The following is a 57,671-nucleotide window of genomic DNA, read 5'->3' as shown; positions in this document are numbered from 1 at the left end:
CCTTGCGGCGCTTCACTTCCTCTGTAAGCTGTGGCAGGATGGTCAGTGCATCGCCAATCACGCCGAGATCAGCGACAGAGAAGATGGGCGCGTTTTCATCCTTATTGATTGCGATGATGTACTTTGAACCCTTCATACCAGCGAGGTGCTGGATGGCGCCACTGATGCCGGCGGCGACATAGAGTGTGGGTTTTACCGTCTTACCCGTCTGGCCGATCTGGTAGCTATAGGGGAGCCAGCCAGCATCGACGATGGCACGTGTCGCGCCCGGAGCGCCCTGGAGAGCCTTCGCCAGCGCTTCAACCAGCTGGAAGTTCTCAGCTTTGCCCAGGCCACGACCACCGCTGACGATGATGCTGGCATCTTCCAGAGCCGGACCCTCGCTAGCGACATCGACGCTATCGACGATCTTAATGGCTTGCGCGGCACTATTGATCGAGACAGAGAGCGTCTCAACCTCGGGTGTGCGACCATCAAACTGCTCAACGGCGAAAGCCTTGGGGCGTGTCAGGACGATGCCGGTGCCCTGGTGAGGATGGGTGGCCGTAACGACGTTTTCGCCGCCCCAGGGAACGGTGACCTGAAGCTCTTCGCCTGCAAATGCCAGGTCGGTCGCGTCGGTAATCAGGCCCAGGTTATTGCGCACCATCAGGCGAGCGGCGATATCGCGCAGCTCGTAGGTGGTGGCCAGGAGCAGCAAGCGTGGCTGATGATCGTTGAGCAGAGCGCTCAGCGTATCCACGGCTGGAAGCGTCAGATAATTGTCATAGGTTGCATCCGCGTGGACATAGACCTTCTCCGCGCCGTAGGCACCCAGGATAGGGGCGACCTCCGCCGCGGCGGCGCCAAGCACGACTGCTTCGGCGCGACCCAGTTTCGCGGCTTTACCAAGCACCTCAAGCGAGGAGCGCGCAGGCTGGCCATTCTCCAGCTCAATGAGTACCCAAATTGTGTTAGACATCTTGCAATCCTCCCTGAGCACTAGAGCAACTGGTAGCGCTGCAAAAATTCAGCGATACGCTGTGCCGCGCTGCCATCGTCTTTGATTACCTGACCAGCGGCGCGTGCCTCAACCTTACCAATCGTAAGTACACGCTCGCGTGCGCCGGCCTCACCTACTTGTGTAGGCTCGATGCCCAGGTCCGCGATGGTAAGTTTGGTGAAAGGCTTCTTTTTCGCGCCCATGATGCCTTTCATGGTTGGGTAAATGGCTTCAAAGGAGCCGCTGGCGATGGTGACAACAGCGGGGAGGGAGCTTTCAACGGTTTTATAGCCAGTGGGAACGACGCGTTTGATGACGGCCTTGCTGCCCTCGATCTGAATTTCGCGAGCGAAGGTCAACTGGGGGAGGTCCAGGAACTCAGCCATGGCTCCAGGGACCATGCCGGTATAGCCATCGGTGCTCTCGGTTGAGCAGAAGATAAGGTCCGCGCCCTCTTTCTTGATCGTGGCGGCCAGCACGCGTGCGGTTGCCAGGGCGTCGGAACCAGCCAGGGCGGGATCGGTCACCAGGATCGCGCGGTCGGCGCCCATCGCGAGCGCGCGGCGCATGCCTTCCTGAGCCGACTCGGGACCCATGCTCAGCGCGACAACCTCGCTATTGCCGAGGGTATCGCGGAGCTTAATTGCGGCAGAGATTGTGCTCTCATCACCGGGATCGAGCACGAGAGAAACACCAGTGCGCACAAGACGCTTTGTATTGGGATCAAGCTTACTGACAGTGGTGTTTGGATCGGGTACCTGTTTAATACAGACGATGATCTTCATTGTATATATCCACCTCGCCTATTGATGATGTGTGACGTGGAGAAAAGAAAACTCCCTTGTTTCCTTTGGCTATCCTATTGTACCTGTCGCAAAAAGCGAGTGTCAACGTTGCTAGCTAACGATGACGCCTGCCAACCTCCTTGAATAAACTCTGCCACTCCTTCCGAATGTTTACTGGATTTGCATATAGCCAGAAGCATAGCACGCCTGGCACATTTCTGCAAAAATATAGAGTGTGTGCGTGGACAACGGCAGAGCCGTTGTCCACGCACACACTCTATCCTAAGCGCCGCAGGCGCGAGAGGTCGTAGGCTGTTAGCTAAGGGTGCGTTGACGGCGTACCAGGAGGGCAGTGGTGACGGCGACGAGGCCGGCGATACAGAGGGGAGTGCCAATAGCGGCGCCCTGTGTGCGCCAGAGCACGACGCCGATGATTTCGAGCAGCAACCCACCCACGAAGAGCACCGTAATACCAAGTGAAGAGCTTTCAAATGAGGTTCGCACCTTCTGGCGCGCATAGCTGGGACTCTCGTGTGGCGTCGAACTGTCTTCTGTTGCAGTATCCTGGGTGGCATCCTCGCTCTTTCCGGTTGTCTCGCTCAGCAACGCGTAGAGACGCTCGATATGGCGGCGCGAGGTGCGCATGTAGATCTTGCGTGTGCCATCGCTGACTAGAAGTTCGCGGAAGAGTGGCTCATAGTTCTTCTGGCGGAGCGAAACCTGAGTGAGATTGGCCAGGGGAAGCGAATCAAGGAAGAGATGTTCACGCGGGAAGCTCTTCGTATAGTAACCAATGATGCGTTGATTGGTGAGCACCAGTTCGCAGGCGGTACTGTAATTGACTTCACCGTTATCCCAGAAGCCGGGGGCAGAGAAGAGCACAACCTCGCCTTCTTGCAGGTGTTGCTGAATATTTTTAGGTCCCTTGACGCCTGTAGGCGCCTGACGTCTCTCCTGTGACACTCTCGGCTCACTCTCTTTCTGTCTCGGCTGGCGGCAATCTTTTGGTTACACGGCGCAATTATAGCATATCTCAAGGAAGGAATATAGCTTGACCGATTCTAGACTCAGCGATGGAAGCAGACAGACGACTATTCGTCCAGCGCGTGTGGAGGATGCTCCAGGGCTTGCGCGCGTGCATGTTGATAGCTGGCGCACAACCTATCAAGGCGTGGTGCCCGATGCCTACCTGGCGGCGCTCTCCTATGAGCGGCGTGAACAGATGTGGCACACGATCTTGCAGATGGAGCAAGGAGATGGTGCCGCCTCTTTTACCTATATAGCTGAAGATGAAACCGGCAGGGTTGTAGCCTTCGTGAATGGAGGTAGGGAGCGTGCGGGTATCTCAGGCTATGATGGTGAACTCTATGCCATCTACTTGCTTGCTGAGATGCAGGGACGAGGCCTGGGACGGCGCCTCGTGGGTACTCTGGTAGAGCATTTTGTGCGCCAGGGAATGGCATCAATGACAGTCGTTGTTCTGGCTGATAATTCGGCGCGCTATTTTTATGAAGCGCTGGGAGCCACACTACTGTACGAGCAGGAGGATGAGGTTGGAGGCAAGAGGCTTACAGAACTGGTCTATGGCTGGTCTGATATTCGCCCTCTCTTGCTCTCATAAGTTTCTTCTGCTTCAGTTTGTCGCTTGCTAGCCTGGCGCCTACAATATGACAGAATATGCTTTTTTTATCGCATGATGTGTGTTGGTAGATAGAAACAGGAGAACAAGGGGCATCTTATGGGAGATTTACTGGCTGCCCGTGCCCAGATGGGTACCTCGCTGGCTTTTCATATCATCTTCTCTGTCCTGGGCGTCGGCCTGCCGCTGCTGCTATGTATCGCCGAAGGCCTTGCGCTGAAGACAAAGAACCCGACCTGGATGCTGCTCACGCGGCGCTGGGCGAAGGCCGCGGCGATTCTATTCGCCATTGGCGCGGTCTCAGGCACGATTCTTTCCTTTGAATTGGGATTACTCTGGCCAACATATATTGAATTCGCTGGCCGGGTGGTTGGTTTACCCTTCATGCTAGAGGGTTTTGCCTTCTTTCTGGAGGCGATCTTTCTGGGCCTCTATCTCTATGGCTGGGACCAGCTCTCGCCACGAGCACACTGGCTCTGCTCCTTCCCCATCTGGATCAGTGGCCTGGCCTCGGCCTGGTTTATTGTCAGCGCGAACTCCTGGATGAATACTCCCGCTGGCTTTGTCTTTAAAAATGGGCAGGTCGTGGATATTCGCCCTTTTCAAGCCATCTTTAATCCCAGCACGCCCTATGAGACTGTGCATATGATGCTGGCATCCTATGTGGCAACCGGTTTTGGGGTCGCCGCCGTCTATGGCTGGGCCATGCTGCGAGGGAAGCGCGATGACTACCATCGCAAGGGCTTGATGCTAGGGATGCTGATGGCGGTCGTCGCGGTTCCGCTCCAGATCGTCAGTGGCGACTTTAACGCACGCTTTCTCGCCAATTATCAGCCAACCAAGTTCGCGGCGATGGAGGCGGTCTTTAAGACCCAGGACGGTGCGCCGATCACAATTGGTGGCCTGGTAGATCCGAACACAGGCGAGGTGCGCTATGCGCTGGAAATCCCCAGGGGCCTGAGCCTGCTGGCCTATGCTAACCCTGACGCCAAAGTGAAGGGCTTGGAGCAAATCCCGCGTGATGACTGGCCAAATGTGCCCCTGGTGCACCTCTCCTTTGATGGTATGGTGAGTTCGGGCTTCTTTATGCTCTTTATCGCCTTTGTCTACTGGCTGTTCTTCTTCCTCAGGAGGCGTAAGGCCCCCGAACATAAGCTCTTGTTGTGGGGAATCGTTGTTTCAGGTGTGCTGGGCTTTCTGGCGGTGGAACTAGGATGGATGGTCACTGAGCTTGGTCGACAGCCATGGGCGATCTATGGCTTCTTACGTACACGGGACGCGGCCACAACCGCACCCTGGTTGAACGAGAGCTTTTTGGCCTTCACAGGTATCTATATACTGCTGGGTGTAGCACTGGTCTGGCTCCTCTTACGTGTGGCGCGCACGCCGATGCCGCGGCTGGTGCCGCAGAAGCAAGCTCAGAAAGCGGGGATGTAAGTATGGATATAGCGTTAGCGGCATTGATTGTGCTCTGGTGGGCCTTGATTACTTACGCGGTGCTGGGGGGAGCCGACTTTGGCGCGGGCGTGTGGAATCTCGTTGCCTTTGGCCGCAGCAGGCAGAGGCAGCGCGAGCTTATTCATCACGCGCTGGGTCCTGTCTGGGAAGCCAACCATGTCTGGCTCATTTTCCTGATTGTGGGACTGTTTACCATCTTCCCAAGCGCCTTTGCGGCCCTGTGCATCGCGCTCTTTCTTCCACTTACCATCGCGCTGATTGGTATTGTCTTGCGAGGAGCCGCCTTTATCTATCGCTACTACGCGACGGATGCCGAAGGCACGTTTGCCAGCGGCTGGGAGACGGTCTTTAGTGTGGCAAGCCTGCTCACACCATTTACCCTGGGACTAAGCGCCGCCGCGGTCGCGAGCGGGAAACTATTGCCAGCATCCGGGAAGCCGGATGCCACCTATATGGCTTCGTGGTTGAGCCCTTTCGCGCTAGTCATTGGCTTGATGGCGATAGCCCTCTGCTCGACGCTGGCCGCGGTCTACCTGTCCGTTGAGGCCGATTCAGCCCATGATGATGAGTTGACCAGCTTCTATCGAAATAGTGCCTTGATTGCAGGCGCGATTACGGCGGTTCTCGGCGCCCTGGGACTGGCGTTGTCTACTGTATATGCTCCCTTGCTGTGGAATGGTATGCTTATGCGCGCATGGCCGGTAGTCATCGTGACGATGCTCATTGGGCTGGGAACCGCAGGCGCGCTCTTCTTCCGTCACTATCGAATCGCGCGTGTGCTCATGATTACTGAGACGGCTTTTCTGTTGAGTTCATGGGGTCTGTCACAGTATCCGTATATTCTACCACCGCACTACACCATTGATGGCTCGTCCAACGAGGCTTACGTGATTGAGGTGGCTCTGATCTGTGTGCTCGTGGGAATGGTGCTCGTTGTTCCCTCGCTCTACTACCTCTTCTCGGTCTTCAAACTGCCCTATCCTGCTCCAGGTATCCGGCGTGAAGATAAAAAGTCAGTGTAAGGGTTATAGTAACCGGATGGCAAAGCCATCCGGTTACTATAACCCTTACACTGACAAAGAACCCGCCGCAAGCCGCGGGGCTTCGAGCCCCAGCGGTGAGGCGGGTTTCTCGCGGGCTTGAGCCCTTGCCGGCTGGCTGCCCCCCGAATGGGTTGAACTTCTGTTCTACTTGTGGTATACTCTCCCCGAACCTCATCAGACTGAGAGCTGTTTCCGTTGCCGTGAGCACAGGAAGCAGCCCCAACCCCATTGGGGGCATCACGAGGAAGGAAGCAAGGAAGAGGAGCCATGGCAGGGAAACCCTTCAGCAGCACCAAGACCATGAAGCAAGCTGTGCTCGTCCGCTGCGAACAGGCGGGCTGGTTCCTTGCCACCCAGACCCTCTTCAACCAGGTGACCTCTTTTGCGCTTCGGAGGGAGTTTCCACAGATTGCGCAGAAGCTTCCTTCACTCTGGACACGCAGCTATTTTGCTTCAACGGCTGGCAAGGTCAGCCAGCAAACCATTCAACGCTCTCTTGAAGCCTAGAAAGGACTCTAGCGTGTATCAGATCAAGCGCATCACCATCGGCAAGACTGCCCAACTCGATGAGCTTGCCCACGCGTGTGGCGAGGTCTATACGGCGACCCTGGTGTCTTTCTGGCGCGTGGTTCGCAAACAGGGCATCTGGTTAAAGCCCAAACATCTCATGCGCTGGCACACCTCCCCTCTGTTGCATGCTCATACGGCTGATGCCTGCGTCCAAGCGTTTTTTGCCAGCCTCAAATCATGGAGAGAACGCCGCAAGAGCGATCCAACAGCACGACCACCACGGCGGAGAAAGTGGTACTTTCGCATCGAGTACAAGCGGAGTGCGATGCGCCTGAAGGATGGAAAGCTCATCCTTTCCAATGGCAAAGGCAATGAACCACTGGTGCTCGATTGGGCCTGGACCCTTCCCCAAACGCTGGTGATTCGTTGGACTGGCACCCAATACGAAGCGCTTGCTACCTATGAACCCTGTTATTTGCCGGTTCCAGAGGGAGGAAACAAGATAGCTGGCATTGATTTAGGCGAAATTCATATGGCTGTCAGTCACGATGGAGAACAGACCTACATCCTTAATGGGCGTTTGTTGCGTTCCAAGCGACAGTATCGCCACAAACTTCTGGCAAGGCTGCAGAAGAAGATCGACGCGAAAAAGCCAGGCTCACGTCGTCGCAAGCAACTCGTGAAGTCCAAACGGAAACAACTGAAGAAACTAGCCAACCAGATCAAAGACATTGAGCACAAAGCGACCACCAGGCTCATTTCCACCCTTCACACGGACGGGGTGCAAATCTTGGCGATTGGCGATGTGCGTGATATCCGGCAAGGCTTAGATGTTGGCTCCAAGAATAACCAGAAATTGCATCAATGGTCCTTCGGTTCCATTCGTCAGAAGCTCACTTATAAGGCGGAGAGAAGAGGGATGCAGGTTGAGATGCAAGAAGAGTCCTCCACCAGTAAAACCTGCCCGGTCTGTGGAAAACGGCGCAAAGGAGCTGTGCAAGGGCGTAACTTCCACTGCATCAATAAAGACTGCAAGTGGAAAGGGCACAGAGACATGGTGGGAGCTATGAACATCAGGTACAAGTATCGTGGGGAATTTGGGAACCCTCACGTAGTTGGGGCTACTATGGCTGCCCCCATCGGCCTACGACATAGATCGCAGACCGATGTAGCTCGTAAGGAGAAAGGGTACTTACGAGAAGCCGCTGGTCTTTAGACCATGCGGAGAAGTCACTAAACCACGTAGTGGCGAGAGGCTTATTGAAACGTTTGGGCGACGGCATCGGGAATAACGATGACATCATGTCCATAGCTGGCCACCTGATTGGCCCCAAACATGTGATGGTGCCCGCTGAGTTTCTCGCGTAGGCCACCGGCCAGTTCAAAACCGGCCAGGCGCACCTGTGTTGGGTCGACAACATCCAGTAGGATATTGCCGATGGTTCCCACAACGGTGCCGCCTTCGCTCAGGACGCGATACTGGTTCAGGACGCTTGCCAGGGGTAGGGTTGCCAGGTGGCTGCCCTTCTCTTCTTTGGCCAGGCTCTTCTCGCTGTCAAAGGTAATGGCATCGACACCAATGGCCTTGATATGCGCGAGAGGAAGCGCGTGATGTCCAAACAGGCCAGTCTTTACCTGGAAAGCGTAAATAGCGCTCGTCTGTGGCTCGAAGTAAAAATCTTCTATGGTTCCCACTTTCTTGCCTGTATCCAGAGAGACTGCCGCTATGCCCTTTAACTCCGTCCATTTTCTGATATTTGTTGGGTTTTGCATGCGCCTCCTCCTCGCTGTGGTGCTCTCGAATAACGTGGAGAAAGGGTCCGTTTGCTCTATTCATGTGGAAGACAAAACGGACCCAGTACTTACACGAAGCTTCTAGTGTGAAGGCTTCAGGAGTTTATGGAACAGGCCGAAGAGCAAGAACGTAGGGGGCCATTGACCAACAAAGAGGCTCCAATCACGCTTCTTGGTAGAAAACAGAAACGCCGAAGCTACAATAGAGATGAGCGCGGCCCAGTACCAGACCTCTTCCGAGACCTGGTCTGTGACGCGAAAGTATTGATCATGGGCTTCCTTAGGAACGCTCTTAATGGTGTGTTTCTCGTGTGAAGTGCCAAAATCTATATCTGCCATTGCTGAATCTCCCTTTCTTGAATCTCTGTCTGTCGATAACATCAGTATGAGAGAAGGAGACAATGGTGAAGCGTTTGCCTCATGATGCTTCCTCTCCGCGCTTGTGTCTTATCGCCAGGCTTTGCCTGTACCACTGTATGCACACAAAGCCTTTGACTTCAGCTCGTGTAAGAGTTACTATCTTTAGTATAGAGATATTCAACAAAGGCATGATATAGATCTAGCCTCCTCAGGCTTGTATCTATCGGTCCACATAGAGGGTGTATTGCCCACTGTGACCATCCAAACAAAGATACAGAACGGGTTAAAACGGCACTATGAGTGAAAATATTGTTCAACCAGCTGTAGGGAGCAAACAGCCCGGCTGGAAATACTGGTTAAAGACTGCGCGCCTCTTTACCCTGGTGGCGACGGTAAGCCCACTGCTTGTTGGGACGGCTATTGCTGGATATGAGCGGACCTTTCATCCCCTCATCTTCCTGACAACTTTTGTCTCCTGCCTCTTCTTGCAGATTGGCACGAACTACTTTAACGAATACTTTGATTATGCCTATGGGTTGGATCATGAGGGGTCTCTGGGGGCTTCGACTGTGATCTTCCGTAACGAGATGAGCGCTGGTCAGGTGCTGGGCGGTGCTATCGGCTGCTTTGTCATCGCGGCCCTCCTGGGGATTCTGCTCGTGTTTCTGGTCGGCCCGGAGATCCTCCTCTTTGGTCTGACTGGCCTCTTAATCGCGTACTTCTATAGCGCCCGCCCCTTCAAGTTAGCCAGTCGCGGCCTGGGCGATATCATGGTTTATATCGCCATGGGCCTCTTGATGACCTGGGGTGCCTACTATGTCCAGATTCAGCACTGGTCCTGGCAAGCCTTTGCCGCCAGCATCCCTGTTGGTTTCCTGATCATGGCCATCATGAATATGAATAATGTGCGTGATTACCAGGACGACCTGGCGGTCAACAAGAAGACGCTTCCAGTGCGTTTTGGTCTAAAGTTTGGGAAGCGTTATCATGCCACCTTGCTTATGGGGAGCTATGTGGCCACAGCCCTGTTTGTGCTGGTTGGTCTGCTGCCTATCACCAGCCTTATTGTATTGGTCACCTTCCCACTGGCTTTCAGCAATGTACGCTCGGTCTTACAAGCAACGGACCGCAAGGCCTTTATGCTAGGAATCAAGCGGACTGCGATGTTGAATCTGCAATTTGGGGTTGTGCTGACCCTGGGGATTCTGCTCGCCACATTGATCACGGGTAGGATCTAACGCTAAGACGAAAAGGGAGGTGCAGGAGGGTCTCCCTCCTGCACCTCCCTTTTTTTACTCAGCTATTCAACTGGCGGAGATGGCTGGTTTCGTTATAGCGCGCCAGGTGGACGGAGTCACCCGTGATATGGAGTTCGGTCAGGCTGGCGTTATTGACGCTGAGGCGGCGACTGGCCGAGAGGGACATCTCCAGGAGATGGCCTACAAGCAGGCGAATGGCCGTTTTATGCGATACGAGAAGTAGCGTCTGCCCGCTATGCTTCAGCAGGAGTTCGGTCAAGCAGGGGACGGTACGGGCCAGGACGGCCTGCTGTGTCTCGCCGCCAGGCGGATTGACCATCCAGGAGCCTCGATCCCAGGCCACAAGTTCCGCCGGGTAGTGCTGTTTCAGCTGTTCACGTGGAAGGTTTTCCCAGCGGCCAAAATCCATCTCGCGCAGGGCGAGCCGTGTCTGGATTGGCAGGTTGAGCAGGTTGGCGCTGGGAATGGCGGTCTGCTGTGCGCGTTGCTGCGGGCTACAATAGATGGCGTCGATGGTTTCGTCTCGCAAGCTCTCGGCCAGCGCTCTAGCCTGGAGCAGACCTGTATCGGTCAGGGGGAGTTCGGTGGTCCCACAACAAACCTCATCGCGACTGGCGCTTGTCTGTCCATGACGAACAATGAGCAGGCGTGTGGTGGGGAGGTTGGGATAAATGCGGCTGGCCATGCAGGCTTCTACATCCTCTTTTTCTCTTTATTTGCATATCATAAGAAGTGCTGGCTACAGCATATCATATTCTTTCTCGCTTCGTGCCTGCGGCGCTCAGGGGTAAGGGATGTGTGCGTGGAAAACGGCTTTGCCGTTTTCCACGCACACATCCCTTACCCCGAAGGCTTGCGCAACGGGCAGAGGTCGGTGTTAGAGGAGAAGGAGAATTGGATAAAAGACAGATGGTATGTCCAGGGGGCAGGCTCAGCCTGCCCCCTGGACATACCATCTGTCTTTTAGGGTAAGGCCTGTGAGGCCAGGAAGATGAGGGTGCAGCTAAGTAATGTTATGAGGGAGGTGAGCAGGTCGAAGCGCGCCCAGGTTAGCTGGCGGCGTCGGCTCCTTCTCCAGCCACGATGAAAACCGTAGCAGCGTGCCTCCATGGCGGTGCTGAGCGCCTCGGCTCGTTTGAAGCCGCTGAGGAAGAGGGGGACGAGCAGGGGGGCGATTTTGCGTGCCCGTTGCAGAAAATTACCCTGGTCAAAACGCACACCACGCGCGGCCTGGGCTTTAATCAGGCGCTCTATTTCGCCGGTGAAAATGGGTACAAATTTGAGCGCGATGATAAAGACCATCACGAGAGTATTGGTGGGAATACCTATGCGCTGGAGCGGAGAGAGAAGCGCCTCCATACCATCGGTCAGGTCGACGAGCGATGTGGTGAAGAGCAGCATTGAGAAGAGATAGTAGAGAAAAAGCACGCGCAGAATGACCAGGATGCTTGTATGCAGGCCCTCAAGCGAGATGCTCAGCATCCCCCAATGCCAGTATATTGTCTGTTGCTGGCCCGTGTAGAAGAGTACCTGGAGTACGAAAATAAAGGCCAGGAAGCCCAGGAAGGGGCGGAAGCCGCGCAGCACATAGCGTGTAGAGATGCGCGAGAGAATCTGTATTAGAATGCAGAACAGCAAGAGGGCCGCGAAGGCTATAAAGCTCTTGATGAGCGAGGTAACGATAATAAGTAGAATGAGGCATAGGAGCTTGCCACGCGGATCCATACGCGTCAGAGGCGAGTGGTTATTGATGAATTGACCAAAGGTGATTGTGCGTGAGATTTCAATCATGGTTGTTGCCTTCCACTACGTATTCTAAGCTCCTCATGCTGCACTATGGCCTCCTCCAGTTCGTCGAGCGTAAGAACAGTGGTTGGGAATTCGGGATAGTGCTCGCGCAAGACCAGGGCAATGCGGACCGCTTCTGGCAGCTCTATTCCAAGCTTCACAAGCTCATTGGCGCGCGCGAGGATCTCGCGTGGTGCGCCTGAAAAGGCGAGTTGTCCCCGCTCCAGCACATGAATGGTGTCTGCCAGACCCACGACCTCTTCCAGGCTGCTAGAGGCATAGATAATCGTCATCTGCTGGGTCTGTTTCAAGTGTTCAATGAGGGCCAGCAACTCTCGCCGTCCACGCGGATCGAGTCCCGCCATCGGTTCATCAAAGATAATCACAGCGGGCTGGAGGGCGAGAACACCGGCGATGGCGACGCGCCGTTTCTCGCCTCCACTCAGGGCGTAGGTATAGCGTGTGCGAAAGTCTTCATAGGGCAGCCCAACATCCTCTAACGCTGTTTGCACCAGCCGCCGCGACTCGGCGAAAGAGGCTCCCTTCCGTAATGGGCCGAAGGAGACATCCTTACCCACCGTCTCCTCAAAGATTTGTGACTCGGGAGACTGAAAAACGACGCCAACTGAGGTGCGCAGGCGTTCGCGGTCAAAGGATGGGGCCATCACATCTTCTCCCTGAAAGAAGAGCGTCCCTGGCGTGGCTTTAATCAGTCCAGCCAGGATATCGACCACAGTTGATTTGCCGGAGCGGGTTGGTCCCACCAGGGCGGTAATCTGGTGTTCTGGAATAGTGAGCGATAGACCACGCAGAGCTTCTGTGGCGAAGGGCGTATCGCGCAGGTAGGTATGACGCACATCTTTTAATTCGAAGAGTTCGAAGAGCATAGATCCGCCTTTAGTTGTTCGGGAGTGAGAATGACGTCAGAGAGGTGTTGCCAGCCACGGGCGCGCAGGCGCTCTCCCAGCCGCGTGACCATGGGTATGTCTAACCCGAGGGTTTCTAGCTGATCAGCATGTGAGAAGATCTCGCTGGGCGAGCCATCCAGCAGAATCTCTCCCTGGTGCATGACGAGGACACGCTGGAAGGCTGTAACCTCGTGCATAAAATGCGTGATATGGATGACGGCCATGCCCCGTTCGCGTGCCAGGCGTTGCTCTGTGGCGAGGAGCGAGCGTATCAGGTGACCTGGCAGCATCGTGGTAGGTTCATCGAGCAAGAGGTAGCGTGGGCGCATTGCCAGTACCCCAGCAATGGCGACTTGCTGTTTCTGCCCTACAGAGAGGTCACTAATGGGAAGCTGCGCTGAGGCACCAAGCTCCAGGCTGGAGAGCGCCTCCTGCACTCGCTCCTCAATCTCGTGGCGAGGGAGACCTAGATTCTCCGGTCCAAAGGCGACATCGTCGATGACGGTATTGGCGACGAGCTGATCATCGGGATTCTGAAAAATAACGCCAACGCGCTGGCGAATGGTCCATAAATCCTCACCACGCGCGGTTGTGGCGATATCATCAACGCGTACCTCGCCCTGGGTTGGATGGAGAATTGCGGCGAGCAGGCGCGTGAGCGTGCTCTTGCCTGAGCCATTGTGACCGATGATCGCCACAGTCTGGCCTGGTTGGATGCGCAAGTTAATATTGCGCAACGCAGGAGGGGTTGAGACCTCCTGCGTATTGTAGTGAAAGGTAACGTTTTGAACTTCAAGCATAGCGTTTATCTGGTTTATCTGTAAGTAGGGAGTGGAGGCGCAATAGCCCCGGTGTCCTTACGCGCCGCATATCTCCCCGGCGCTAATAGGGAAGTTCCTCACGAGCCTTGGTCTCCGGAGCATGCACGAGGCGCTGCTGGACGATAGCATAGCTGCGCGCCACCGCTTCGGCGAAGATGGCTGAGATAATCGCCTCGGCGATAACCTGGGGCAGGAAGCTTGCCAGGATGACGCCATTGGCGGGGATATAGCCCCTGATCATGCCCATGGAGATTACCAGGACCGAATTCGTCAGTGAGCCGATGACGCCCGCGCTGATGGCCGCCACATCAAAGCTGAAGCGTTTGAGCGCGGCGAAGGTTGCCCAGGCGGTCAGGCCAATAAAGATACGCGGCAGAATCGCGACAGTCGGATCCTTAAAGAGCGGGCTAGAGGCATGTAGGAGGCTCATCAGGCCAAAGATAAAGCCTGTAAGCAGGCCGACGATTGGGCCGCCGACGATGCCGCCAATAATGGTAGGAATATGACCTGTTGTCGCGTTACCAGAGACATTGGGAACCGGAATAAAGCCGATGCCAGGGATGAGGGTGATACATACCGTAAGGCCAGCAAGCATCGCAGCAATGACGATTCGCTCTGTCGTTAGCTTCCATGGATGCGTTGGATCCATGCTTTGTGTCTTCTGTTCAACTTTGCTCAAGCGAACACTCCTTCGTGTTGGATCTATGTTTCTCTGCTTGTGCGCGAGCTAAACGTAGATCAGGGCAAAATAGCTAGAGAAGCCGGATGCATTCGTGGATATGGATCTATTGTTGAAATATACCCGGCAATTCCTATGACTGTCAAGAATATTCATAGAAGATGTTAGGGGAGGACCTGGACTCCGTGAGGGCCACCGATGAGGGCCTGTTGGGCCATGCCGAGAAAGAGGCCTGTCTCGACGATGCCGACAACATGGTGTAACTGCTCATCCAGGGCTGCGGGATCAAGAATGCCATCCGCGAAGGTGCAGTCGAGAATAACGTTATGGTTATCGGTAATGAAAGGGGTGGTGCTACCACCGCGAAGCTTGACGGTTGCCCCAAGGTTGGTTAACTTGCGTGAGACCAGGGGGGCGGCGAAGGGAATGGCTTCAATAGGCAGGGCGAAGCTTTGTCCCAGGCGTTGCACGAGCTTAAGCTGATCGGCGATGACAACAAAGCGCCGTGATGCGGAAGCCACGATCTTCTCGCGCAGGAGCGCCCCACCCCCGCCTTTGACGAGGTTAAGCTGGGAGTCGATTTCATCAGCCCCATCTATATAAATATCGAGTGAAGGATGAGTAGCAAAATCGGTGATAGGGATATGTAAGCTTTGTGCCAGTTCCTGCGACGCGAGCGAGGAGGAAATGGTGCCAGCGATGCGTAGCCCCTGTTGCATGCGCCTGGCAAGTGCCTGAATGAAGAAGGCCGCCGTTGAACCGGTACCCAGACCTACCAGCATGTCATCCTCGACTAACTGAGCCGCCGCCTCGCTTGCAGCCTGTTTCCACACATCACGATTTATTTCCTGACCAGTCATAAGAGCATCTCCAAAAAATAAACGAAATTATTCAAGAGGAGGGTTTACTATGAAAAACGCTCTCCTGTAGTGGAGTATAACACGCTGGAAAAGGCGCATCAAACCGTGAGCGCGAATGGGACTTCCCGCGCCTAATTCGCGAAATTATTGCCATCCATAGTGCATCGTGATACACTCACAGAGATAGCCTTTTAGAGAAGAATATCGCATTTAAGCAGTAGCGCAAGGGCCAAGAGCCTTGCGAGAGATGTCATACGCGTATTGAAAACTTGCGTATTGCAATTTGCTGAAGGAAAAATAAACACCTGTTTTGTAGCGCAGCCAGCAGCCTTTCATAAGCCGCAGTTGCCAGGCTGCGGTTAAACACGTCTAAAAGCAGAAAAAAGCGTCCAATGAGAGGGCAGAACAGGGCAGGTCTGTTGTAGGTGGTAGAATAATGTCAAGTATATCGCGCATATTTGTGATTGAAGATGATGAGCATATTGGCCAGCAGCTCGTAAATGCCTTGCGCAACGACGGCTATGGCGTCTGGGGCGTCACCAATGGTGGTGACGCCGTACGTGCGTTATGGGCGGATGAGTATGACGTGGTGATATGCGATCTCGACGCACCTGGCATAGAGGGATTTGAATTGCTGCAATGGTTGCGGGCGTATCATCCCAATACGCGTACAGTATTATTGGGCGGCATAAAAGCGGAACAGATGCGTGCACAGGCATTAGAGAATGGTGCTGTGAGCTACCTGGAGAAGCCGCTGGATGTGCGCTTGCTGCGAGAAGAGCTGCGGCGTATGCAGGATGATACTGGTTTTACCGTTGACCTGGACTCCTTTGATCTACTGGATGTGATTCAAATCATTACGATGAGCCGCAAGAATATCGCGCTTCTGGTGAATACGGGCTTGGAGGAGCGGGGACTCCTGCGCTTTCAGAATGGTGAGCTTGTATGGGCGGAATACGGTTTCTTGCGAGGCGAGGAGGCGTTTTTTGCGCTCGCTGCTCATAAGAATGGTACAGTGATTCATCAACCCTGGAATGGGCAGGTGATTCCTAATGTGAAGCAGCCGTTATCGCGTTTGATTATGCAGGCCCTCCAGTATCGTACCAAGTACGGACAGGGGGAGATGCCCCAGCCGACGGGCGCTCAGCCATCGCTCAATGCTCTCTCCTTTGATGATATTGATGATACCCCCTTTGGCATGGTGGCTACGACAGAGGGAGCCTCAGGACAGATACCAGTACAGCCCTCGGGCGCTTTCCCCGCCACCAATGGTATGTATGATCTCTCGGGCCAGGTCCCGGTCATGGGTGGTATGCCACAGCCATCGGGACAACTTCCAGCGTCCAATATCGCTGGTGCGATGCCTGGGCAGTTCTCCGTTCCTGAAACCTCCGGCAGTATGCCCGATATATGGCCCACGCCTGGCTCCCTTTCCGGGTCGATGCCAGTTGCAGGGAATATGCCATTTATGCCTGAGACAGACCGGGATCTTGGAATTTCTACGCCGCTGGGGCAGATGAATCAGACGCCAGCGAGTGGCATTCACTCCGCTCTCTCACAGGAGCTAAACGCTGGGAGCGGGAGCTTTCCTGCTCAGCCACTGGGTCAACCAGTACCTGAGAGTGGACTACGCGATGTGATTTTTGGACCCGCAATTACACAGCAGAATGAGGGTGGTGTTGGGATGAGTGATGAGGTACAGAAGGAGTGGTGGGAGCGCACAGGCGAACTGCCGCGCCTGGATGAAGCTATGATGCGCGAGTGGAGCAAGGGACAGGTCGTAAACACGAATGGCTTGCAGCCAACCGCGCAAGCTGAAGCGGGCAATGATGGGCAGGCCCAACTTTTCGCCCCTCAACCATCGATGCAGGCGCCCCAGGATGTCTCGGCGCAGCAGCCCCTGCCATCATGGTTAACGGATCAGCCCACCGCTTCAAATTTACCTGTTATTCGGCCAGGTATGATGGAGCCAGGACAGGCGAGTTCACCGGCTCAGGGTGGTGAGTGGAGTGACCCTTACCAATCCGGTGGTTCGGGTCCAGTCTATGGATCTAGCGGACTGCATCCCCTACAACAGGGGAGCGGTATGCAACCAGCGATCAGGCCTGAATCCGTCAATGAGGTGGGGGGAGAGACGATGCGCCGGCCCGCAATCACCAATAATCATTTGCGATCCTTCCAGGAGCGTAATACAAGTGGCCCGTTGCCCGTCAATAATTCCATATCCGGCGCGGAAAGCGTCCAGGCTGACCAGAACCAGAATCGTGATGCCTTTAACTATCCTGCCCTCATCACGGCTCTTCAGACGTTGGGCTACTCAGTCAAGGGTTTTGTCGCAGCCGCCGTGTTAAACATGGAGGGGTCCCCACTGGCACAGATTTCCGTTGATGATAGCGATGTCACACCCCTATGTGCTCCGCTGAGTGCGATGATGAAGAGTGCCCAGCAGGGAGCAGAGCTAGGTGGCTGGGGGGCATGCGAGGATGTGTTGCTCCGCAATGCTGGACGATATATAATGGCGCGCATAGTGGGTAGCAGACGATCAGCCTTTTTAGTAGTGATCACTACTCATGAGGCAAACCCCGCGGAGAGCCTGAGTATTGTTGCGAATATTGAGAGCGCAGTAAATGCAGCATTATAGGCGATATGGTGCAAGCGCGAGAAGACACGTAGGCATTATCTAGCAGGAGCGAAGGAATAGTTATGAGCGGAAGCAAGAGTATAGAGCAGACACCAGAGAAATCCCAGGAAGAGAAGGAGAATAATCGCTTCTCCTTTATGGTAGGAATTGGTATCGGAATCGCTATCATTATCTTGTTATCGATTGCCTCTCTGGCCTGGAACTGGTAACAAGCTACCCCTGGCGTGATCGGATGAACCTGGCTCCTCAGCCCTGTTCGGTGTTGAGGAGCTTTTTGAGTTTCTCTAGATCGAGCTCGCCTGAGTTGAGGAGACGAGGAGGCGCGGGCTGGCTGGCAGCCAATTGATCCGTTGTGCGCCGAGGAGAGAGCGTGGTAGGTTCCTCCTTTGGCATTTCCAGGTTGGTTGTAGGCTCGGCGGAGCGTTTCCTGAGCTGTTGTAGTTGTTGTTCAAGATTAGCGGTGGTTTTCGGTCGGGGATTGGAGGCCTGTTGTTGGCGTTGTGCTCGCGCCCGCATACGTATCTCGCCCTCGCTGGGAGATGTCGGGCTGGGGGTGCCCTCTACCCCTGACTCGCGCTGTTTATTGAGAGCCTCAAGAACGCGTTGTTGAATAAGGGCGTTGCGTTTACGCGTCTCCAGTGTCTCAAGCGTGGTCTGGACCTCGACTATTTTTCCTTCAAGCTGGCGCAGGGCCGAGCGAAGCATCGAGACGAGGCGATCCTGGTTTTGTTTCAGGTTAAGGAAGTGTTCTGCCTGGCGCGTAAGGTCGTTATAATGCACAAGCGCATCGCGCGCTGCTTCATCGTTATGTTGCTGTACCGCTTGTTCTGCCTTATGGAGCCAGCTTTCTGCCGCGGCCTCACATTCTTGTTGGCGTTTTTGTAGCTTAATCCCCTCTGCGATGGCGGTCGCAACCTGCGTCTTAACTTGCACAAGTTGATTGCGCATATCGAGATGAAGTTGTTTGAGCGCTTTCTCGGGATCGTCAGCGTTCTCCACAACCACATTGAGATTTGCCCGTAGCAGGGTGAGCACTCGCTCCAACAGATTCATAAGCTTCTCTCCCGATATTGTGATATAGACAGCGTGTAGTGCCAATCCGACCGACGCTGCTCAAGCACGCGTCTACATATAATGCGCGTCATATGTAGACGCGTGCTTGAGCAGCGTCGTGCGACCACGGCTTTATATTTCATACGAAACAGACGAAATGGGCGCTTCGAAAGGATGACCTTTGGGAAGGGAGAGGCGGGAAAGGGCGTGAGATTATCCTCGCCTGCCCTTTGCCCGCCGTAATCCAGGTGACTATGACTCTTTCGAGCTGTCACCGCTGGTAACCTCAACAGTTCCATTGGCCTTGGCTCCATTGGGAGCACTGCCGTTCTGGTCTGAGAGGCCAGGGACGCGACTCATGAGATCACCGATGTGGGTACCGCTTAGCAACTCGAAGAGCGCGGGTACCTGGGCCGCCATATTGACGATATCCCCGGTCAGGCGGCTGGCGCCCACGCCATCTGAACTACCATTGGAGCCGGTCGAGACGATCGTGACCTTGTCGACCTTGCTGAGAGGCTCGGCGATGGCACGTACGATGTCTGGCATGTTGGTGAGCAGTTTGTCGAGTACGGCTGCCTGATTGTATTCGTGGAAGGCTGCGGCCTTGACCTTCATAGCGTCGGCTTCCGCTTCACCCTTGGCACGAATGACCTCGGCTTCGGCGAGACCTTTGGCGCGAGCAATCTCGGCTTCGGCGAGACCACGAGCACGCGAGGCGTCGGCTTCCGCCTGGCCTTTGGCGCGTGCGGCCTCAGCCTGACCTTGAGCCTCGAGGATCTGGCGCAGACGGTCGGCTTCGGCAACCGTCTCAACGCGGCGGCGCTCGGCCTCAGCGGCTTTCTGAATCGTCGCTTGCAGCTCAAGTTCGCGGCGTTGGATTTCGGCCTGCTGCACTTTGATCTGGGCCTGCTTCTCAACCTCGGTAACCTTGACGGCCTCGGCGACGACCTGCTGCTGCGTCATGTTGGATTGGATATCATAGGATTTGTCTGCCGCAGCCTGCTGGCGTTTGACCTCGGCCTCGAAGGAGGCCTTTTTCATCGACAGGTTACGCTGTGACTCAGCCTGGAGGGCGAGGGACTCGGCCTCGGCTTTCACGCGCTCCTGGTCGGCCTGGGCGCGGGCAACGGCTGCCTCACGTGAGGCGCTGGCCTGCTGGATCTGTGTGTCGCGTTGGGCCAGGGCGGCGGCGATATCGGCCTCTTTACGAATCCGCGCGATCTGCGGGCGACCCATATTGGTGATATAGTCGTTCTCGTCGCGTACATCTTTAATCGTGAACGAGATGACTTCAAGGCCCATCTTATCCATATCGGGGCTGACGGTGCGCAGCATCTTGCCGCCGACGCTTTCTGGATCCTTTACCAGGTCCTCAACCGTCAACTGGCCAACGATACCACGCAAATGACCCTCCATGACCAGGCGAATCAGATTCTCGCGATCCTCCTGGGTCTTGCTGAGGAATTGCTCGGCGGCGGTCTTAATGCTCTGTTCATCTGAGCGTACCTTAATCTGGGTCACGGCTTCGACGTTGACAGCTACACCCTGAGTGGTATAGAGCGCCTGGGTAGGTGCAACATCGAAGGACATCAACTCCAGCGAGAAATCCTGTGCGCGCTGGAAAAGCGGCAGGATCAGTTTAGCTCCGCCTGTGATGACGGTTGTGCCACCAAAGCCATAAACGATAAGGGCCTGGTTAGGACCAACCTTGCGCATCAGGCCGCCTAAAATTCGTAAAAGGATAAGAACCACTATGACGAGGACGACAGCTACAACAGCTATTGTGATAATGAGTTGATCCATAGTCCTTTACTCCTGTTGCATATTTTGACGCATAACATAAGTATCTTGTGTTTCTAAATCATTGAGAAGAGCCTGTAACTCGTCTACTTCCCCTGCATTTAACTTGTCGCCTTCTTGCTCAATGAAGTGCTCCCAGGTGTCAACCTCGGCGATTCCATGCTGGTAGTTGAGCACGACAATCTCCTGTCCACGCTCCAGGCGCCTGCCATCCATGGTTCGGGCGGGTACGCCCTTGCGATGACCCCCAGGTGAGACATAGATGATTTCGCCGAGATTGTTGCTAGGAATAGTCCGATTGACCTTTCCAACCAGCCCCGTTCGTTCCGAGATATCCTGCACAGTCGAGGCTTCACTCCGACCAATCAAGCGATCGAGCGCACTGACGATAAGAGCGGCGACTATGAAGCCACCTACGATCGCACCAATGAGTGTAAGAGAAGGTGCTAAATTGGTAACATTATGAAACAGGTAACCAAGTAAGCCAAACCAGAGCAGAAAGAGTACAATCGCGGTCGGGTTGAAGAGGGCAAGGAGCGAGAAGTGATGACCTCCATCGTTGCCTTGACCTCCTGTATGTTGACCATTTGCCGCATGTGTTCCTCCATTGCCATGGATTGCCGAGGCATGCGAGGCGTGGAAGGGATCACTCACATGGGTCTGGAAGCCATGTACCAGGCCATGTCCCACGCCGGCGTGATGCCCAACCGTCGCGTGTCCGTGCCCAAGATGGCCAAGGAAGGCGACTGCGAGCAGGAAGAGAAGCCCAAAGAGAAAACAGAAAAGAAAGACAAGTGAGAGCGGATCAGTTGCTAGCATAGCGCGGCTCCTTTATCTCCAGGTAGACCACATTTCCGGTTCGTTCCTGCTGGCACACGATCGAAAGCTTCGACCAGGCTAATAGCTGTAGCGACCATGCCAGCAAGGCCGCTTGCCAGGGCGGTAGAAAGATAAAAGGGAAATGGTGTAATACCCAGCAATGTTAGCCAGGGAAAGAGCTTGTCCGAATAAAGCGCGATTGCGCCAATTAGGAGCGCACCTAACAGCAGGACTGAAGGGACCAGAACCGGGTGGCGCTGCAAGAGAGGATTACGGGCCAGGGGCAGTCCATGCACCTGAACATCCTGTAGTCCGGTTTGACGCATATGCACGGTGATAAGACCTTTTCCTTTCTCGCGGCTACCATATGAGCACGTTCTATCTCCAACCTGAATCCGCTTCGGGTGCGACGATGGCGCATGCATTGTAGACGCGTTACGCTGGACATCTATTAACTAAGACGCAAGTTTGTCGGAAATATACAACGGTTATAGTACTTCTTTATTCCCAAATTCTTCAAAATAGGCGGTGATTTGATCGTTCTCTGCAACAGGCTCAGCATCGCTAGTTAAGGCTTCGGCGACGGCTCCGAGTTCCTCAAGTGGGAGTATGGCCAGGCGTTGAAAGAGCGCCAGGTAGCGCCGGGGATCGGGTGTGTTGGCGAGAAACTGCAAAAAGCCTGACAATTCAGGTTCAGAGCGCCACTCCGCAGCACTGGCATCCAGCCAGGTGCTCAAGCGATCATTTCCAGTGTCAAGCGAGGTTAACAGGTCGGTGCTAAAGTCGGGCGGATCATCGACAAGATAACCGGGATGGACATTGAAAAAGCGCGAGAGCAGGTCGCGACTCGAAGCGGTCAGGTGCAGACGCTTGCCGCTCTCTAGCTGAGAGAAGTAGGCCTGACTGATGCTCGTGTCAAGCTCTTCCTGCATAGCTTTAACGACTTCCATCTGCGTCATAGGGCGATTATAACCGCGCAACTCGCCTTCGACGGCGCGCAAGTGTTTGATTTTTTCGGCTAGCTTCATTCTGTATACACAATCAATAATAACTATTTGTTATAGGGAGTATAGCTGTTTGCAATTGCATTTGTCAAGAGGGAAGTGCAAGAAGGGGAAATCTGTCGGATTCTGCCTGCGGAGACGCGATATAACCTTGTTTATGTGTGCTAATCTTAGGCTAAAGTGCCTACGCCCTTTTAGCTTTGCTTGCACAAGAGATTATAACTTACTGTTGGCAAATAGGTATACAAAAAGCACAAGAGTAGTATATTTGTACACGGAACCCTCTTAAAAACACGTAGGGTCCAAGCTAGATTGGACTTTTCCTGCCCATAGGATACGCTCAACCAGCGGGACCAAGGCCATGCCAGCATGGTCCCTACAAATTACCTGGCAATCAAGTGGTTTGTTAAAAGGGTGCAGGTCTTTCTTGAGGTTGGGGAGGGCAACGGGCGCATAAAAAAAGGAAAGGCTTGCTTGGTTTGGGGGTATAAGCAAGCCTTGGATCCTGGTAGAAATGACCTGTCAAAGCCTGTGACTCACTCTGGCAAGACATAGCTATACTATACAGGGCATTTCTCAAGAAAAGTTCAGGACTATGTAAAGTTTTTTCTATGTTTTTGATAGATTTTTATACGATGAGGGAGAGGCTCGTTGCAGAAGGCTAGCTGAAGCTCCCCGCGCTAAAGCGACGGGGGTTCCAGGGGTTCGGCCCACGCTTCCCGTCCTTCTCGCTTCAGCAAGAAAGCTGGCTCTAGTGGTGGTCCCCCTGAACTTTCGGGCAGACGCGCTCTCGCACGAGTCAAACCCATGCTTCGGGGCAAGGTCTGCCCCTCTTTCGCGCGTTGTGTGAGACGCTCGTGTGCTGCCCGCAGGCGCGCTTCCGCACCTTCCCAATACTCCTGGTATCGGGCACACGAGGGAATGGGGTCTGCTGGATCAAGGTAGGCAGCCAGAAACGCCGAATACAGGTCGCGTTGCACGGGACCCACGCCACACGCGCACTGATGCCAACGCTGCGAAAGCGGCTTCTTGAGCTTCTTGCCACAGCCATGACACCACTGGCTCAGCGCGGTGGTGCGTGTGGGGACGCGCCACCAGGATGCCGCCCGTACTCTCAACGGTGCGCCTCAACAGTTCCACAAACATCCCTGGTGCTCGCAGTCCCACACTCTTCCCAAATTGCCTCTGCCATGCCTTATAGGAAATCTTTTCGATGATGATGGTGCTGCCCAGCTTCACCACCTGATGCACTTTGTGCCCATGCAGGCTCTTGCGATGCGCTACGAGTTTGCGCTCTTTGCTCGCCTTGCGTTGCCGGGTGGCCTGGTAGCGCTTACTCTGCTTCCAGTGCCGCTTTTTCTTGCCTTGTTTTTTGATGCGCCCCTTCTCGTCGTAGTGCTCGGGATTAGCCGCCCTTCGTTGCCGATCCATCTGCCGTTGCAAGCGACGAATGGCACAGGCCTCAGGCGCCAGTTGTGCACAGAACACCTCCAGGCTTGCCTCTCCTTGCTGGGGAAAGAGGGCCAGGGTGGAGGGACCAAGGTCACCGCCAACAATACTCGTGCCAACCGTGTGTTTTTTCTTCTGGTGGGGCTTGCCCTCCAAGGCCAGTTGCACGACATAGCGATAGCCCTCTTCATCAGCGCCCGCCGCTCTGGGGCTGCTGGCAGGGCGCTGGATGAGGCGGGCAAACTTGATGCGGTGCCTGAGCCCATGGGTGACCACTTCATCCTTCCAATCGATGAGGGCGGGCAGCGGGTCTCCGTTCCAGAGCAGATACCCGGCGTTTCCCTCCTCGGGTGGTTGCAGGACGAAGCGCAGGCTGGTATCGTTGCGCTTATTCTCGAGACTGGAGAAGCCGCGTCCTCGGCTCTTGAAACGCACGCGTTTCGCTTTGCCCAGGCAGACGCGATTGAGGGCACGATAGGCGCGAGTGGCCAGGGTTTGGGCCAGCACGGCCTCGATGTGCTCGGCAATCCAGCCCACGCGCAGCCCCTTGACGGCTTCATGCAGGGCGGCTTCGGAGAAGCCATGCGCCTTGCGCAAGGCGGAGAAGGCTGCCGCTCGTTCCGCTTTGTGGGTGCGAGGAAGGGCGCGGGCCTCTTGCCAGGCGGGATCAGACCGCATGCGGCGCAGGCGCTGTTGTCCTTGGGAGAGGATGGCGTTGTAGAGCTGACGAGCGGCTTCCAGATGGGCGCGCAGGCGGGCGGCTTGCCCTGGATCGACGGCCAGAGGCAACTCGAGCAGAAAGGTGGGGGTCGCAGGTCGCTTCTCCTGCTGTTCCTTCTTCTTGCGTTGTCCCTGACACTTCTTCGGCATTGTGGCCCCTTCTTCGAACACACACGTGATCTCGATCCACTGACGTCTATTGTACCAGAGGAACGGGAAGAACGCAAGTTCTAGGTATCTGACCCTGCTCTCTTTCCTCTCATCCAGCAGAGGCGGCGATTCATCCCCGGCATCAATGACCGGGGCTTTCTCGCCGCGTTCTCTGTAAAATGCTCAGTTTTCTGCGACTAGTCTCTCCCTCATTACATTATTGATGGGGTGGGTGGAGGCTGAGTGTGCCTTCGGCCAGGGTTTCGATGTGCTTGCGCTCAAAGAGCATGGGATGATGGCGCACATCCAGCCACATCTGGATGAAGTCGTCATAGTGGGGACTGTTGGGATGGCCTGATTGGCCCGGGGCATGCCCTGAGAGCGAGTGGGTCAGGTTGGACAGGTCCAGGATCTGGCGATAGGACGGTACGGTAATGACCGTATCGGGATTTTGGGGAGAGACGGCGCCCATATTAACTGTATCTATGTCCCCGCCAACGGCAAAGGGACCACGATTAAAGGTTTTCGCCAGCGCCTTGACGCTGCCAAGGGGATGGTTATAGGTCATGTGATGGACGGAACCATATTGCCAGTTGAGGATGTTTTCGCCACGACGGTCCCGTAGCTCGCCAAGCGTGGCCTCAAAGGCGGCGCGTAGGGCTGCCTCCCAGGTTCGAGGACCATTGCGCATGACGCTGTCGGCGAACCAATCGTCGTTATGCTCCTTGAGCAGGCGAATGAGCAGGGGGCGCTCGCGGCTGGCGTAGCCGTTCATGGTCGCGAGGATGGTCGCGCCTACGCCCAGGTAGCTGTTGAGTAACTCCTGGTCGTCTCCGATAAGCGCATCAAGCACGATGCGCGCAATTTTGCGCAGGAAGGTGGTGTAGATGGCCGCTCCAATGCTGTCGGGGGAGAGGACATGGTCCCAGGTGCGCAGAATGTCCTGTGCTGCGCGCTCATGAGGTGTCCGTGGTTCGATCTGTAGGATGTAGGGTACAATCTCTTCCGCAGGAATAGAGTACCGATCGGCCTGGATACGTGCCATGTCGCTGGGCGAGAGCTTGCCGCCGCTGGTGAGCAGGTCGCGAATACGCTGGGCGCGATAGCCGTTGAGCCACTCATTGCTGATGTAGTAAGGGTAGTCGTCGTCGATGACACGGTTGTTTGCCGTGGCGATAAAGTGCTGGTCGGGATTAAAGGTTTGTGGAAGCTCCTCGAAGGGAATGTAGCCCTGCCACTCATATTCGCCAGTCCATCCTGGTGAAGGCAGGAGCGCCTGCTGGTCTCCAGGACGAATAGGGATCGCGCCAGCCATGATATAGCCGATGTTGCCCTGGCGATCGGCGTAGACAAAGTTTTGCGGTGGTACATCCCAATCGCGCAGGGCATCACGAAACTCATCCCAGTTGCTGGCGCGATTTATCTTTTGTACTGACCAGGCGATATTACACTGCTCAAGGCCCGTCCAGCGAATGGCGATGGGAAGCTCACTTGCCTCACTCTTGTCTGAGCCGAGGGCCGGAAGGTGGGTAATGATGGGGCCGTGACGGGTCACGCGTACATCTTCGACCACGGTGTCCGCGCCCTTGACGTTGATGACCTCACGGTAGATCTTCGCCTCTTCCCATTTACCCTGGTATTCATACTGGTGCGGGTTATCGGGATTAAACTTTTCGACATAGAGATCCTGTACATCAGAGACGGCATTGGTGACGCCCCAGGCAATATCGCGGTTATGCCCGATGACCACTCCTGGAGCACCGGGGAAGGTGGCGCCCACCACATCGATATCACCGGCGTTGAGGTGGCATTCAAACCAGATGGAGGGCGCGGCCTGTCCCAGGTGTGGATCATTACAGAGGATGGGCGAGCCAGTTGTTGTCATGGTGCCATCTACGACCCAGTTATTGCTACCGCCCAGCATGCCGAAGCCCGCCAGTTCCTTCAGACGCTCATATTGGTCGAGGAGACCTGCGTTAATGCCCTGGTATGCCACGCCAGGTGGAATGATGAGCGGGTGCGAGGGATCATAGCCTGCTTCAAGCTTGGCCGCACGCTCGACGCCAATTTTGGCGATCAGGCGCGCGCGGGTAAGCTCGGTTTCCCAGTTGCCGCTGAGGTTCCAACCAATCATCTTGCCCCATTGGAGGGAGTCGGCCTGGGTCCAGGGGGCAGGCTTGAAGCGCAGAATCGAAAACTCGACAGGTAGGCGATGCTGATTGTTCTGGATGAAGGTATTGATGCCCAGTACATAGGCATCGAGTATGCGCTTCATATGGGGAGTGAGTTGCTGTACAGACTCAATTGCGGAGCGATGCATGCCTAGCCGACGGCTAAAGCGGTCGGCTTCAAGCGCGATTGGACCAAAGATTTCAGCCAGGCGTCCCGAGCCGATGCGCCGATTTAGTTCAAGCTGCCAGAGCCGCTCCTGGGCATGGATATAGCCCTGAGCGAAATACAGGTCGTCCTCATTCTGGGCATAGATATGAGGTACGCCATAGTGATCGGTAATGATCTCGACCGGCTCATGCAGTTCTGAGAGGTGCAGGGTGCCTTGCTTCTGCGGAAGGGTACGTCGTGAGAGGAGCTTGAAGGTGCCAGCGGCAAAGCCAGAGAGGTCACCAGCAGTCTGTACGGTTTTGCGCCACCAGGGTGCCATGTAATGCCCTCCTTGTGCGTTTAGCAGGTAGGTAGGCGCTACACATAAACCTGCGAAAAGCTTATGTGTAGCGCCTGCACAAATTTTGTATGATGCATAAAAATAGCAGCAGGGTACATATTTGTGCCCTTACTGCTATTCTACCTCATAGGATGTTTGCCTGTCCTGCTTGAAGAGTAGACGCGTACGCAAGTAGCGTCGTTCCCTAGGCCAGTTCGGTGCCTCTGGGAGTATCGCGAACCTCGAAGCCCAGGGCCTTAAGCTCATCGCGGAGCTGGTCTGAGCGCTTCCAGTTCTTCGCCGCGCGTGCTTCGTCGCGCTGACGTACTATCTCCTTGACCTCGTCGCTGATTTCGAGTGGCTTCTTGGGCTCGACGGTATCAAGCCTCAGACCAAGCACACGATCAAAATCGAGCACGAGATGGCGGCGTTCGGCTGGCTCTATCTTCGCATTGCGCACGGTCTCACGCGTCAGCACCAGGGCGGTCGGTAGATCGAGATCGTTGTTGATCGCCTCGCGGAAGGCATCGCGAACGCGCTGGGCCTCCTCTGACCAGTTCGCCGTTTGCTCGGTGATGGGCAGCTCGGCCAGGTCATCGCGCAGGTTGTTCAGCGCGTTCTGCGCGGCCTGAATCGAGTCATCGGTGTAGTTAATCTTGGAGCGATAGTGGGCGGTCAGCATGAGGTAGCGGAAGGCCATGGGATCAATGCCCTCCTCTTTGAGCGTGCTGACAAGCAAGACATTGCCCTTGGAGCGCGACATCTTGATGCTATCATCGCCATTCTCGTTGCTGGCCTTCATCTTGCGGTTGCCAATGATGAGAAACTCACCATGAACCCAGTATTTGACCGGCTCTTTGCCGAAGGTGCCCTGGCTCTGCGCGATCTCGTCCTCGTGGTGAGGGAACATCAGATCGAGTCCGCCCGTATGGATATCGAACTGCTCGCCCAGGTACTTAGTTGCCATCGCGGAGCACTCAATGTGCCAGCCAGGGAAGCCGCTGCCCCAGGGGCTACCCCAGTTCATCTGGCGGCCCTCGTCACCCTTCTTCCAGAGAGCGAAATCCTCGGGAGAGCGCTTATCCTCCGCAACCTCCATCTGTTCGCGACCATGGCCGCCCGCGCGCAGGTTCTCCACCGTGTTGCCGGAGAGCTTGCCATACTCGGGGAAATGCGCCACATCGTAGTAGACATTACCGTCCGCGATATAGGCCAGGCCTTTCTCAACAAGTGCCTGCGTCATCTCCAGCATTTCGCCGATGTGGTCAGTCGCCTTGGGACTGAGGTGAGGTGGCAGGATATTCAGTTCAGCGGCATCACGCATATATTGCTCGGTGTAGCGCTGAGCGATATCATAGGCCGAGCGCCCAGTGGTGCGTGCCTCGTACTCAAGCTTATCCTCACCGCTCTCTACATCATCGTTTTGTAGATGCCCTACATCGGTGATGTTGCGCACTAGGTAGACATCGTAGCCATTGTATTCAAGCATGCGGCGCAGCCAGTCGGTCATCATAAAGGTGCGGAAGTTCCCGACGTGGATATCTTTATAGACGGTAGGGCCGCACGAGTAGATGCCCACGCCGGGTGGGTTGAGTGGCTGAAAGAGTTCACGTTTACGGGTCAGGGTGTTGTATATATACACTGGTTTATCAGTAATGGTCGACATGAGCTTTATGGTCCTCCTCTTGCGTGTATGGGCGGTATATAGTTTACCAGATGCTTTGCCTCTATGCTAGCGGGTCCTATGGCAGATTACTATTGCTGGCAAGCATATGCAAACGCGCATAAAAGATTGCGAAAACGGGAAGTGAGAGGAGTAGCTCAGGCGGAGACGTGCGGAGAGAAAGGCTCTAGAGAGTGTTCTTGCTGGTCAATGCATTACACAGAGAGGCAGCACGTCATTACGTCCACGGAGGGCTGAGCTACAGAATGAAGGGCGGCCTCCGTGAACGCAGCGACAGGCGCAAGAATGAATTTGTTGGCGCTGCTGCGTATATGCGTACACGATGAAAAACTCCAGGTCATGATGGTTCTATATGCGTGTAGTATATCATATCGGCACAGGACTGTATAGCATAAAGGGTGGTAGCTAGCGGCCTGCCTGCGCGCGCTGGCGTGCCAGCAGAAAGAACATGATTGCGACAACCAGCGAGGCGACGCCAGTAATAATATGAGACACGTGATAGTCGAGGAGAAAGAGCACAAACCAGCCCAACGCAACAACTGACCAGGCAAGGGAGCTGATATACCAATTGTTGAGCCAGCGAGCGAGCCAGGACCTGGTACGAGACATGTAACAAATCTCCTCTCTGTTTGTTTACGACTTAGGAGACGTGACAACACCCGAGTATTCGCTAACTTACACGAAAAATTGTCCTACCGTCACAGACAAGGTTGGTAATAACTGAGACGGCAAGGTATCATGATCCATAAAGATGCCATGAGAGTGATATCTATCTGTATAGAGCGCCAAGACCTCTATGGTATGCATCTCTGGACTGATAATCCAGTATTCTGATATTCCCGCCTGCGCATAGGCGTCAAGTTTTTTCAAACGATCATATGCAGCCGTACCAGGGGAAGTGACCTCAATAACCAGGTCGGGAGCGCCGACCACGCGGTTTGGCGTCACCATGCCCAAATTCTCACTTCGTAAAACAAAAACATCAGGTTGAACAACTCTATTGGGAGCCAGCTCAATATCCAGGGGGGCAGTAAAAACTGTTCCTAAACCAGCGAGATCCACACATTGAGTGAGATAGAACGTAAGCCACTTGACAACAGTTTGATGTGATGGAGTTGGAGACGGCGCCATAAGCAATACACCATCCATGATTTCATAACGCTGCCCATCATCTGGCAAAGTTGCATACTCCGCATACGTCCATTGCCCCTGGCGCGGACCCGATATCCAATCAGCAGGTGTCAAGACAGACGAGCTCTCAAATGTAGTCATGGTTTCCTGCCTCTCATGCAAAACAAACCAAATGATAATAGAACGCGTCAATATAAGAATACCATATTCGTCTATAAGTAGGCTCATTTTCAGGTTCTTGATGAGTAGTGTGGTGTGTCTTGCCAACCGCAGACTATCAGGATATATCACACTACTCATTAGGGCGAGCGCCGCAGGCGCGAGGGGTTATGTTAAGCCTGAGGATCAAGCTCGTCGTTGGAGAGCACACTCAGGCTGGCAGCTTGTCGCTGACGCTGGCTCTGAATGAGCTGTGCGATGAAGACCAGGGCTACAACCGCGATGGGTGCGCCACACCAGGCGCCGATTGAGCCAAAGTAGTAGAGGGAGAGGGCTGGCACGAGGAGTAGCGAGATGGCCAGGCCATAGCAATACATGCGGAGCTGAGGGAAGATGAGCATAAGGAGCATCGCGAGATAGAGAAAGGCATAGGAGAGGATTGTCAGAAACTCCAGACTCAGGCCAAAAAAGCCCAGCGTGGTATTAGGGCTTAGCAGGCTAGAGGTATGCATAGCGATGGCAAATGCATTTTGTCCAACAATGAATAGTAAGATGGGGACCAGGCCAACGCCAATACCAATTGCCAGTTTAGGGTTAATGCGCTGGCGTGCGTAGGTGAGCAGGTTCAGCATGGGAGAATGCTCCTTTCCTTGTCGCTTTCCTGGTCGCTTGTGCTTTCAGTATAAGTGCCACAAAAAGAGGAGATACATACTAGGTATTGACAACGTGTGCGAAAGTAAGTGAGAATAAGTAGATATACGCAGTCGTACCGTTTGCCAAGCAGGTGGATGTCAGCGTGAAAACAGTGCAGCGCTGGGACCGAGAAAGCAGGCTCAAAGCCAAAGGAACGCTTTCTGGGCGTCGCTCCTCTCATGAGGTCGATCTGACCATGGCGCTCAACCTTCCGAAGCTGCCAGCCGCTCGCTGAACGATCGCCACTTGCCGGGTGTTGAGTCCTGCTCAACTGGAATTCCCGCAAAGCGGGAGAAAAGGCGCTCAAGGATGAAAACCGCGCACAAGATCCGGATGAACCCCACCCCTGAACAGGTGGAGTATCTCAAACGAGCCTGTGGCACGAGGCGCTTTATCTACAACTGGGGACGGGAGCAGTGGGAGAAGCAGTATCAGGCGTATACAGCTGAGCAGGAAACCGTTCCCCAAGAGCAGCGCGTGCTCAAACCGCCACATGCCCTCGCACTCAAGAAGCAATTCAACCAGATCCGGGAGCAGGAGTATCCGTGGACCTATCACGTGACGAAGTGTGTGGTGGAGGGTGCGTTCGATGACCTCAAAAACGCCTATGACAACTTCTTTGCGGGCCGAGCGAACTACCCGCAGTACAAGAAAAAGGGGAAGTCGCACGAGTCGTTTTATCTCTCCAACGATAAATTCACCTTGGGAAGCCATTGGATCTCGATTCCCGGACTTGGCCGCTTCATCCTCGATCAGCGCCAAACGAAGAAGGACCGAGGCAAGCTCTTACGCAGACTGGGAACGGTGAACCTCGCCGAAAAACTGCGCTTCGTCGAAAAGGGGAAAGCCACCACTCCCACGAAGAAGCGCAACCAGCGCAAGCACGTCGTGTGCGAACGGGTCAAGATCCTGGGGGCGACGGTCTGCTGTGAAGCGGGGCACTGGTACGTCTCCATCCAAGGGGACATCACACGGGAGCGCCCCACAACGCCCGAAGCAGTGGTGGGGGTGGATGTGGGCGTAAAGCACGCTGCTGTGGTGAGCGATGGGCGCAGGCTTGAGAACCAAAGGCCATTAGCGCTCCATCTCAAGAAACTCGGCAAGCTGCAACGCCAACTCAGTAAAAAAGAGAAGACGAAAGACCCGCAAACCAGGCGAACCGTGTTCAGTAAGAATTACGAGAAGCAACGACTCAAGGTCGCACGCAAGCATCAGCAGATCGCCAACATTCGGCGGGATGTCCAGCACAAGTTCACGACCGAACTGGCGCGCACCTGTGGGGCCATCGGCATCGAAGACCTCAACATCCTGGGGATGATGGCCAACCGGAAGCTCTCGCGTGCCGTGGCCGATGCAGCGATGGGGCAACTGTTGCAGTTCCTCAAGACCAAAGTGGCCAACGCCGGGGGAGAGCTCTTCATCGCCTCGCGCTGGTTCCCTTCGACCAAACGCTGTTCGTGCTGTGGGCAGGTCAAAAAACGCATGCCGCTCAAACACCGCACCTATGAGTGCGTGGCCTGTGGGCTGGTGATCGACCGGGATCTCAATGCCGCCTTGAATTTGCTGTGGTTCGCAACACAACAGCTTCGCCAGCTTCACGCGTAAAGCTGGCCGTCCTGGAGAGTGGCTACCGCCGGACGTAAAATGCCTGGGGAGTTGATGTGAGACCGAAACGGGAGGGCCGATCCAAAGGTTCCCGTGCGCTGGCTATCGACGATGAAGCAGGAAGAACTGACCGCTCGAGGGTGTTTACACACGTTCGAGTATGAGAAAGGTAGCAGGGTACATTTCCTGTTAAGGAGTGTGATATGCCCTGGCAGCCGCAGGCTGCCAGGGCATATCACACTCCTTAACAGAACGAGCGCCATAGGCGCGAGAGCGCGATCAGGCCAGGTGGGTATAGAACTGGCCGTGGAAGCCGTAGGGGATATGATGAGGGACCTCTGCGCGCGCGATCTCTTCAAAGGTATGCGCGTCCAGGACGAGTAAGAATGAATTGCCCTTGTGGGCGTTGAGAACGACTGAGAGGATGACTCCATCGTCTTCGGCTCGCGCATCGGGAGTAGGTGTAAAGACGGGTTCGCCGGGATAGCAACCGCTCTCCTCCCAGATGTGGGCTGTGCGCTCTTTGAGGTCGACACGTAGCAGGCGATTGGTAAAGACATCTGGCTGCTCTTTATTGATGCTTACTCCATAGGCCACGTCGTAGTCATGAGTATTGTACTGGTGATAGTTGATCGTAGGAAGCTCAAGCGGGTGCGGCGTCAGTACCTCGTAGCTGGCGCTCTCCCCGCGTAGAGGAATGTGATAACGGCGCAGCTCGCCACTACCATTCTTATCGACTTCAGAGCCAAGCCCAAAGCTACGCAGATGATCGAGGTAGAGCGCATTGATATTGCCTGGATCGGGATAGGCTGAGAGATCGACGAGCACCTCATTACCCTGCTCAAAGGCATTCACATGATGGAAGGTGAAGAATGCCTCGGTATGATAGCGTCCCACAATGCTGCCGTCACGCTTGCTCATCACGATAAATTGTGTTCCCTCCTCGGGCCGCCACTTATAGTTCTCGATAAAGGGCTTACCACTACTTAACACCTCCAGCGGATTGACGCGATAGGGAAATTCCGCAATAACCACGTAATTCTCGGTCATGCCAAAGCTATGGATATAGGCTGGTTCCATAACGGGATAGGAGCCGATCTCGTAGCGCCTCTTCGAACCCCTGGGCAGGCCAAAGACACGGAACTGGCTGGGCATAAAGAATTCGGTCATATAGCTAATGGTGGCTTGCTGCGCGAAGTCGTAGTGAGGGTGAGCGCAGCCATGATGGCCCTTGAGATCATCTTCAAAGTAGATAACGCCCAGCGTATCGAGCGTTTCGGGGTTGAAGGCGATGGGGAGCGGCGTCTCGGTTAGGGCAGCAAACTCGTCGGCGATCTTGTTGATACTGACATTGGCATTGACGGAGGCGGTCATTGAGCCTTTAAAGATTGCTTTGCAGGGATCAGTGGCAAACATACTAAAGGTGATGCGTCCCTCCTCTATGGATGTCTTATAGACATCGCTTTGCAAGAACTTATTCGCGTAGGAGACTTTGCCATCCTGAAACGAGAAGCGATGCAGCATAGCGAAGCCATCGAACCAGTGGCGGAATTGATCTTTCCCCACCTCGAATTTCGCCGGCCCGTTGCGCAAGAGGGTACCGCGGAGCCAAGAGGGGAGGTGTCCCCGAACCGGAAGTTGATCGAGAACGGTCTCTTCATTGAGGGACTGATAACCAAGGCGAAATGTATGTTCCATACGCTGATCAACATCCTTTCTTGTCGCGAGGAGAGCGCTAGCCTGAGAGACATGTAGATGGGGTCTCTCTATCTATGCTAATCCCTGGGGCGAAATGAGTGTTTTTGCAGGTATGTGTTCAACTCAGCTTCGAAGGTATAGCGCTGTGGACGAACCGGGTCGATGCGCACAGAGACGAAATCATTCTCCTGGTAGGGCGCGGGGGGCTGGTCGAGAGGATGACTGCGGAAGATATAGGTCTTCTCGGTCAGAGGATCAGTCCACTCCGCGACGATGATCTGGCGCATGATGGGAGTAGGTGGAGCATCGCTAGCGAGCGTCTCTGGAGCATCTGGTGATTCGGGCGCACCGCTCAGCTCTTCTTCTGCCTCATTTTGTGCTCTCTGCGACGCGGCGGGTTGTAGCGGGTAAAGGGTATGTATGCGCGCCTGAACAAGGGTGCCGTTCTGTGAAAGCCAGTACATCTCCTGGCGCTCGATATACGAGAGCCCAGAGAGGGCGAGGATGGCGATAACGATGAGTAAGACGACGACAATAATCAGGATAAATAGCCAGGGCATGAGTAATTGGCCTCTTCTCTTTCTGCAAGATAAATACAGGCGGATAGTTTTTCCAACCATAGATTATAGGTGATAGGCGAGTTTTTTGCACGTGTGCCAGGAGTTGGCGACGCTGCTGAAGCACGCGTCGCCCCTATTCGTCTATTTCCCTGGGTTTGCTGATCTGTGTGGCGTCGAGATCGGGATTGAGTGTCGATGCGTACTGGGTGTGGACGGTTCATTCTGATTGGTGGCTTGTGGTGGATGTTTGCCAGAAGGATAGGGGGGGGAGGCGCTCATGGATGTTGGGGCTCCAGGCTGGCCGGATTGATTAGAGGTGGCGGGATAGGTGGTTTGTAACTGATACTGGTTATATGGACCAGGGTGTGGCGTCTGGCCAGGAGTGGGTAGTACCTGTCCAGGCTGAACGACGATGTGTGATGGCGCGTCAGGGGTCTGTGTGCCGCGCCGGGTGAAGAGGCTAGTGAATAGCAAGATGACGCCAAGCATGGCCAGGCCACTACCAAGGAGCCAGTCGTTTTCATAACGTCCCCGTGGTTTTTGCAGGAATGTATTGGTCAGGATATTTACTGGCTGATTGCTACTATCATAGCCGATGATTTCTACCGCCTTGTAACCAGTCCCAACGAGCGTGTAATTGGAAGAGTAGGTTGCTGTATCCTTTCCGGTGACGTTAATAGGTTGGGCCGTATCGGAATCGTAACGAAAGATATAGTAGTGTGTAGAGAGCGCGTTGAGCTTATTGGCAGTAACGATATCGGCCACATTCACGACATAAATTTTGGGGTCATTGCTCAACTGAAGATATTCAGTGCCTGAGCTGCTACTGTTGGGAGTAGTGGGATCGCTCTGATAAATAGCGTGCTGAAGTGTTCCCTGTTTGCTGGACTGATAGCCCACGTCGTGAGAACGTGTGCCATAAATCAGGCCACCTATAGCCAGAACGAGTCCAGATAGGATAAGGAGAAGCGAGAACTGCGAGCGACGCATAGAATAAACCTCGTTTCTAAATTGCAAATATAAATGGTGAATTTTAATGCAATTGATGTATGCCGCTCATATTGTATGCTAATCGAGCATAAAAAAATAGGGTGTAGTTCACAAAATTTTGTGATACTACACCCTATCAACTTGTTTTGAGGAGATTTTTGTAGATTAGACCAGCGCGGCCTCGTTGGCGCGTACCGAGAAGTAGGACGACTGCTGGTGATGTACGATGATCGCCGCGGTCGACTGCTCGGGTACGAGCTGATGGGCCTCTGTAAGGTTGATGCCGATGCTCTCGGTGACGGGCAGCACTTTGAAGAGCTTCTCATGATCTACCAGGTCAGGGATGGCGGGATAGCCCCAGCTGTAGCGTCGGCCCCGATCCTCTTCCAGTCCCAGTTCATGGCGCACCAGGCGATTGGTGTACTCGGCCAGGCCCTCCGCCATCTCGACGGCGAGACCATGCACGAAGTAGCCCTCCGAATAGCTGCCTGCCTGCTGCAACTGATCGATATACTCAGAGGCGGCGCGACCCATGGTCACGACCTGGAGCGGTACAACATCGATCTTGCCACTCTTTACTGAGGCGAAGTAGTCGGCCAGGCAGAGGCGCTCGCGCTCGCGCTGGCGTGGGAAGCTAAAACGCGTGAGCTCCCGCCACTGCGAGAGGGGCTTGCCGCTCTCAACCTCGCCAGGCTCGTAGACGATCAGATCATTGCCGCTGGATTGGCAGGGATAATAGCCGTAGACCACGCGAGGTTGCAGATAGCGCAGGCGGCGCGCCTCCTGGAGCATGCGCTCCAGGCGTGGCTTGAAGTCCCGCTCAACGAGGCGCTCAAACTCCTCGCCGTGTGTCTTGCCGCCCCAGTGCAGGCGGTAGAGTGTCTTGAAGTCCATACATTCAGCGACATCTTCTAACCCGATGCGATCAAGCACGCGTGGCCCCCAGAAGGGTGGTGTGGGCAGGGAACGCGCTGGCTGAATGCTCGTCGATGGCCTGGTATCCACTTGAGACTGGCTGTTGGCTGTCTCTTCTTGACCTCTTGCTTTACGCTGGCGTTCGTTCAGGGCCTCCTGCTGGATTTTCTCCACGAAGGTGGAGCGTTGTTCTGGCACGCTGGTCAGGCGATCCATGATGTCGAGTCCCTCGAAGGCATCGCGGGCGTAGAAGACGCCGGGCGCGTAGGGCAGGGGGGCCGCCTCCGCGTTTTGCTCATCGACGAAGAGGATACGCCGCCCAAATGAGCGGTTGATGGCGGCCCCGCCAATGATGACGGGGAAGCTATAACCGCGCTTATGTAGTTCTTTTACGCACAGTGGCATCTGCTTGGAGGTACTGACCAGGAGCGCCGAGAGACCGATGGCGTCGGCGTTAACCTCGATGGCCTTATCAATAATCGTATTGAGTGGGACCTGCTTGCCCAGGTCGTATACCGTGTAACCATTGTTGGTCAGAATCGTATTGACCAGGTTCTTGCCGATATCGTGTACGTCGCCAAAGACGGTTGCCAGCACGACCTTACCCTTGGTATAGCCTTCCTTCTTCTCCAGGTAGTTCTCCAGGTGCGCCACGGACTTTTTCATAACCTCGGCTGACTGAAGTACAAAAGGGAGAATCAGCTCGCCCGCGCCGAAGCGGTCGCCGACATCCTTCATTGCGGGCAGGAGCACCGTATTCAGCACTTCTACGGCTGCCTCGCTGATTGGCGTATCACTGGCCTCGGTGCGTTCCTGAATGATTGCGTCGATAAGCGGCTCGATACCCTCTTTACGCCGGTGCAGGATCTGCCAGTGAATACGCTCGGCAGTATTCATACCCTCGGTCGGATCAACCTTGGCCTCACCCTCGTTCTTCTGTGGGCCGTGCGACTCAAAGTATTCAATAAAGCGTGGCAGGGCTTCAGTGCGATTGAAGATCAGGTCCTCGGCGAGTTGGCGTTGCTCTGTGTCGATCTCGGCGTATGGCTTGATATGGGTCGGATTGACGATAGCCATATCCAGGCCTGCCTTAATCGCGTGATAGAGGAAGACGCTATTGAGCACGGCGCGTGCATGAGGTTTGAGGCCGAAGGAGACGTTACTCACGCCTAGCACGGTCATGACGCCGGGCAGTTCGGATTTGATACGGCGAATGCCCTCCAGGGTGTCGATGCCCGCTGTCTGAAGTTCTTCCTGGCCTGTCGTAATCGTAAAGGTCAGGGGATCAAAGATCAGGGCATTGGGCGAGAGGTCATATTCGTTGACGCAGATGTCATAGATCTTGCGCGCGATCTCGACCTTGCGTTCAATGCTCTTGGCCATGCCCTCTTCATCGATGGTCAACGCTACGAGCGCGGACCCGTGCTCAAGCGCGAGGGGGACCACTTTCTCGATGCGCTGGCGCCCATTCTCCATATTGATAGAGTTGATGATGACGCGCCCGGGATAGATCTCAAGCGCGGCTTGGATGACATCGGCCTCGGTGGAGTCGATGACCAGGGGGGCTTCGATACCCATTGAGAGCTTCTTGACAATTTTGTGCATCTGCTCAGGCTCATCGGTGCGCTCCGTCACGGCCACCTGGACGTCGAGAACGTGCGCGCCTCCCTCGACCTGCTCGCGACCAATCCCTAGCAGCGTGTCATAGTCGTCCTTGAGCAAAGCTTGCTTGGCCTTCTTGCTGCCCTGGGCATTGACGCGCTCGCCGATCAGTAGCGGAGCGGGGTCCTGCTGCATCTCAACGGAGCGAATGGCGCTGGAGACGAGAGGGGGCATAATCTGCTTGAAGTCTTTGTGCTCGATATTCTGATCGGCCTGGGGGCGTGGCTTGCGTGTCACTGGTCGGCAGGCGCGTACGATGGCTTGCAGGTGCTCATGACTGCTGCCACAACAGCCGCCAACGATGTTGACGCCAAACTCCTCGATAAACTCGCGCATCGCCTGGGCCATAGGTTCTGGCTCCAGGGGATAGACGGCCTGCCCATTGACGTTGAGCGGGATGCCCGCGTTAGGGATGGTCGAGATTGGCAGACGACAGTTCTCGGAGAGATAGCGCACCGGTTCGCGCATATACTCTGGACCGGTGGAACAGTTGAGGCCAATGATATCCACGCGCAGGGCGGTGAGGGTCGTGGTCACGGCGGCGATATCGGTTCCCAGCAGCATACGCCCACTGGTATCAAGCGAGACCTGGGCCTGGATGGGTACGCGGCGACCTACCTCTTGCATGGCGCGGCGTAGCCCCGTAATCGCGGCCCGCACCTCTAGGATATCCTGGCTGGTCTCGATGAGTAACACATCGACGCCGCCCTTGAGCAGGGGAATGGCCTGCTCGTGAAAGATCGCAGCCAGTTGCTGATAGGTAATATTGCTGAGCATGGGGTCGTCTGAGGAGGGGAGCATACCGGTGGGCCCTACGGAACCAGCCACAAAACGTGGCTGGCTGGCGGTGCTATAGCGATCAGCCAGACGACGAGCGAGACGTGCCGCTTCAAAATTGACCTCGTAGGTAAGATGCCCAATCTGGTATTCATCGAGCTTGAGTCGGCTGGCAGTAAACGAATCGGTCTCGATGACATCGCAGCCAGCTTCAAAGAAGCCAGTGTGAATCTCTTCAATGACCTGGGGTTTGGTCAGGACCAGATATTCATTGCAGCCCTCTGTCTGCTGACCGCCATAATCCTCGGCTGTCAGCTGGTAGAGCTGGATATTTGAACCCATGGCCCCGTCAAAGATAAGCGGACGACGTGCCAGGGCAGAGAGAAATTGACTCATGGGCAAAACCTGCTTTCAAAGAGATAGGCTAGGTAGGTCACAAATTATTTTTAATGAAGAGCTGATACATCATTGTAGCAGGCAATCATGCAGGTGGGAAACATTGTGTTGCCTCCCATTATACCATGCTTGAAGAATGCTAGAGTAACGAAAAAAGAAAGGTTTTAGTGTAGAATAGATGTGAGTGAATTTTTATGGATGAGTAGCGTGTGTTTTGTAAGAAGAAAAGAGCGACAAGGATCTGTCATGTCAGGTGGTGGGTGTTTGGAGTGGCAAGGGACCTTGATAGGCTTTACTCTTATGCAATGCGAGGTCATGCAGCGCGTGATCCAGTGGCGGATCAAGATGTAATCCATGTGCCTGAGAGGTGCCAGGTGGCTCCAGTTCCCCTTCGCGGAAAGATCAGGATGCATGAAAACCAGAGAGTTTACGCTATTGCAGTATCCTCAGCCGGATCGAGAAATTATTCCGATATCTCGGCAGCCGTTCCTACATCCTGCATATGCGGAAAAACAGTATAACAAGGGGATGCCGAACATGTCAAGTAATTTTACGCTAGGTGTTGAAGAAGAGTTTCAGCTAGTAGACACGCATACTGGAGAGCTACGATCATGTGCGCCCGCGATTTTAGCGCGCGGCTATGAGCAGTTTGGGGAGCAGATTACCTCTGAGGTCTTGCAGGCGACGTTAGAGCTTACCTCAGATGTATTTCCCACGATTGAGGTGGCGCGTCAAGCGCTGAGCGTCTCAAGGGCGAAACTAGCGAAACTGGTGGCGCAAGAAGGCGTAGCATTAATGAGTGCCGGTACCCATCCCAGCTCCTCCTGGAAGGTGCAGAAGCGTAGCGAGGGCGAGCGCTATGATGAGCTTGTCGCGGAATACCAGGATGTGGTGCTCTCGGACCAGATCTTTGGTTTGCATGTACATGTGGGCATTGGCGAGAGCGCGCGTGATCATGAGATAGGCATGAAAGTATTCAGCCAGGCGCGCACGTGGCTGCCACATTTGCTGGCCTTATCCACCAACGCGCCCTTCTGGGAGGGGCGCTATACGGGCCTTAAATCTTATCGCGCCGTCCAGCGACGACGCTTCCCGCGCACCGGTATACCAGATGCCTTCGCCTCCTGGAGCGACTATGAGCGCTATGTGCAGCGCCTGGTCGCGATGGGCGCGATTGATAATGGCAAGAAAATCTGGTGGGATATGCGTCCCCATATCTTTTTCCCCACGCTGGAGTTCCGCATCTGCGATATGCCCGCAACCTTAGAAGATACCCTGGCGATTGCGGCGCTCTGCCAGGCGCTGGTGGCTAAATTGACCTGGCTGAATGAGCGTGGCCGCGAAGTCCCAGTCTTGTCGAGCCATTTCATAGAAGAGAATGAATGGGGTGCGATGCGTTATGGCCTGGATGCCAGGTGGCTCGATTTTACCCAGGAGCGCACCATAAGTATGCGGGCGGCTCTCGCGGACCTGCTTGATTTTGTGGATGAGGTCGTTGCGGAGTTGGGGAGTCGTAAGGAGATAAACTATCTGCGCGCATTGCTCGAAGATAAGCGTGGAACGGGGGCCGACCAGCAGATTGCTGTCTACAAAGAGAGTGGTGACCTGCACCGTGTGGTGAGTTTCTTGTGCGCACAGACGATGCAGGGCATTCAGTCTACTGAAGGCTAGCTCTGCCTATAAAAACGCATTGGTTCGGCTAGGAGTACCTGCTACAGTAAAATTGACGCTGTTTACAGCCGAGAAACGTGTCTCTCTCATGAGGTGGTAATGTGGAGAGAGAGAGGGAGGGAGGACGAACACGTTTATGAAGAAAGAGGTAGAGCTGCACCAATGCGTTGTTTTTTCTGGAAAAGGAATCAGCATTGTGGCTATGGGCTCTCTCTCCTCGTGTAGGAGAATGAATGGATGAGTGAGTCAGAAAAAGCGGTGCCGTTTTCGCTTGGGATAGAGGAAGAATATCAGCTTGTACGCCAGGAGAATGGAGCGCTCAGTTCAAGCGCGCCGTTTGTGCTGGAAAAGGGAGCGCCGTATTTTCAGGAGCAGATCAAGCCTGAAATGCTGCAATCTACCATAGAGTTTATTTCAAGTGTGCTTCCCAACCTGGAGGCGGCGCGAAAAGAGCTCTATACGGCGCGAGCACTACTCTACCGGCTAACCAAGGGCGATGGCCTATCGCTTGTAAGTGCTGGTACCCATCCCAGCGCGGCCTGGCGTGAAGAGCGCCGAACCGAGAAGGAGCGTTATAAAGAGCTTGAAGAAGAGTACCAGGATGTCGGGCGCGCCATTCTGATTTTTGGTCTGCATGTGCATGTTGGCTTGCCAGATAAAGAGATGGCGATTCGCATCATGAACCAGGTACGTACCTGGTTGCCGCACATCCTGGCCTTCTCCGCCAATTCTCCCTTCTGGCAGGGACGCTATACAGGCTTAAAATCGTATCGTACGGTAGTCTGGAAGCGTTTCCCGCGCGGTGGCATGCCTGATGTGATTCCCTCGCGTGCGCATTTTGATCGCTTTGTCCAGGACCTGGTAGATATGAAGTGTATCGATAATGGCAAGAAGATCTGGTGGGATATCCGCCCACACGCCTTCTTCGATACCCTGGAGTTCCGCATTTGTGATATGCCCGCGACCTTAGAAGATACGCTGGCGATTGCGGCGCTCTGCCAGGCGCTGGTGGCCAAACTCGCGCGCCTCAATGAGCGAGGCGAGGGACCCCCAGCCAGTCCCCGCGATTATATCGAGGAGAACAAGTGGCGTGCCATGCGTTATGGCCTCGATGCCGAGGCTATCGATTTTCAGCGGCATCGTAAGCTGCCAATGTGTGACGCGCTTCGCGAATTGCTTGACTATGTTGAAGAGGTAGTTGATGAGCTTGGGAGTCGACGCGAGATCGATTACCTGCGCCAGATCCTTGATGATCCCCAGGGCAACGGAGCGGACCGGCAGATCGCCGTCTATAAAGAGAGTGGAGGCGATATCGAGGCCGTGCAGCGTTTCCTCATCGAACAGACGATGCGCGACGTAGAGCTAACAGAACTCGATTCCCAGGCGCCATTTATGCACTTCATGATGCACTCTCGCATCAGCTAACTCTATGTACAAATTGTCCTGGGTCATAGGTGTGATGGGGCTTGGCGGCCTTCGGCCGCCAAGCCCCATCACACCTATGACCCAGGCGAGCGCCGCGGGCGCGAGAAGTTACTACCCCTTAACGTGTAAGAAAAGAGCTGTGTGGATGTGTAGTTACACATCCACACAGCTCTTTAATTCTTCTTGATGGCAGAGAGTCTGCTCTGTCCCAGTGTCATAAATCAGGGCCAGGTTGTTAACATGGAGATCCCAGGCAAAGTCGCGTGAACTGAGATAGGGAACGATTTGGGAGAGCTTGTGGGCATCGATATCGCCGAAGCCAATAGTAATATGCGGGATCCACTGATTGGGGTGATAGAGTTCTGATCCTCCACTAACAATTCCTGAAAGTTGCAAGGCGCGCCAGAGGGCACGGTGGAACTTACTCAAGCAGTGATTGCGTACGAGGGGGATATAGAGCACAGGGCGCTCACCAGTAAAGAGAGCCAGTCCGGTGGTACGCACATAGAAACAAGAATACTGCGCGGCAAAATCATGCAGGAACGCTTTAAGGTTGGACAGTTGGTAGTCCTGGGCAATATGATACGAGAAATGGGGATAAGGCGTCACATAGACGCCTTGAACGCCGAACTCTCCTTGTAGTTCGGCCCAGAGTTCCTCAATGACCCGGTAATACGTCTCATCAAGTAAAGAAACGATGCCGTGCATGGTCGTATTCCTCTGCAATTGTGGAAAGGTCCGCATGGAATGGGTCAATGCTATTACTACATAGCATACTCCCATTGGCAATATGTAGAAAGCGCTATCATTATAATGCAAAACAGGCTCATGGAGCACCCAATTAGAGAATAGGAGTGTGAAGTGGAAATACCACAGGCATTTCTACTTTACACTTCTAAACTTCTAATCTCTAGAATGCGGCCTCAGCCATGCGATCGATGTGCTTACAGAAGCGCTCGATCTCTTCTTCGGTGTTGTAGTAGTGCAGGGAGGCACGGACCATCTTGTTCAGGTGGCGGCTCTCCATATCCAGGAGTGTTGAGTTATAATCGGAGATAGAGACGTTGATCTTCTCCGTGGTCAGCTGGCGTTTGATCTCTTCAGGGGTGATCCCCTCAATCGTAAAGGTCACGATGCCACACTGGTTGACGCCCCGATCATGCACAATGACGCCAGGTATCGGGCTAAGTTGGGTGCGGAGCTGGTATGCCAGGGCCTTGAGGTGGCGCCAGATATTCTCCAGCCCCCAGTTGAGCGCGTAGTCAACGGCGACTCCCAGACCGATACGACCCGCGACATTCCCCTCCCAGTTCTCGAAGCGCCGCGCGTCTGGGCGCATCTCATAGCTATCCTGCGTCGTCCAGGTAGCGGCGTGCAGGTCAAGCATGGGCGGTTCTAGCTGTTCCAGGAAGGCGCGCCGTACATAGAGAAAACCAGTTCCACGCGGCCCGCGTAGATACTTGCGCCCCGTGGCTGAAAGCATATCACAACCAATTTGTTCGACATCGATAGGCATCTGCCCGACAGACTGGCAGGCATCGACGAGAAAGGGAATAGCATGTTGGCGTGCTAGCTTGCCAATAGCCTGTACTGGATTGACAAGGCCGCCATTGGTGGGGACATGCGTCACCGAGATTAATTTGACGCGCTCATCGAGCATAGACTGAAGCGCCTTGACATCGACCTGCCCATATTTGTCATTAGGGATAGGCTCGACCACGGCTCCTGTCTTACGTGCCACCTGTAAATAGGCGATATAGTTGCTCGCATATTCCGCGATGGAGGTCAGGATACGGTCCCCAGCCTGGAAGCGCATGCCATAGAAGGCCATATCCCAGGCGCGGGTCGCATTCTCTATGAGCGCCACCTCGTCGCGCGAACAGTGAAGCAGGGTCGCAATAGCATCATAGGTATGCTCTGATTGCTCCTGGGCGTGATCGGCGGCCTCATAGCCCCCAATCTGAGCTTCGAGGCGCAAGTGATCCAGCGTGGCGGAGAGGACTGGCTCTGGTAGAAGAGAGGCGCCAGCATTATTGAAGTGCAGCACATTAGCACAGCCTGGCGTCTCCTCCCTGGCGCGTTGTACATCGAAAACGAAAGGCATATCACAGCTTCCTTCTGCTTGACTAGAAATAGACATAGTGCTTTCTTATCTTACCATTCAGGACCGTTCCGCGCGAGTAGGCATGAGGGGAGAATAGTGGTAGCTGTCAGAGAATAGAATGTGGCTTAATGATTAACAAATACATTACAAAATTTGGCCTGGAGGGCTGCCAGGAGTACTAAAGCATGGAGAATGTTGAGATTGTAGACAAAATTCTTTACGATTAATATAGTGACTGACGAAAGTTCCTATTGATCTTGCGGTGAGGGGTTGTCAGAGGCAAAGGGTGGGGAAGTCTATGTTTCAGGCTTCACACATAACGATGTCTGTTTCCACCTGATTTTAGGAATGGTACGAGGAGGTACGTTAGCGATATGCATACAAAAGAGCGAAAAACAGAGATCAAGACCTATAATCTCTGTATTTTAGGCTTTGGCAACGTCGGTCGAGCTTTAGCGCGGCACCTGTTAGCCAAGCGCGAAGATCTGCGGAATGAATATGGTATCGAGTGGCGTGTGACCGGTGTGGCGACCCGGCGTATGGGCTGGATCGCTGATCCTCAAGGGATCGACCTTGAGGCCCTCCTGGCCGGGAATGTGCCACCTACGCAGACAGAGCTGCGTGATGTGCAGGAGTGGCTCCAGGCTGCCCAGGCGGATGTGCTCTTTGAGCTTACATCGACGAATCCTCAGACGGGCCAGCCCGCGATTGACTACATGCGCACAGCTCTGGAACTAGGTGCTCATGTCGTAACCGCGAATAAGGGACCAGTGGTCCATGCCTATGTGGAACTAGAGGAATTGGCGCAACGCAAAGGGAAACGCTTCCTCTTTGAAGCCACAGTCATGGCAGGCGCGCCGATCTTTTCCCTCTATCAAAACTCGCTCCCCGCGACCAAGCTCATGCGTTTTCGCGGCCTGCTTAACTCCACCTCAAATGTCATTATTAACGAGATGGAGCAGGGCAAAAATTTTGCGGAGGCAGTCAAACGAGCGCAGGAACTGGGTATCGCTGAGACCGACCCCAGTCTGGATGTCGATGGCTGGGATGCGACGGTCAAGCTCTGTGCGATTGCTAATGTCTTGATGGACGTTCCGCTCAAGCTCGAAGAGGTCCAGCGTGAGGGTATCCGCGAACTCCAGCCCGCCGAGTTGCAGCGTGCGCGTGCCGCGGGCACGCCCTACAAGCAGGTGGCGACGCTTGAACGCGTGGGGCAGGATGTCGTGGCACGCGTCCAAACAGAGCAGGTAGAGGCCGGCGATCCCCTGGCGGCGGTTAGCCCGGCCTCCATGCTAGCCCACATGGAGATGGATATCGTACCAGGAGGCCTGACAGTCACGCTTCACCTGCCCGAAGATGAGACCGCGGGGCCCGACGCGACCGCCTATGATGTCATGGCAGACTTTATTCGCGCAGTCTCTGCGTAATTAGCAGTCATATATAACGTAGTGTGTATATGGTATGGGGCGTGCAGGGAGCCTATGGCTCCCTGCACGCCCCATACCATATACACACAGGCGAGCGCCGCAGGCGCGAGAAGTCACGCCAAAAGTTCGCTTGCCTACACAGGTTCATCAATGGGAGGCAGGCCGATAATGGTGTAGTCACGTGGGTGCTCCACCAGGAAGCGATACTCTACTTTATACTCACCACTTGGAGGGAGCGTGAACTGCCAGGTATACAGCGAGAGCTTGGTCTGCTCGGTTGGCGCTGGTTGCACATGAAGTGTCTTAATTTTAACGCGTTCATGTTGAGGAACAGGCAGGTGATCGCGCAACACGATCTGGCGTGGGAAGGACGTGAAGTTGGAAATGGTGATACGGTAGCCATAGGTCAGGCGGCGCAGATCATTTTGTAGTAGAACCCCCTTATCGACGGCGCGCTCCGTCAGCTTGCGCTCAACCTTGATGCTGTCGTCGATTCCGAGAAAGATTTTGAAGCGCTCGGAGTGAGCGGTTTGTTTGACCTGGGAGGTACCAACATATTCGCCTTTCAGGAAGATATGAGTTGTACCGGGTAGAATGACGCGCTCAGTGGTATTGGTAATGGTGGCGCGCAGATGCACATTCTCCTCCAGAGAGGGAGCCGAGACATAGTCAAATGTGCAGGGAAGGCGATCAAGCGCGATAGTTGTTTTATGCGGCGAGCCATTCGAGGGAATATCGACGGAACGCGCGACGCGGAAGACATAAGCGGTGCCTGTATTCTCCACGGATGCCGTAGCCATTTGTGCGGGCTGGGACATGGCTGCCGCTGGTGCTGCGGCGGCTGCCGGTGGTGGCATATCCATATTCTCCATGTGCGCACTCGTCCCGGTAGAAATAGCTGCGCTCTTCAGGGCGCGTGCGGCATAGACCGGGGTAGGCGTAAAGGTATTGATATACCAGGGCTTAAGCTCGGGCAAGACCGAGGCCAGGCTGGGGCGGGCGGTGGAGAGTGAGAGCCGGACATTGCTCCAATCTTCATCGGTACGTTGGGTGACTACACCCAGATAAGTTAGTTCAACCTCGCCACGATTGCCGTCCTCGTTGAGCTGGACACGAACATCGTACTGGGGCTGCCACGAGGCCCCCATAACCATGTAGGAGATTTCTAGCGTTATGTCGCCCTCTTGTGGCATCTCAAGCGCGACTACGGCCGCGAGACGGTCAGTTGTGCCGCTGTTTTGTGTCTGTGTGTATTCGCGGCGGCGGGCCTGAATTTCTTTCTGAATACGCTGAACCTGCACATCCAGATCCAGGGCCTCTTCCGCATCCTGCTGGGCTTGCTGCGAGGCGAAGCGAAAGAAGTCCGCACAGTCCTGGGGCTTCATCTGCCCACGGGCCAGGCCACGCGCGAAATCGGTCGCCTGCTCGCCAAGGGAACGCAGCCACTTGCGTCGATCCTGTAACGCCTCCTGGCGCGCTTTCAACAGCTTTGCCTGCTGCTCCAGGTGCTCAATTTCTACCTCTAGCTTCAGTAGATCATCGCGCGTCGTAAAGCTATGATAGGCGGTGGTAATATCAACATTGAGAATGCGCATGCCCTGCGGACCCTGGCCGGAGGCTCGGAGTGATTCACGAAGAAAGGGCGGCAGATCATTGATGCGCACGTCATGTTCGCCCTGGGCCAGGTGCATGGTGCCTGCGCGTGTGACGAGGGCGCGGTCATTATAAACAGTTACCTCGGTAATGGGAGCCTGAATATCATTCGCTGGCATAGGTAGGAGTCTCCTTCTGTACTGCGTTCTTCGTCTTACATACGTGCGAGCACCGTTGCCGGTTAGCGGCAGCCTGGATGTAGAGAATAGCACATTATGCTGCTTTTTACTAGATATCTCGTGAACTATAGTTGTGTTTCAGAACTACATAAATCTTATTTTTATGCCTGTGTTTGCTCGCAAGCTCGCCTGAGTGTAAGGTGTGTGGTGGCGGGTAGGCTTTGCCTACCCGCCACCACACACCTTACACTCAGAGCGCCGCAGGCGCGAAGACCCTTCAGAAGAGTAGGAAGAGTGGATATCTGAGAACGCGATGATATCCTGCTTTTGACAACTAAATGAGAATAGAGTAATGTACGGATGTTCAAGCCTAACATTCAGGAATTGATGGCAGTAGAGGGAAACAATCCATGACGACGCCCGCACGCAAACAATATTTACGCATCAAGAGCCAGTACCCCGACACCCTGCTTATGTACCAGGTGGGGGACTTCTTTGAAACCTTCGATGAGGATGCGCGGATCGCCGCGCGCGAACTCCAGATCGTGCTCACCAGTCGTATGTACGGCAACGAGGCTGTACCCCTGGCCGGAATCCCTCTGCATGCCTTAAATAACTATATTGGCAAACTGATCACTGCGGGCTATAAAGTTAGTGTGTGTGAGCAGGTGGGAGAGGTTGGCCGGGGCGTGGTAGACCGGGCCGTGACACGAATTTTAACGGCGGGCACGCTATCAGAGCCAAATCTCCTGCCAGCACGCCAGAATAACTACCTGGTGGCTATCGCCATGGGACGCGTGCAGACCGCGTTAGCGGCAGTGGATGTCAGTACCGGCGAGTTTCTTGTGACCTGGTTTCGCTCCGAGGAGCTACCAGTCGCGCTGGACGCCGAGCTTCAGCGTCTCAACCCGGTTGAATGCTTGCTTGCTGAAGGGAGTAACCGCGAGGCGTATCGCTTTCCTACGCAGACGGTGACGGTAACCGCGTGCCCTGGACACTTCTTCAATTCCGAGATGGCGCAGGATCGGCTCTGTAAGCTGTTTGGTGTGCAATCACTCGAAGCATATGGATGCGCACATATTCCCCAGGCTGTGGCCGCCGCGGGCGCAATTGTTACCTACCTGGAAAAGATGAATAACGGTCTGCTCGCCCTCCTGACTGGCCTGAAATCCTATCGCACCAGCAGCTATATGGTGCTGGATGCCCATACCCAGCGCAACCTGGAACTCCTTCAGGGCACGCGCAGTGGTAGTGTGCAGGGAAGCCTGCTGGGTGTGCTCGACCGTACTATTACCCCTATGGGCGCGCGTGAGATGCGCAAGACCATTACCCAGCCCCTGCTCGACCTCAATGAACTGGATGCGCGGCTGGGAAGCGTCGAGGAACTCTTTGAGAGTCCAGCATTGCGTAGCCGCTTTACCATGAGCTTGCAGGTCTTTAGCGATATGGAGCGTATCGCCGGGCGCATTCGCCAGGGGACCGCCGTGCGCAACGAGGTTTTGGGCTTGCGCGACAATCTTGAGCACGTCCCCGAGTTGCGTGAACTCTTGCGTGGCTGCGAGGCACTGCTCCTGCGCGAACTGGCCGAGGAGATGCAGGATTGTCAGGAGGTCATCGACCTGGTAGACCGCGCCTTGATGCGTTCGGGCGAGGAGGATGAGCATGGCGATGATGGGCGCTTGATTCGCCAGGGCTATGATACAGAGCTGGATGAACTCTTTGCCTCCATTCGTGACTCGCGCCGCTGGATGGTCTCTCTGGAGGGGCGAGAACGTGAGCGGACAGGCATCAAATCTCTGAAAGTCGGCTTTAACAAGGTCTTTGGCTACTATATTGAAGTAAGCAATGCCAACTTGAAACTGGTGCCCGGCGACTATATGCGCAAGCAAACGCTAGTCAACGCTGAGCGCTTTATCACGCCTGAGCTGAAAGAGCATGAGGCGCGCATCCTGAGCGCCGTCGAGCGCATCGAAGAGATGGAAAAGGGGCTCTACGGGGAGGTTCTGCGTCAGATTAGCGTCTACTATGCGCAGCTAGCTCACACGGCCAGACTTGTGGCCCGGGTCGATGTCCTGTTGAGCTTCGCCGTGGTCGCGGTTCACCAGGGCTATACGCGTCCCCAGTTGGAGCAGGGACATGGCATTGATATTCGCGATGGACGGCACCCGGTCGTTGAATATGCCCTGGATGGCGACGTCTTCATTCCCAATGATACACAGATGGAGGCCGACGAGGGGAGGCGTATTATGTTGCTGACTGGCCCCAATATGGCAGGCAAGTCGACCTACTTGCGCCAGGTAGCACTGATTACGCTCATGGCGCAAATTGGTAGCTTTGTGCCAGCCAGGCAGGCGCGGATAGGGGTTGTCGACCGGATCTTCACTCGCGTTGGAGCCGAGGATGATATCGCAGCCGGCAAGAGCACATTTATGGTTGAGATGGAGGAGACGGGAACCATCCTGCATCATGCCACGCCCCATAGTCTGCTCATCCTCGACGAGATCGGGCGTGGGACCAGTACCTATGATGGGCTGGCCATCGCCCGCGCCGTGGTGGAGCACCTGCATAGCCGCTTAAAAGCGCGCACGCTGTTTGCGACCCATTATCATGAACTGGCGGCTCTCGCTGAAGAGCTGCCCCATCTCTGTGTCCATGCTATGGCGATCAGTGATGAGGATGAGCATGCTAGCATTGTGTTTCTGCACAAAGTCGTCGAGGGGAGCGCGGGCAAGAGCTACGGCGTACATGTCGCGCGCCTGGCGGGGATGCCCATGAGTATTGTGGAGCGCGCCGAAGAGATTTTATACCAGCTAGAGGAGGGGCAGCAGGCCAGTGATAGTCGTTTAATCCTCCTCCCGGAGCGCGAGGAGCATATGGGGGTGGAGAGCAATGGGCGGGTGGCGGAGTCGCAGGCGAGCTATCATTGGCAGAGTGAGGAGGCTCGACAGATCGCGCAACGCCTGGAGGCTGGCGAGGGGAGCTCTGACGACCTGGAGCTGATTAACCTGTATGCTATTACGCCCCTGGATGCCCTGAACCTATTATCCTTGCTACAGAGCTGTCAGAAGAAACGTACTGGAAGGCGAGCATGAGTCAGTTGTACGAGCGAGAAGAAAACAATCTGGGGCAGCGTCCAGCCCGCAGGCCAATCGTGGTCTTACCCGACGAGGTCGCCGAGCGCATAGCGGCGGGCGAGGTCATCGAGCGCCCGGTATCCGTTATTAAAGAACTGGTTGAGAATGCTTTAGACGCCCGGGCCTGTGCGATACGGATCGAGGTACGTGGCGGCGGGTTGCGCCTCATGCGTGTCAGCGATGACGGCACTGGCATCCTTGAGGACGAGTTGGAGCGGGCCTGCCTGCGGCATAGCACCAGCAAGCTCTCGACCATTGAGGATCTGGGGCGCTTGGGAACGCTTGGATTTCGTGGCGAGGCCCTGGCGAGCATCGCCACCATTGCCGAGATGACCCTTGAGAGCCGTGCCAGCGAAACCGAAGATGAAAGCGAAGAACGCCCTGCCCAGTTTATAACCCTGCGTGGTGGCGAGGTGGTTGAGCGTGGACGCAAGGCCCGGGTTCCTGGAACTACGGTGACGGTGCGTGATCTCTTCTTTAACGTGCCCGCGCGCCTGAAATTTATTCGTGGAGCGCGTACCGAGAATGGGCATATTCTCCACTATATACGGCGCTACGCCCTGGGCTATCCAGGGGTGCGCTTTACGCTGGTGCTTGATGAGCATATCGCCTTACAGACAAGCGGCTCGGGTGAGCTAAAAACCGCGCTGACTGAAATCTATTCCCTGCCACTCAATGAGATGCTCTACGAGGTGGAGCGAGGCGCAGGCGAGCAGTATCGTGTGCATGGCTACATTGGGAATCGTGTGCTGGCGCAGAACAATCGCCAGTACGTCACGCTCTTTGTGAATGGACGCTGGGTCCAATCGCGTGTGCTCTATGACGCCGTAGAGAAGGGCTATCGCGGCTTGCTAGCTAAAGGGAAGCATCCTCTACTCGTGCTCTTTATCGAGGTCGCCCCCGACGAGGTCGATGTCAATGTGCACCCGGCCAAGACCGAGGTGCGCCTGTTCCGTGAGCGGGAGGTGCTCGAACTCTTGACGGAAGCGGTCCAGGCCGTTCTGGAGCGTAGTCCTGTCCTACCGGAGGAGATTAAATTTCCCGGACCGATCCTGGCGACCCAGCGCAGGCTGCCCGGGGCGCGCCGCAGGGGGCTGCATATGAGCGAGACCGCTGAGGATTACCTGGCGGAGGCCGCGCCCCCTGCCTCAGCCGAGGCAATTGCCCAGTTATGTCCCCTGGCCCAGTTGCAGCGCGCGGTGATTCTGGCTGAGGCTCCTGATGGCAGCCTCTACCTCGTTGATCAGCACCGGGCGCATGAGCGTGTGATCTATGAGCATCTGCGTCAGCGTTATGCTCATGGCATCGATTCGGCAGAGGACGAGGAGGGCGAGGCCGTTAATGGGCATCTCCTGTTGGAGCCAGTCATTGTTGAGCTGAAGCGCCACCAGGCGGAACTGCTCGAAGAGCGCCTCCCCATGTTGCGTGGTCTGGGTCTGGAGTGTGAGCGCTTCGGTGGACGCAGTTTTCTTGTGCGCTCGATTCCAGGCGGCGAGGGCTATGAGCAGCTTGTGGGGCAGGTTGAGGACCTGGTACAGATCGCCGCCGAAGATAACGAGGATTGGGAGCACAGCCTCTTGATCGGCCTGTCCTGTCGCTCGGCCCTGCGGCGGGGCCGCGAACTCAGCCAGGGCGAGCAACAGTCGCTTCTGACCTCCCTGGCACGCGCCTCCGTGCCAGCAGTATGCCCGCATGGCAGCCCGATCCTGCTCCATTATAGCCGCAGCTTTCTTATAGAGAAGTTCGACTGGTAGGAGACGCTTAGTGGCGTACCCCTCTCGCGGTCAACTCGGCGATGATCAGGAAGAGCAGATCGAGCACGACCAGGACGACCAGGGCAAAATCGATGCGCGAGGCCATAAATGTGCTCAGAGAGAGCACGCGTGCCAGGTGATTGGTGTACCAGAGGAGGCCGAGAGCTAGCAAGAGACATGTACAGAGGCCGACCATAAACCAGCGCGCTCCCGTCCAGTCCTGGCGACTGGGCCAGAGTTCAGAGGTGACCGTCAGGATCAGGTAGGGCGCGAAGATAAGCGTCCACCAGGGCCAGTCAGGGCGGAGCAGTTGCCAGTTCTGGTGCGCGTCGAGGGGAATGTCCCAGAGATTATAGCCAGTCGCGATCCAATAGAGGAAAGCGAACATGGCGGTGCCCCCAAAGAGCGGCGCAATGCCGCTGAGTCCATCCCCCACATAGCTGATAAGCTTTCCCTGGGGACGAACGTATTGTACCTCGCCCAGTTGCAGCGATTGGCGTCCGCCGCTCCGCACGACGCGTCCATATCGGTCGCGTGCCGTAGTTGATTGTACACGGAAGAGCGTGATACTGGTGATGCGAAAGCCGAAGGGTGTGAAGAGCAGGACGACTGCCGCGTGACTGAGTTCATGCAGCATTACACCAGGGGCATTGATCCAGAACCAGATGAGCCGGCCACGCTCGCCCAGCAGCCAGTACCCGATCTCGTCTACCCGCCGGCGCAAGGCCCTGCGCGTGGCACGTAGAAGTAGGAAAAGCACCAGGACACCGCACAGGGTGAGCCAGGGCTGATAGGGTGCGATTTGTTCTATAATTTGCGTCTGGGTATCCATGCACTCTCCTGGTTGCTATGCTAAACAACGACCTCATCAATGTGGCTGTGGTTTAGACTGGATCAGTCTGCTATGTATTGTAGATGCTGAACCTGTATAGCGTCAACAAATATGTTCGACTACACCCTCTCTTCCTGTTCCTGGTGTATGACCACGTGTTCCAGTGGTGTGACCACGGGCGCTGCCTGTTGGCGATCCGTGAGCTTATGTTTGCGCTCAAAGTAGATACACCACAGGCCAAAGGCCAGGTGAAATCCGGCCAGCAGGTAGAGGACCCGGTCAATACCAAAGAGGTCGGAGGCGGCCCCTAGAAAGAGTAGGACCGGGATAGAGCAGGCGCTATAGAGCACGATTTGCAGCGAGAGCACACGTCCCTTGAGCTTATCGGGTGTCAGTTCCTGAATGGCGGTCTGCGAGGGAATATTGATAAAGTCCAGCGCGATGCCAGCCGCGAGCATCAAGACGGCGACCATGATCATCAACCAGGGATTGCCACGCCAGCTTTGCGGCGCAAGCAGGCGCACAACCAGGGTGAGCAGGGGAATGATCGCTGTGGCAAGTGTCAGGCCCAGTGCACCGAAGTGGATGGTGCGATATTGTCCCAGGCGCTTGACCAGTTGCGGCATCAGTAGCGAACCGGCGATCAGGCCGATACCGGCAGGCGCAAAGACAATCGGCATCGTATTGGCTGGAAGGCTCAGCAGATCTTTCACCATTGGAGTTGCGATCTCACTGATGACAAAGATAATCACGCCCGCGAAGGAGAGCTGTACGACCGCCAGGAAGAGTGGCTTATTGGTGCGCACGAAGTTCCATCCCTGAGCCATTTCTTGCCAGATATGTCCCATAGCCCCAATGGTTTGCGCGGTCAGATCGTCATCCTTGGGCGTTTGTATATGAGGGGCAAAGCTCTTGTTTGGAATGAGGAGAATAAGTCCGGAGCAGACGAGATAGAGCAGCGCCGTCGCCGCGTAGATCTGCACAAAAGGGTCGAGTGTCAGGCCAAAGAGATGAAAGGTCGGCAGGAATAGCAAGGCGAGCGGTGTGATGACCACAAAGCCCAGGGCCTGCGAAATCATGATCGTAATATTGAAGAGGGAGAGCGCGGGCATGAGCTCCTCGTTATTGACGAGCATCGGAATGGTGGCAGATTCAGCGGGCGCGAAGAACTGGCAAATAGTAGAAACAATAAATGAGAGCGCGTAAACGGGTAGCAGGGCATTGTGATTAAAGAGTAGCGAGAGCACGAAAATAAGACTGACGATGCCGCGTAAACAGTTGCTGCTCCAGAGCACCTTGCGCTTCGACATCCGATCAACAAGAACCCCGGCGGGCGCGCCAAAGAGCACCGCGGGCAGGCTGAAGCTGATAATGGCCAGCCCCAACTGTGTCGTCGATTGGGTGATTGCTTCAATGAGGAGCATGATGGCACAGTTGGAGGCATTAAAAATTGTTTGTGAGATGAGTTGGGCCAGCCAGAGGCGCAAAAAATCGGGCTTGCGGAGAAGGGTGAGAAAGCCTCCTCCAGGTTTGGCTACTGCCATACAGGTGTTCTCCTTTATGAGCATATGCTCGTGGGCGTCGAGGGAAAACTCACCCAGATCTGTGAAGAGGTGCCGGGTGAGGATGTTAGAGGCGATCGCGGATTTAGAGCTCATATGGATCAAAGTCGTCTTCTGGCTTGGGAAGGCGGGGTAAACGCTGTTTCATGCGACGCTCAACCTCGGAGCGTGGAAGGAGAATGTGGCGACCGCAGGTCTCGCAGCGCAAGCCGATGTCCGCTCCCAGGCGATAGACCTCCCAGTCAAAACCACCACAGGGATGCTTCTTACGCAGGCGCAGGCGATCGCCGATCTCAAACTGTACTGGCTCCATAATATGTATGTCCTCTACTATCTTTTACTGGTAGAGATGATGTTCGCGAATGTATTCTGTCACAGCATCAGGCATTTGATAACGTATGGGACGTCCCTGGGCGACACGCTGGCGTAGATCAGTTGAAGAGATCTCCAGCATGGGAGCCTGCACGAGACGCAGACGTCGTGTGATACCAGGCAAACGCTCCTCTAGCTTTGTATTATACTCCGTGTTGTCCAGATTATCCTGATCGAAGGGGTTCCCAAGCGCCCCAGACGCTGAATAGCCGGGGCGGCCCACCGCAACGAGCGCGGTCAACTGTGCAAGAATGCCCTCGGGATCATGCCATTTGTGTAGATCAAGCAGGCTATCCCAGCCAATAATAAAATAGAAGCAGGCCCGGGAACCGAGCTGCTCGCGCAGGCGCTTCAGGGTATCAGTGGTGTAAGATGGGCCAGCCCAATCCACCTCGATGCGCGAGCAGGCAAAAAAAGGATTCGAGGCAATGGCGCGCTCGACCATGGCGAGGCGATGCTGGGCCGGAGTGAGGTGATGCGTACGTTTATGTGGGGGCTGCCCGGTCGGAATAAAAAGAATATATGAGAGATTCAGCGCGACGCGAACCTCCTCTGCAACCGCCAGGTGGGCATTATGAATAGGATCAAAGGTGCCTCCCATAATACCAATATGCTCAACTGATTGCGTGTGCTGTGATCTCTGCTGCTCTTCCAACGGTATCTCTTCCTCCTCGGGAATGGACGTAATTGCTCGCGCCTGCGGCGCTCGCGGGTAGGTGATGTGATTGTATGCTGACAGCCTCTGGCTGTCAGCATACAATCACATCACCTATTCCCAAAAAAGCTTTGGTGTATGCTTGCTATATATTGCCAGCTAGTTCGGTTACCGTCAACTCAGCATCAGGCAGGGCGTGATAGAGCGCAAACATCACATCGGTAATCGTATCTGTCTGCTCAACGCTGATCCAGAAACGTAGGGTCAGTGTGACTTTTTGCGCAGCAAAGCTCGTAAAGTGTACGCCTGGTTCGGGCTTGGGAATCACAGCTGGAATTTCCTTAAGCTCGCGGAGAATGATGGCGGCTGTCTCGTCCTTCACAAACTTGTCTTGCGGCAAGGTAATCGTGATGGCGGCGCGGCGCTCTCCATAGTATGAGCTATTGACGACCACGTTATTGAAGAGATAGGCATTGGGGATCATGATCTCCTCACCGGAGAGCTGGCGAACCTTCGTTGCGCGCAACTGAATATCCTCTACGCGCCCGGTGTAGTTGACGCCAACGCTATTGGTTGTGATGATATTGCCAATGTAGAAGGGGCGCTCAACCAGGAGGTAGAAGCCGGAGAAGAGATTTTTGACGATGTCCTGAATTGAGACCGTGATCGCAACCGTCAGGGCGCCCAGGATCGTCAAGGGGGCTGTGATGGGGATATTCCAGATTGAGAGCAGGACAAAGAGCACGATAATTAGCGTGACAAGGTAGAAGATGCGCCCGATAAGCGTGCGAATGTTGATATCGATGCGATTCTCGCCCAGCGAGCGAACAATTAGGTCACGAACGGTACGCGCCGTGCCCAGGCCCAGGGCGATGACCAGGATTGTCCAGAAGAAGGTCCAGAAGAGATGCCAGAGCGTGTTAGGGAGATTGCCTGAGTCAATTTTGAGGGTGGTACCAATGCCATCTATCCAATCCTTAAAGTGATTGAAGCCCCAATCGTAGATAATAGGCGCAATCAGCAGGACAATGATCACGGGCGGAAGAATGATGAGTAGTCCAAGCGTTTCGATAATCCAGGCGTCGAGCACCGTTTTCTTCAAGCGTGCCCTGAGCCTGCGGCGGAACTGCAAGCCTAGAAAGACCGCTATCAATGTAGCGGCAACGAGGATAATGATGCGAAATACCGGCTGTATCATACTCTTTAACCAGATAGAATTAATAAGCCCCTGTGCCAAAATCATCCGAACTACGAGAACCCTTCTAGAGCGCTAACCAGATGGAGACGCCAGATAACACACATCCTGTATTTTGCCATGATTGGTAGGCGCAAGTTTATGTTTACGCGCCTCTCATGGCAAAATCACAGGATGATGAAATGTCTGTGATTTTTGTGTGTCCTGTTTATTCTGAGCGCATTATATCATATGGAAGCTGAGAGAAGACCGCGCGGATCTGGCGAGGGGTGAGAAGAGTACCATTTGGCAGGAAGCCACAACTGGTCGCAAGC

46 protein-coding genes and 3 pseudogenes (1 of these 49 cut by a window edge) are annotated in these 57,671 nt (G+C 55.0%); 15 read left to right on the top strand and 34 right to left on the bottom strand.

The window, feature by feature from the left end; genetic code table 11:
• The 3 genes from KRAC_RS75725 to KRAC_RS09510 all read right to left on the bottom strand — a co-directional run.
• Nucleotides 1–961: the 5' portion of an electron transfer flavoprotein subunit alpha/FixB family protein gene (locus KRAC_RS75725; RefSeq protein WP_007906441.1), read on the bottom strand. It extends 5 nt beyond the left edge of the window; the window shows 961 of its 966 coding nt (coding positions 1–961); its start codon is at nucleotides 959–961; the stop codon falls past the left edge of the window.
• A gap of 20 nt (nucleotides 962–981) precedes the next feature.
• Nucleotides 982–1,767: an electron transfer flavoprotein subunit beta/FixA family protein gene (locus KRAC_RS09515; protein WP_007906438.1), complete on the bottom strand. Its 786-nt coding sequence runs from the start codon at nucleotides 1,765–1,767 to the stop codon at nucleotides 982–984.
• Between the two features lie 315 nt (nucleotides 1,768–2,082).
• Nucleotides 2,083–2,730: a hypothetical protein gene (locus KRAC_RS09510; RefSeq protein WP_007906436.1), complete on the bottom strand. Its 648-nt coding sequence runs from the start codon at nucleotides 2,728–2,730 to the stop codon at nucleotides 2,083–2,085.
• Between the two features lie 88 nt (nucleotides 2,731–2,818).
• Here KRAC_RS09510 and KRAC_RS09505 point away from each other — a divergent pair, with 88 nt between their 5' ends.
• The 5 genes and pseudogenes from KRAC_RS09505 (at nucleotide 2,819) to KRAC_RS09485 (ending at nucleotide 7,633) form a co-directional block, all read left to right on the top strand.
• A complete protein-coding gene (locus KRAC_RS09505; protein WP_007906434.1) occupies nucleotides 2,819–3,388 on the top strand; it encodes a GNAT family N-acetyltransferase in 570 nt (189 codons plus the stop codon).
• Nucleotides 3,389–3,505: 117 nt separating this feature from the next.
• Nucleotides 3,506–4,843: a cytochrome ubiquinol oxidase subunit I gene (locus KRAC_RS09500; RefSeq protein WP_007906431.1), complete on the top strand. Its 1,338-nt coding sequence runs from the start codon at nucleotides 3,506–3,508 to the stop codon at nucleotides 4,841–4,843.
• 2 nt (nucleotides 4,844–4,845) lie between these two features.
• Nucleotides 4,846–5,886: a cytochrome d ubiquinol oxidase subunit II gene (locus tag KRAC_RS09495; RefSeq protein WP_007906429.1), complete on the top strand. Its 1,041-nt coding sequence runs from the start codon at nucleotides 4,846–4,848 to the stop codon at nucleotides 5,884–5,886.
• 396 nt (nucleotides 5,887–6,282) lie between these two features.
• Nucleotides 6,283–6,414 (top strand): annotated as a pseudogene (locus tag KRAC_RS75720) (transposase); the annotation flags it as partial.
• Between the two features lie 13 nt (nucleotides 6,415–6,427).
• Entirely contained in the window at nucleotides 6,428–7,633 is a 1,206-nt protein-coding gene (locus KRAC_RS09485; protein WP_007906427.1) for an RNA-guided endonuclease InsQ/TnpB family protein, read from the top strand.
• 41 nt (nucleotides 7,634–7,674) lie between these two features.
• Here KRAC_RS09485 and KRAC_RS09480 read toward each other — a convergent pair whose 3' ends face one another.
• Nucleotides 7,675–8,190 (bottom strand): PRC-barrel domain-containing protein, encoded by a 516-nt coding sequence (locus KRAC_RS09480; protein ID WP_007906426.1) that lies wholly within the window; start codon nucleotides 8,188–8,190, stop codon nucleotides 7,675–7,677.
• Nucleotides 8,191–8,292: 102 nt separating this feature from the next.
• Nucleotides 8,293–8,550, bottom strand: a complete 258-nt coding sequence (locus KRAC_RS09475; RefSeq protein ID WP_007906425.1) for a hypothetical protein — start codon at nucleotides 8,548–8,550, stop codon at nucleotides 8,293–8,295.
• A gap of 317 nt (nucleotides 8,551–8,867) precedes the next feature.
• Here KRAC_RS09475 and menA point away from each other — a divergent pair, with 317 nt between their 5' ends.
• Nucleotides 8,868–9,809 carry a 1,4-dihydroxy-2-naphthoate octaprenyltransferase gene (menA, locus tag KRAC_RS09470; RefSeq protein ID WP_007906424.1) on the top strand — a complete coding sequence of 314 codons (942 nt, stop codon included), beginning with the start codon at nucleotides 8,868–8,870 and terminating at the stop codon, nucleotides 9,807–9,809.
• Nucleotides 9,810–9,867: 58 nt separating this feature from the next.
• Here the strand turns inward: menA and KRAC_RS09465 are convergent, their stop codons facing one another.
• The 6 genes from KRAC_RS09465 to rpiA form a co-directional block, all read right to left on the bottom strand.
• On the bottom strand, nucleotides 9,868–10,515 hold the full coding sequence (locus KRAC_RS09465; RefSeq protein ID WP_007906422.1) for a histidine phosphatase family protein: 648 nt from the start codon (nucleotides 10,513–10,515) through the stop codon (nucleotides 9,868–9,870).
• Nucleotides 10,516–10,793: 278 nt separating this feature from the next.
• Nucleotides 10,794–11,621 carry an energy-coupling factor transporter transmembrane component T family protein gene (locus tag KRAC_RS09460; RefSeq protein WP_007906420.1) on the bottom strand — a complete coding sequence of 276 codons (828 nt, stop codon included), beginning with the start codon at nucleotides 11,619–11,621 and terminating at the stop codon, nucleotides 10,794–10,796.
• On the bottom strand, nucleotides 11,618–12,505 hold the full coding sequence (locus KRAC_RS09455) for an ATP-binding cassette domain-containing protein (RefSeq protein ID WP_007906419.1): 888 nt from the start codon (nucleotides 12,503–12,505) through the stop codon (nucleotides 11,618–11,620). The genes KRAC_RS09460 and KRAC_RS09455 overlap by 4 nt, the downstream gene beginning before the upstream one ends.
• Nucleotides 12,481–13,326, bottom strand: a complete 846-nt coding sequence (locus KRAC_RS09450) for an ATP-binding cassette domain-containing protein (RefSeq protein ID WP_007906418.1) — start codon at nucleotides 13,324–13,326, stop codon at nucleotides 12,481–12,483. The genes KRAC_RS09455 and KRAC_RS09450 overlap by 25 nt, the downstream gene beginning before the upstream one ends.
• An 82-nt stretch (nucleotides 13,327–13,408) precedes the next feature.
• Complete coding sequence (locus KRAC_RS09445; protein WP_040443187.1) at nucleotides 13,409–13,996, bottom strand: ECF transporter S component; 588 nt, start codon at nucleotides 13,994–13,996, stop codon at nucleotides 13,409–13,411.
• 194 nt (nucleotides 13,997–14,190) lie between these two features.
• Nucleotides 14,191–14,886 (bottom strand): ribose-5-phosphate isomerase RpiA, encoded by a 696-nt coding sequence (gene rpiA, locus KRAC_RS09440; RefSeq protein WP_007906416.1) that lies wholly within the window; start codon nucleotides 14,884–14,886, stop codon nucleotides 14,191–14,193.
• A gap of 436 nt (nucleotides 14,887–15,322) precedes the next feature.
• Here rpiA and KRAC_RS09435 point away from each other — a divergent pair, with 436 nt between their 5' ends.
• Together KRAC_RS09435 and KRAC_RS71005 are read left to right on the top strand one after the other, a co-directional pair.
• Nucleotides 15,323–17,527: a response regulator gene (locus tag KRAC_RS09435; protein WP_007906415.1), complete on the top strand. Its 2,205-nt coding sequence runs from the start codon at nucleotides 15,323–15,325 to the stop codon at nucleotides 17,525–17,527.
• Between the two features lie 62 nt (nucleotides 17,528–17,589).
• Entirely contained in the window at nucleotides 17,590–17,736 is a 147-nt protein-coding gene (locus KRAC_RS71005) for a hypothetical protein (RefSeq protein WP_007906414.1), read from the top strand.
• Between the two features lie 37 nt (nucleotides 17,737–17,773).
• Here KRAC_RS71005 and KRAC_RS61180 read toward each other — a convergent pair whose 3' ends face one another.
• The 11 genes and pseudogenes from KRAC_RS61180 to KRAC_RS09380 all read right to left on the bottom strand — a co-directional run bounded on the left by KRAC_RS61180 (nucleotide 17,774) and on the right by KRAC_RS09380 (nucleotide 30,790).
• Nucleotides 17,774–18,580, bottom strand: coding sequence for a PspA/IM30 family protein (locus tag KRAC_RS61180; protein ID WP_007906413.1), 807 nt, complete (start codon nucleotides 18,578–18,580; stop codon nucleotides 17,774–17,776).
• Nucleotides 18,581–18,832: 252 nt separating this feature from the next.
• A complete protein-coding gene (locus KRAC_RS09425; protein ID WP_007906411.1) occupies nucleotides 18,833–20,386 on the bottom strand; it encodes a flotillin family protein in 1,554 nt (517 codons plus the stop codon).
• Between the two features lie 6 nt (nucleotides 20,387–20,392).
• The gene (locus KRAC_RS09420) at nucleotides 20,393–21,202 is read right to left on the bottom strand and encodes an NfeD family membrane protein (RefSeq protein ID WP_007906409.1); all 810 of its coding nucleotides are present in this window, start codon (nucleotides 21,200–21,202) and stop codon (nucleotides 20,393–20,395) included.
• Nucleotides 21,196–21,534 (bottom strand): hypothetical protein, encoded by a 339-nt coding sequence (locus KRAC_RS09415; RefSeq protein ID WP_157506366.1) that lies wholly within the window; start codon nucleotides 21,532–21,534, stop codon nucleotides 21,196–21,198. Before KRAC_RS09415 ends, KRAC_RS09420 begins: the two co-directional genes overlap by 7 nt.
• Before the next feature lie 156 nt (nucleotides 21,535–21,690).
• Complete coding sequence (locus KRAC_RS09410) at nucleotides 21,691–22,203, bottom strand: transcriptional regulator (RefSeq protein WP_169460875.1); 513 nt, start codon at nucleotides 22,201–22,203, stop codon at nucleotides 21,691–21,693.
• A 683-nt stretch (nucleotides 22,204–22,886) separates the two neighbouring features.
• Nucleotides 22,887–24,525 (bottom strand): annotated as a pseudogene (locus KRAC_RS09405) (nuclease/transposase family protein).
• Between the two features lie 217 nt (nucleotides 24,526–24,742).
• Nucleotides 24,743–27,184, bottom strand: coding sequence for a penicillin acylase family protein (locus tag KRAC_RS09400; protein ID WP_007906398.1), 2,442 nt, complete (start codon nucleotides 27,182–27,184; stop codon nucleotides 24,743–24,745).
• Between the two features lie 205 nt (nucleotides 27,185–27,389).
• Nucleotides 27,390–28,850, bottom strand: a complete 1,461-nt coding sequence (gene cysS / locus KRAC_RS09395; protein WP_007906396.1) for a cysteine--tRNA ligase — start codon at nucleotides 28,848–28,850, stop codon at nucleotides 27,390–27,392.
• Between the two features lie 423 nt (nucleotides 28,851–29,273).
• Nucleotides 29,274–29,477 carry a hypothetical protein gene (locus KRAC_RS09390; protein WP_007906394.1) on the bottom strand — a complete coding sequence of 68 codons (204 nt, stop codon included), beginning with the start codon at nucleotides 29,475–29,477 and terminating at the stop codon, nucleotides 29,274–29,276.
• A gap of 66 nt (nucleotides 29,478–29,543) precedes the next feature.
• Nucleotides 29,544–30,140, bottom strand: coding sequence for a Uma2 family endonuclease (locus tag KRAC_RS09385; RefSeq protein WP_040443182.1), 597 nt, complete (start codon nucleotides 30,138–30,140; stop codon nucleotides 29,544–29,546).
• 191 nt (nucleotides 30,141–30,331) lie between these two features.
• A complete protein-coding gene (locus tag KRAC_RS09380) occupies nucleotides 30,332–30,790 on the bottom strand; it encodes a hypothetical protein (RefSeq protein WP_007906390.1) in 459 nt (152 codons plus the stop codon).
• A gap of 122 nt (nucleotides 30,791–30,912) precedes the next feature.
• Between KRAC_RS09380 and KRAC_RS61175 the strand changes: the two are divergent.
• Both KRAC_RS61175 and KRAC_RS09375 read left to right on the top strand, forming a co-directional pair.
• Nucleotides 30,913–31,083, top strand: a pseudogene (locus KRAC_RS61175) (IS607 family transposase); the annotation flags it as partial.
• A gap of 77 nt (nucleotides 31,084–31,160) precedes the next feature.
• A complete protein-coding gene (locus tag KRAC_RS09375) occupies nucleotides 31,161–32,456 on the top strand; it encodes an RNA-guided endonuclease InsQ/TnpB family protein (RefSeq protein WP_007906388.1) in 1,296 nt (431 codons plus the stop codon).
• Between the two features lie 279 nt (nucleotides 32,457–32,735).
• Here the strand turns inward: KRAC_RS09375 and KRAC_RS09370 are convergent, their stop codons facing one another.
• From KRAC_RS09370 to metH, 4 genes are all read right to left on the bottom strand, one after another.
• Complete coding sequence (locus tag KRAC_RS09370; protein ID WP_007906380.1) at nucleotides 32,736–34,154, bottom strand: carotenoid oxygenase family protein; 1,419 nt, start codon at nucleotides 34,152–34,154, stop codon at nucleotides 32,736–32,738.
• Nucleotides 34,155–34,231: 77 nt separating this feature from the next.
• Nucleotides 34,232–34,714 carry a hypothetical protein gene (locus KRAC_RS09365; protein WP_007906378.1) on the bottom strand — a complete coding sequence of 161 codons (483 nt, stop codon included), beginning with the start codon at nucleotides 34,712–34,714 and terminating at the stop codon, nucleotides 34,232–34,234.
• A 141-nt stretch (nucleotides 34,715–34,855) separates the two neighbouring features.
• On the bottom strand, nucleotides 34,856–35,704 hold the full coding sequence (locus tag KRAC_RS09360) for a hypothetical protein (RefSeq protein ID WP_007906376.1): 849 nt from the start codon (nucleotides 35,702–35,704) through the stop codon (nucleotides 34,856–34,858).
• Between the two features lie 165 nt (nucleotides 35,705–35,869).
• Nucleotides 35,870–39,454 carry a methionine synthase gene (metH, locus tag KRAC_RS09355; protein WP_007906375.1) on the bottom strand — a complete coding sequence of 1,195 codons (3,585 nt, stop codon included), beginning with the start codon at nucleotides 39,452–39,454 and terminating at the stop codon, nucleotides 35,870–35,872.
• A gap of 537 nt (nucleotides 39,455–39,991) precedes the next feature.
• On the opposite strand from metH, the gene KRAC_RS09350 reads away from it, so the two are divergent.
• Nucleotides 39,992–41,125 carry a carboxylate-amine ligase gene (locus tag KRAC_RS09350; protein WP_244421995.1) on the top strand — a complete coding sequence of 378 codons (1,134 nt, stop codon included), beginning with the start codon at nucleotides 39,992–39,994 and terminating at the stop codon, nucleotides 41,123–41,125.
• A gap of 237 nt (nucleotides 41,126–41,362) precedes the next feature.
• A complete protein-coding gene (locus tag KRAC_RS09345; protein ID WP_007906372.1) occupies nucleotides 41,363–42,550 on the top strand; it encodes a carboxylate-amine ligase in 1,188 nt (395 codons plus the stop codon).
• A gap of 153 nt (nucleotides 42,551–42,703) precedes the next feature.
• Here the strand turns inward: KRAC_RS09345 and KRAC_RS09340 are convergent, their stop codons facing one another.
• Together KRAC_RS09340 and KRAC_RS09335 are read right to left on the bottom strand one after the other, a co-directional pair.
• A complete protein-coding gene (locus tag KRAC_RS09340) occupies nucleotides 42,704–43,258 on the bottom strand; it encodes a 2'-5' RNA ligase family protein (RefSeq protein WP_007906371.1) in 555 nt (184 codons plus the stop codon).
• 202 nt (nucleotides 43,259–43,460) lie between these two features.
• Nucleotides 43,461–44,654: an aminotransferase class V-fold PLP-dependent enzyme gene (locus KRAC_RS09335; protein WP_007906364.1), complete on the bottom strand. Its 1,194-nt coding sequence runs from the start codon at nucleotides 44,652–44,654 to the stop codon at nucleotides 43,461–43,463.
• A 374-nt stretch (nucleotides 44,655–45,028) separates the two neighbouring features.
• On the opposite strand from KRAC_RS09335, the gene KRAC_RS09330 reads away from it, so the two are divergent.
• Nucleotides 45,029–46,081, top strand: coding sequence for a homoserine dehydrogenase (locus KRAC_RS09330; RefSeq protein WP_007906363.1), 1,053 nt, complete (start codon nucleotides 45,029–45,031; stop codon nucleotides 46,079–46,081).
• Nucleotides 46,082–46,215: 134 nt separating this feature from the next.
• Here the strand turns inward: KRAC_RS09330 and KRAC_RS09325 are convergent, their stop codons facing one another.
• A complete protein-coding gene (locus tag KRAC_RS09325) occupies nucleotides 46,216–47,853 on the bottom strand; it encodes a mucoidy inhibitor MuiA family protein (RefSeq protein ID WP_007906362.1) in 1,638 nt (545 codons plus the stop codon).
• 410 nt (nucleotides 47,854–48,263) lie between these two features.
• On the opposite strand from KRAC_RS09325, the gene mutS reads away from it, so the two are divergent.
• Together mutS and mutL are read left to right on the top strand one after the other, a co-directional pair.
• A complete protein-coding gene (gene mutS / locus KRAC_RS09320) occupies nucleotides 48,264–50,945 on the top strand; it encodes a DNA mismatch repair protein MutS (protein WP_007906360.1) in 2,682 nt (893 codons plus the stop codon).
• Nucleotides 50,942–52,741 carry a DNA mismatch repair endonuclease MutL gene (mutL, locus tag KRAC_RS09315; RefSeq protein WP_007906358.1) on the top strand — a complete coding sequence of 600 codons (1,800 nt, stop codon included), beginning with the start codon at nucleotides 50,942–50,944 and terminating at the stop codon, nucleotides 52,739–52,741. Before mutS ends, mutL begins: the two co-directional genes overlap by 4 nt.
• Before the next feature lie 7 nt (nucleotides 52,742–52,748).
• On the opposite strand, the gene KRAC_RS09310 is transcribed toward mutL, so the two are convergent.
• The 5 genes from KRAC_RS09310 to KRAC_RS09290 form a co-directional block, all read right to left on the bottom strand.
• On the bottom strand, nucleotides 52,749–53,573 hold the full coding sequence (locus tag KRAC_RS09310) for a hypothetical protein (RefSeq protein WP_007906357.1): 825 nt from the start codon (nucleotides 53,571–53,573) through the stop codon (nucleotides 52,749–52,751).
• Between the two features lie 119 nt (nucleotides 53,574–53,692).
• Nucleotides 53,693–55,117 carry an MFS transporter gene (locus tag KRAC_RS09305; protein ID WP_157506364.1) on the bottom strand — a complete coding sequence of 475 codons (1,425 nt, stop codon included), beginning with the start codon at nucleotides 55,115–55,117 and terminating at the stop codon, nucleotides 53,693–53,695.
• A 103-nt stretch (nucleotides 55,118–55,220) separates the two neighbouring features.
• The gene (locus KRAC_RS09300; protein WP_007906355.1) at nucleotides 55,221–55,448 is read right to left on the bottom strand and encodes a DUF951 domain-containing protein; all 228 of its coding nucleotides are present in this window, start codon (nucleotides 55,446–55,448) and stop codon (nucleotides 55,221–55,223) included.
• A gap of 24 nt (nucleotides 55,449–55,472) precedes the next feature.
• Nucleotides 55,473–56,162: a nicotinate-nucleotide adenylyltransferase gene (nadD, locus tag KRAC_RS09295; protein WP_007906354.1), complete on the bottom strand. Its 690-nt coding sequence runs from the start codon at nucleotides 56,160–56,162 to the stop codon at nucleotides 55,473–55,475.
• A 145-nt stretch (nucleotides 56,163–56,307) separates the two neighbouring features.
• A complete protein-coding gene (locus tag KRAC_RS09290) occupies nucleotides 56,308–57,360 on the bottom strand; it encodes a mechanosensitive ion channel family protein (protein ID WP_040442193.1) in 1,053 nt (350 codons plus the stop codon).
• Nucleotides 57,361–57,671: the final 311 nt, after the last annotated feature.

Origin of the sequence: Ktedonobacter racemifer DSM 44963 (genome assembly GCF_000178855.1) — a bacterium.
Taxonomy (GTDB): Bacteria; Chloroflexota; Ktedonobacteria; order Ktedonobacterales; family Ktedonobacteraceae; genus Ktedonobacter; species Ktedonobacter racemifer.
Note: the sequence above shows the minus strand (reverse complement) of the source record. Positions and strands in the feature narration are given on the sequence as shown.

What these genes read in the sequence shown, in the direction of transcription:
- KRAC_RS09515 (WP_007906438.1), bottom strand. Translation starts at nt 1,767, where the DNA reads ATGAAGATCATCGTCTGTATTAAACAGGTACCCGATCCAAACACCACT.
- KRAC_RS09500 (WP_007906431.1), top strand. Translation starts at nt 3,506, where the DNA reads ATGGGAGATTTACTGGCTGCCCGTGCCCAGATGGGTACCTCGCTGGCT.
- KRAC_RS09495 (WP_007906429.1), top strand. Translation starts at nt 4,846, where the DNA reads ATGGATATAGCGTTAGCGGCATTGATTGTGCTCTGGTGGGCCTTGATT.
- KRAC_RS09480 (WP_007906426.1), bottom strand. Translation starts at nt 8,190, where the DNA reads ATGCAAAACCCAACAAATATCAGAAAATGGACGGAGTTAAAGGGCATA.
- KRAC_RS09475 (WP_007906425.1), bottom strand. Translation starts at nt 8,550, where the DNA reads ATGGCAGATATAGATTTTGGCACTTCACACGAGAAACACACCATTAAG.
- menA (WP_007906424.1), top strand. Translation starts at nt 8,868, where the DNA reads ATGAGTGAAAATATTGTTCAACCAGCTGTAGGGAGCAAACAGCCCGGC.
- KRAC_RS09465 (WP_007906422.1), bottom strand. Translation starts at nt 10,515, where the DNA reads ATGGCCAGCCGCATTTATCCCAACCTCCCCACCACACGCCTGCTCATT.
- KRAC_RS09460 (WP_007906420.1), bottom strand. Translation starts at nt 11,621, where the DNA reads ATGATTGAAATCTCACGCACAATCACCTTTGGTCAATTCATCAATAAC.
- KRAC_RS09455 (WP_007906419.1), bottom strand. Translation starts at nt 12,505, where the DNA reads ATGCTCTTCGAACTCTTCGAATTAAAAGATGTGCGTCATACCTACCTG.
- KRAC_RS09450 (WP_007906418.1), bottom strand. Translation starts at nt 13,326, where the DNA reads ATGCTTGAAGTTCAAAACGTTACCTTTCACTACAATACGCAGGAGGTC.
- KRAC_RS09445 (WP_040443187.1), bottom strand. Translation starts at nt 13,996, where the DNA reads ATGGATCCAACGCATCCATGGAAGCTAACGACAGAGCGAATCGTCATT.
- rpiA (WP_007906416.1), bottom strand. Translation starts at nt 14,886, where the DNA reads ATGACTGGTCAGGAAATAAATCGTGATGTGTGGAAACAGGCTGCAAGC.
- KRAC_RS09435 (WP_007906415.1), top strand. Translation starts at nt 15,323, where the DNA reads ATGTCAAGTATATCGCGCATATTTGTGATTGAAGATGATGAGCATATT.
- KRAC_RS71005 (WP_007906414.1), top strand. Translation starts at nt 17,590, where the DNA reads ATGAGCGGAAGCAAGAGTATAGAGCAGACACCAGAGAAATCCCAGGAA.
- KRAC_RS61180 (WP_007906413.1), bottom strand. Translation starts at nt 18,580, where the DNA reads ATGAATCTGTTGGAGCGAGTGCTCACCCTGCTACGGGCAAATCTCAAT.
- KRAC_RS09425 (WP_007906411.1), bottom strand. Translation starts at nt 20,386, where the DNA reads ATGGATCAACTCATTATCACAATAGCTGTTGTAGCTGTCGTCCTCGTC.
- KRAC_RS09420 (WP_007906409.1), bottom strand. Translation starts at nt 21,202, where the DNA reads ATGCTAGCAACTGATCCGCTCTCACTTGTCTTTCTTTTCTGTTTTCTC.
- KRAC_RS09400 (WP_007906398.1), bottom strand. Translation starts at nt 27,184, where the DNA reads ATGGCACCCTGGTGGCGCAAAACCGTACAGACTGCTGGTGACCTCTCT.
- cysS (WP_007906396.1), bottom strand. Translation starts at nt 28,850, where the DNA reads ATGTCGACCATTACTGATAAACCAGTGTATATATACAACACCCTGACC.
- KRAC_RS09390 (WP_007906394.1), bottom strand. Translation starts at nt 29,477, where the DNA reads ATGTCTCGTACCAGGTCCTGGCTCGCTCGCTGGCTCAACAATTGGTAT.
- KRAC_RS09385 (WP_040443182.1), bottom strand. Translation starts at nt 30,140, where the DNA reads ATGACTACATTTGAGAGCTCGTCTGTCTTGACACCTGCTGATTGGATA.
- KRAC_RS09380 (WP_007906390.1), bottom strand. Translation starts at nt 30,790, where the DNA reads ATGCTGAACCTGCTCACCTACGCACGCCAGCGCATTAACCCTAAACTG.
- KRAC_RS09375 (WP_007906388.1), top strand. Translation starts at nt 31,161, where the DNA reads ATGAAAACCGCGCACAAGATCCGGATGAACCCCACCCCTGAACAGGTG.
- KRAC_RS09370 (WP_007906380.1), bottom strand. Translation starts at nt 34,154, where the DNA reads ATGGAACATACATTTCGCCTTGGTTATCAGTCCCTCAATGAAGAGACC.
- KRAC_RS09365 (WP_007906378.1), bottom strand. Translation starts at nt 34,714, where the DNA reads ATGCCCTGGCTATTTATCCTGATTATTGTCGTCGTCTTACTCATCGTT.
- KRAC_RS09360 (WP_007906376.1), bottom strand. Translation starts at nt 35,704, where the DNA reads ATGCGTCGCTCGCAGTTCTCGCTTCTCCTTATCCTATCTGGACTCGTT.
- metH (WP_007906375.1), bottom strand. Translation starts at nt 39,454, where the DNA reads ATGAGTCAATTTCTCTCTGCCCTGGCACGTCGTCCGCTTATCTTTGAC.
- KRAC_RS09350 (WP_244421995.1), top strand. Translation starts at nt 39,992, where the DNA reads ATGTCAAGTAATTTTACGCTAGGTGTTGAAGAAGAGTTTCAGCTAGTA.
- KRAC_RS09345 (WP_007906372.1), top strand. Translation starts at nt 41,363, where the DNA reads ATGAGTGAGTCAGAAAAAGCGGTGCCGTTTTCGCTTGGGATAGAGGAA.
- KRAC_RS09340 (WP_007906371.1), bottom strand. Translation starts at nt 43,258, where the DNA reads ATGCACGGCATCGTTTCTTTACTTGATGAGACGTATTACCGGGTCATT.
- KRAC_RS09335 (WP_007906364.1), bottom strand. Translation starts at nt 44,654, where the DNA reads ATGCCTTTCGTTTTCGATGTACAACGCGCCAGGGAGGAGACGCCAGGC.
- KRAC_RS09330 (WP_007906363.1), top strand. Translation starts at nt 45,029, where the DNA reads ATGCATACAAAAGAGCGAAAAACAGAGATCAAGACCTATAATCTCTGT.
- KRAC_RS09325 (WP_007906362.1), bottom strand. Translation starts at nt 47,853, where the DNA reads ATGCCAGCGAATGATATTCAGGCTCCCATTACCGAGGTAACTGTTTAT.
- mutS (WP_007906360.1), top strand. Translation starts at nt 48,264, where the DNA reads ATGACGACGCCCGCACGCAAACAATATTTACGCATCAAGAGCCAGTAC.
- mutL (WP_007906358.1), top strand. Translation starts at nt 50,942, where the DNA reads ATGAGTCAGTTGTACGAGCGAGAAGAAAACAATCTGGGGCAGCGTCCA.
- KRAC_RS09310 (WP_007906357.1), bottom strand. Translation starts at nt 53,573, where the DNA reads ATGGATACCCAGACGCAAATTATAGAACAAATCGCACCCTATCAGCCC.
- KRAC_RS09305 (WP_157506364.1), bottom strand. Translation starts at nt 55,117, where the DNA reads ATGGCAGTAGCCAAACCTGGAGGAGGCTTTCTCACCCTTCTCCGCAAG.
- KRAC_RS09300 (WP_007906355.1), bottom strand. Translation starts at nt 55,448, where the DNA reads ATGGAGCCAGTACAGTTTGAGATCGGCGATCGCCTGCGCCTGCGTAAG.
- KRAC_RS09290 (WP_040442193.1), bottom strand. Translation starts at nt 57,360, where the DNA reads ATGATACAGCCGGTATTTCGCATCATTATCCTCGTTGCCGCTACATTG.